This window comes from Ruegeria sp. BI7 (assembly GCF_056537925.1).
Genome location: NZ_JBQFSK010000002.1, coordinates 57,672 through 115,342, shown reverse-complemented (window position 1 = coordinate 115,342; position 57,671 = coordinate 57,672). Strand labels below are relative to the sequence as shown.

Below are 57,671 nucleotides of genomic sequence, written 5' to 3'. Positions count from 1 at the left end.
GGAGTGTTCCAGATTCCAATTGCCACTGAGTTTGCTTGGCTACGCACCGATTTCTCGCTGGCCATCGCGATCCAGAACCTGGCCTGGGGGATTGGACAGCCGATCTTTGCCGCAATGGCTGAAAAGATTGGCGACCGGAAAGCCATCATTCTTGGCGCGTTGACCTATGCGGCTGGTATGGTTCTGTCGGCTTGGTCTGTAACGCCGTTTGGTCATCAAATGTATGCGTGGCTGGTTGGATTTGGCATCGCGGGCACGGGTTTCGGTGTCGTACTGGCGGTGGTCGGGCGTGCGTCGTCCGACAAGAACCGCTCGATGTCTTTGGCCATTGTCACGGCGGCGGGCAGTTTCGGACAGGTGATTGGCGCACCGACGGCAGAATGGTTGCTCAGCTTCCTGCCCTGGCAACAGGTGTTTCTTGTCTTTGCAGCTGCGATTCTAGCCCTTGTGCTGACGCTGCCTTTCATGCGCGCACCACAACCGGTCAGTAAGGCCGAACTGGAAGAGAGCATGAGCCAGATTCTGAGCCGTGCGTTCCGCGACCCCTCTTATGCGATGATTTTTCTGGGTTTCTTCAGCTGCGGCTATCAACTGGCGTTCATCACCGCCCATTTCCCAGCCTTCGTGACCGAGATGTGCGGTCCGATCCAACCCGGTGGCGTGCTGCATTCGCTGGGCATCACCACCACCTCGGCCCTGGGGGCTGTGGCAATCTCGCTGGTGGGGCTGGCGAATATTGGTGGCACCTTACTGGCCGGTTGGGCCGGTAATCACTTCCCCAAGAAATACCTTCTGGCGTCGATCTATACCGCCCGCACATTGGCGGCTGCGGTCTTTATCCTCATGCCGATTACACCAATGTCGGTCATCGTATTTTCGATTGTCATGGGCTCGCTCTGGCTGGCGACTGTGCCTCTGACCTCGGGTCTTGTCGCGCATCTGTACGGGCTGCGCTATATGGGTACCCTGTACGGTTTCATCTTCCTCAGCCACCAGATTGGCGGTTTCCTGGGCGTCTGGCTGGGCGGGCGCATGTATGATGTCTATGGCGATTACACGATGGTCTGGTGGATTGGCGTAGCCGTTGGCGCCTTCAGCGCTATAGTTCACCTGCCCATTCGAGAAAACCGCAGCGGAACGGCGGTTCCGGCCTGATCTACTTGGCCTCGTCCGGGGTCAACAGACCTTCGGCCACCAACCTTTCCGCCCAGCCCTGAGGGCCAGTGAAGTGATGCGTCTGCCAGCCCCGCGCGCGTGCCGTTTCGATGTTGTCGATCCGGTCATCGGCAAACAGCAAACTGCTGGGCGGTAGGCCACAATCATCTTCGACCATCTCATAAATCGGGGCGTGCGGCTTGACCGCTTTCATCCGGCCCGAGACATATTGCCGGTCAAATTCGTTCAGGAACGGATAAATCGTGGTGGCATAGTCGAAATTCTGCACCCCAAAATTAGTGAGCGCAAAAACTGGAACGCCCTTGGCCCGTAAAGCTCGTTGCAGGCGAACGGAATGCGGGATTTCCGGCGTGGCCAATTCGATCCACTTGTCATGCCACAAGCGGATTTCGTCGCGCCATTCGGGGTATTTCTCAGCCCAATCATAGATCGTATCGGTAAAATGGTGGCCCTGATCAACCAGATCGTTCATCCCGTGCAGATCAACCTCGGCAAACATGGCGCGGCGGCGGTCTTCTCCGATGGCCTTGTCATAGTAACGCTCTGGCTGCCATTCGATCAGAACATTTCCAATGTCGAAAATTACGGCTTCAATCGGCATATTACGCCCCTGTCAAATCAATCTCTGCTTGCGCCCGACTGAACCAATCCCGGGCAGGACTTTCAAGTCGGAACCGCAGCGCGCAGCGCTGCCCGGCCCAACGGGGGAAGGCGCATCATCGATGCGTCGCCAACGGGCGGGAGAGTTACCGGCGTCGCGCTGCGCGCAGTTCACGTTCCAACGCATCCAGAAACCGCGATCGGTCCGCCTTGCCAAAAGGTTTGCCTCCCCCACCAGCCCCCAGCGGATTGGCTGCCCGCAGGTCGGCCATCAGATCGCGCATGGCTAGCTGCTGGCCGATATTGGCTGCCGTAAACGCTTCACCATTTGGGCGCAGCACGCGTGCCCCGGCTTCAACGCATTTGGCGGCCAGTGGGATATCCGAGGTCACCACCACATCCCCAGGGCCACAACGCTCGGCGATCCACTTGTCCGCCTCGTCCGCGCCTTCCGCAACGATGACGACCTGCACTAGGGAATTGGCCGATGGCCGCAACCCACCATTCGAGACCAACGCCATCGGCACCTTGTGGCGAGTCGCCACCCGCTCGGCCTCGGCCTTCACAGGACAGGCATCGCCATCGACATACAGGGTGGTCACGCCTTCTTGGCCTGTTTCTTGGCGGGTTCTGCGGGTTTTTTGCGCACCTTGAACTCTTCGGGGATCGGCATCCGGTTGAACGCGTCCAGACCGGCGATCTTGTAGGCTTCGGCCAAGGTCGGGTAGTTGAACGTGTTCTGCACGAAGTAGTCCACCGTGCCTTTCAGGTTCAGCACCGCCTGCGCGATGTGGATCAGTTCAGTCGCCCCTTCGCCCACGATCTGCACGCCCAGCACCCGGCGGGTTTTCAGCGAGAACAGCATTTTCAGCATGCCATGCTCCAACCCCATGATATGCCCGCGTGAGGTTTCGCGGAACCGCGCCACACCAACCTCATATGGGATGCCGCGTTCCTCCAATTCTTCCTCGGACATACCGCAGGTTGAAATCTCGGGCACCGAATAGATGCCATAGGGATACCAAGGGCTTTCTGGCAGGGTGGGGGTGTCCAACGCATGACAGGCCGCCACACGGCCCTGTTGCAACGAGGTTGAGGCCAACGACGGGTGCCCGATCACATCGCCGGTGGCATAGATATGCGGCACAGTGGTCTGATAGGTTTTGCGGTCCACCTTGATGCGGTTGCGATGGTCCGTCTCCAAACCAACTGAGTTCAAATTCAGCGCCGAGGTCGCACCCATGCGCCCGGCCGCAAACAGCAGCATTTCAGCACGGACATGGCGGCCATTATCCAGTGTGACTTCGACATGATCTCCTGTGTCCTCGATCTTTTCCACGGCAGAGCCCAGCCGCAGATCGACGCCGTTTTCGCGAATTTGATGGGTGAAATCGTGGATCAACCGCTTGTCGATGAAATCAAGGAAGGTTTCGCGCGGCTCGATCAGAGTCACGCGCACATCCAGTGCCGAGAACATCGTGGCATATTCAACGCCGATTACCCCCGCGCCGATCACGACAAGCGAGCGCGGAATCTCAGCCATTTCCAGAAAGTCATCGCCGTCGACCACGGTTTTGCCGTTAAAGGGCACGTAATCCGGGCGGTAGGTTTTGGTCCCTGTAGCGATCAGGAACTTGGCTGCAGTCAGGCGCGTGGTTTCACCGGCATCGGTGGCGACCTCTATCTCATGCGGGCCGACGAACCTGGCCAGACCGTTCAGGGTTTCCACGTGGTTGCGGTTGAACTGATGTTCCAGCACGTCAACCTCGTGATCCAGCGTCATGTGCAGACGCGCCTTGAGGTCTTCGGCGCGGATTTGATCCTTGACCCGGTAAGACCGGCCATAAAAACTGCGCTCGCGCCAGCCGGACAGGTTTAGCACCGTTTCGCGCAAGGTTTTCGAGGGGATTGTGCCGGTATGAACCGACACGCCGCCAAATCGGTCTTTGCGGTCAATCACCAGCACACGACGTTTCAGTTTGCCCGCCTGGATTGCCGCGGAACGCCCTGATGGCCCTGACCCGATGATGATCAGGTCATAGTCAAATTTGCTCATCCGTCAGTCCCCGTACAGCGCTTCGGCGTGGAAGGTGATGTGGTCTTCCATGAAGGTCGATACAAAGAAATACGAGTGATCATAGCCCGGCTGTAAACGATAGGTTGCCTGCTGGCGTCGTTCCGCGATGGCTGTCGCCAGCGCCTCGGGGCGTAGAAGGTCGATGAACTGATCACTGGCGCCTGTGTCGATCAGGATTGGACCGTCAAAGCCAACCTCTTTCATCATCAGCGAGGCATCGTGCTTGGCCCAGGCAGCTTCGTCATTACCCAGGTAGGCGCTCAGCTGTTTGCGCCCCCAATCTGCACCGGTCGGGTTCGAAATCGGCGCGAAGGCCGAAACCGACCGAAACCGACCTGGCAAGTTCATCGCCAGGGTCAGCGCCCCGTGGCCACCCATTGAATGACCAGTGATCGCTTGACGATCCATGTCGATGGCGAAGTTTTCTGCCAGCAGGTTCGGCAGTTCCTCGGCCACGTAGTTCCACATGTTAAAATGCGGTGCCCATGGGGTTTGTGTTGCATTCAGATAGAATCCAGCGCCCTGGCCCAGATCATAGTCATCGTGATCGGCCACGCCTTCACCCCGCGGAGAGGTGTCGGGGAACACGACGGCAATGCCTTGTTCGGCTGCCCAGGCCTGCGCACCGGCCTTGGTCATGGCGTTTTCGTGTGTGCAGGTCAGGCCAGACAAATACCACAGGACGGGAACCGGGCCGTCCTTCGCCTCGGCAGGTAGAAACAGACCAAAGGTCATGTCGCATTGGCAGGCTGACGACGCATGGCGGTAGACGCCCTGCACGCCACCGAAACAGGCGTTTTCCGAAAGGGTTTCCATCTGGCAGAGTCCTTAAATTTAGATCGCGTTATGGCTAACGATCCAAGGACGCCGCGTAAAGGCCGCACGACTTCGGCGCGCATTTTTTTGAATGCTTTGGCTCAGAGCGTCCCAACCCAGGCGATGACCACCGGCACGGTCAGGATACTGACCGCAGTCGACAGCAGGATCGCTGCCGAGGCCCGGTGCGGGGCCACACGGTAGTGGGCCGCCAGCATGTAAACATTTCCGGCCACCGGCAGCGCCGCTGCCGCAATTGCGACCGTGGCGGAAAAGGCATCGACTGGCATCAACCACAGCAGCACCACGGCCACACAAGCCGGGTGAATGACCAACTTGCAAAAACTCAGCCATGCCGCAACCTGAATGCGTTCGGCGGACTTGGACGCCAAAGAGGCCCCAATTGCAAACAAAGCCCCCGGTGTGGCCGCCCCGCCCAGAATGGTCAGAAAATCATTGAGTGCCGCCGGAACCGGCATTTGCAAAGCCGACCACAGAAGCCCTGCGGAAATCGAAACGATCATTGGGTTCTTCAACAATCCCAACCCAATCAGGCGCAACGTTGCCGGGGTCAGCCGCCCGTCGCGCCCCGCGTTGATCAAAATCACGATCAAGGACGAAAACACCACGAGATCAACGGTCAGAACCAGCATGACCGGCCCAATGGCGGCCTCGGACAACAACAGCGCCAGCATCGGTAGTCCCAGAAAGCCGACATTTCCGATGGCGGCACATTGGGCCTCGACCGCCGCGGTAGGAATATCAAGCCTGCGAACCCAGGCCACTCCAGTTGCCAGACCATACACGGCGAGAGTTCCCAGCAGATAGCCCGCCATCAGCCGACCATTGAAAATGTCGGCAAAGGGCAGGGTGGCGGCAAAGCGAAACAGCATCGCCGAAAGTGCGAAATAGAACACGAACTTTGTCAGATAGGCTGTCGCGTCTTCGGTGAAAAAGCGGCTGCGCCCGGCCCAGTATCCCAGGCCGATGATTGCAAAAAACGGAAGCGTGCGCAGAAATATTTCGACCATGCCCAAAGTGTTAGCATCGTTTGACCGCGCAGCAAGCCTTGAACGACAACGACCGGAAGCCGCGGGTTTGCGGGGCAAAACATTCAGAATTCACATTTCGTTACGCAACGGGACAACGCGAATCGTTGTATCTGTACTGATCGGTTTATAGTTTGAGGGGAACACTAACCCTAGGAGAGCTCATGACTCAGACAGCCGCCATCCTTCGCACGGGCCGCAAATTCGATCAGGTTTTGCGCGGAGCCCGAGAAGTTTTCATGGCGGATGGGTTCGAAGGTGCCAGCGTCGATGACATCGCGCGGGCGGCAGGCGTGTCCAAGGCGACGCTCTACAGCTACTTCCCCGACAAGCGTCTGCTGTTCATGGAAGTCGCCCAGACCGAATGCAAGCGTATGGCTGAAAGAGTCATTTCGATGATCGACGACTCCAAACCTGCGCGCGAAGTGTTGACGATCACGGCGACGCAGCTAACCGCATTTCTAGTGTCCGATTTCGCGCAGCAGGTATTTCGTATCTGCGTGGCCGAGCGGGATCGGTTTCCTGAATTGGGCCAAGCGTTTTACGAGTCCGGACCTCAGAATGGCCAGCGTCATATGGTCGAATATTTGGAAAAGGCCGTTCAAAAAGGCGAATTGGTAATCGAAGATGTTCAGATTGCAGCCGAACAGTTTTCAGAACTGTGCAAGGTTCGCTTCTGGACCAAAGCCGCGTTGGGCATCCAGACCAATTTCAAACAATCCGAGATTGATGAGATCGCGTTGCACGCAGTGGACATGTTCATGGCGCGTTACGGCGTCTGACACTTAAGCACGCATTGATACTGGTTGGATCGGGACAACGATCTCAGAAATGCCTGCGCCCAAATCGCGGGCGCAGGCAGCCGTAATCACTCGATAAAGGTCTTGGCCAACCGATCGCTGATGGGTTGCGACAGATAGCTTATGACGGCGCGTTCGCCGGTATTGACGAACAAATCTGCGGGCATGCCGGGCACCAGTTCCAATGCGGCCACGTCTAGCGGTTGTTCGGCATTCAGCTTTACCCGCGCCTTGTAATAGGCTTCGCCGGTGCGTTCGTCCTCAAGCGCATCGGCTGAGATGTCGAAGATATGCCCCACAGCTTCGGGCACGTCCGCTTGCGCAAAGGCCGACAGGCGGATGCGCGTGGATTGACCGATCCGCAGCTTGTCAATGTCGCCGGTCTTGACCCGTGCCTCGACGATCAGGGCCTGATCGGCTGGGACGATATCCATGATCGGCGCACCCGGGCGGATCACCCCGCCATTGGTTGACACTTCCAAATTCACAACGCGTCCGCTGGTCGGGGCCAGAACCTGTGTTCGCTTCAGGCGTGCCAGCGTGCCCGCGAATTGAGGTCGAACCAGATCAAGCTGGGCCTCAACAACAGCCAACTCTCCGGCGAGGACCTCATCGCGTAGTTTTTGCTGGCTGAGCAGGGACAGCTCCAACTCTTGCACCTGATCTTCGGCCTGGGCGATCTGGGTGCGCAATGATGCGTCAACGCCAGCCAGCCGTTCCAACTCGATCTGCCGTGCGCTGACCCGCGTGACGGCGACCAGACCCTTATTCAACAGCGTCTCTAAGTTGGACAACTCAACCCGCGTGATCTTGATCTGGTTCCGGGTCGCGCGGCGCTGTTCATCCAGACCCGTGACCTGGTTGCGTAGGCCCGCGATACGTTGCGCGTTGATCTGCGCTTCGGTCCAGCGGGCACGGGCTTCGGCGTCAAATAGTTGTTTCTGGGTCAGGTAAGGCGACACCCAATGCAGGCGGTCCATTCCTTCGCGGAATCCCGCCAGGGCGGTGGTTTCTTCAAATTGGCTCTGCCCGCTCATTTGCGCCAGCAGGCGCGCGCGGCGAACCGACAGCTCACCCAACTGGCTACCCTGAACGCTAAGATCCACGTTAATCTCGGTGCTGTCGAGCTGAACCAGAGGCTGCCCTGCCTGCACAAATTGGCCGTCCGTGACTAGGATCGACTGAATTATGCCGCCGTCCAGATGTTCGACCGTTTTGCGTTGGCCCTCTACCACAAAGGATGCGGGTGCAACCACGGCACCATCGAGTTTCGAGGCAAAGGCCCAATAGGCGCTACCACCGACGAATACCGCCAGGGTGAACAGGCCGAACAGGACATAGCGGGCGATGCCAGGGGAACTGTCCGAAATCTCTTTCAGCTGTGCCTCGTGAAATCCCACGGCAGTGCGAGGGGCTGAGTATTTGACCAGGTCAGTCATTGGGCCGCTCCTGTGATCTGAGTTTCATCCACCCGACTGGGTGCCGGTTGTGTTGGTTTGTCCAGAACGTTGCGGCGATTGACTTTCAGAACGTCCTGCTTGTCGCCGAACTGGGTTTGATTGCCATTGCGCAACACCATCACCTTGTTCGCCGCCTGCAGCGTGGCTGGGCGATGCGTCATGACAATGGCAATCCCGCCGCGTTCCTGCACGGCCAGCAAAGCAACGCGCAGGGCCTGTTCGCCCTCGGCGTCCAGATCCGAGTTGGGTTCATCCAAAACCAGAACAAACGGATCACCGTATAGCGCGCGGGCCAGAGCCAGCCTCTGACGCTGACCGCCGGACAGGAAAAAACCGCGGCCAAGCCTGGTTTCGTACCCGTCGGGCAAACCGCTGACCAGTTCGTGAACACCTGCTTCGCGCGCTGCACGCAGGACCTCGGCATCGTCGATCGCGGTGGAGAACCGGGCAATGTTTTCGCGGATTGTGCCATCGAACAGCTCGACATCTTGTGGCAGGTATCCGATCTGTTTGCCCAAGTCTTCGGGATTCCATTTAGACATCGGACTGCCGTCCAGCAAAACCTCTCCCCGTTGCGGATGCCAGATACCTGCAAGCATCTTGCCCAACGTGGTCTTGCCCGATCCGCTCTGGCCAATCACTGCCATAACGTCCCCGGCCGTGAGGCTGAAATCAATCGCCCGGATGGTGGCATTGATCGCAAGCGGAGGGCCTGCCTGAGCGATGCGGACGTCCATCGATTTGAACGCACGCGGCAAGTTCAGGTTTGGAGGCGCCTCGGCAAAATCTTCGGTCAATTGTTTGATTTTGCTATAGGACCCGCGTGCAGCCAGAAAAGTGCGCCATTGGCCGATCAACTGATCAATCGGAGCAAGCGCGCGGGCCAGAACAATCGTGGCGGCAATCATGACGCCTGCGGTGGACTCGCCGATCACGGCCAGGGCCGCACCCATCCCCAAAACCGCTGATTGCAGGCCCATACGTATTGTCTTGGACAATACGGAAAAGCTGGCCACCCGATCAGCGGCGCGGGTTTTGTGTTGATGCGCGTCAGTTTGCAGCGCGGTCCAGCGGCGTACCAGATCGGATTTCATACCCAGCGCATGGACCAGTTCGGCATTCCTGTCGCTGATCTTGAACAGCGCATCCGACCGCCCTCGTGTCTGCGCGGCCTGCTGCATCGGGCCTCGGGATCGGGCGTTGTTGATCAGCGCCATCAATGTCAAGGTCAGCGCTCCGGCCAGACCCAACAGACCCAGAAACGGGTGCAGCACATAAAGAACCATCAGATAGATGGGTATCCACGGAGCATCGAAAAAGGCGGTCAGGGTGGTGCCGGAAATGAATTCGCGGAACCCGTTCACATCCTCGACCAGGTTTTCGCCTGCCTCAGCTTCTCCTTGGACCCGGCGGCGCATGGCGGCCCTTAGGACTGGCGCGCCGACGCTGAGTTCGAACCGGGCGGCCAGGCGGCCCAGAATGCGCATCCGCATCAGGTCGAGGCACGCAATGACGATGAATACCCCCGCCAGCAGCACGGACAAGGCGATCAATGTGTCTATGTTCTGGCTGGTCAGAACCCGGTCATAGACCTGCAGCATGTATAGCGGCCCGGCCAGCATCAAGAGGTTCAGGAACAGGCTGAAGATCGCAACCGCAACAAAGCCTTTGCGCAGCGATCCCCAGGCGGTTTTGACGGGATTGGAATTCTGGAACATCGGATAGCCCTTTCCGGTTTGGCAAGCGGGGCGGCCACAAGACCGCCCCGTTGTGGATCGCTTAGGCGACGAAGTCGTCTTCGGTTAGGTCTGCGCTGATGATCCCAGCCAGACGGACCGAGCCTTCGTTGCCAAAGGTGATCAGGGTGTCATTGCCATCCTGCGCGACATTCACCGCGCCGCCGAAATCGGGTCCGAGGTCGCCGAACTGCAGCTGATCGCGACCGATCTCAAAGTCCTGGATCACGTCATTGCCGAAGTCTTCACCGAACGAGAACGTGTCTCGTCCCAGCCCGCCGATGAGAATGTCATCACCGCCTTCGCCCGAGATCAGGTCTCCGCCCGCGCCGCCATTCAGCACGTTGGACAGATCGCTGCCGACGATCACGTCGCCATCATCGGACCCGATGACGTTTTCAATGGACTGCAGCACGTCGGTCTCGAACTGGTTTTCGACAACGTCCTGACCGATGACACCGGTGCCCCCGGTCGCATTCACATCCAGCGTTGCACCTGCGTCGACCAGAGTGTCCTGCACCACCGGGCCGTTCACGCCCGCCGGAGCATTGTGCAGATGGATCGCCGAAACAGTGCCGGGGATTGGGGTGCCCAGCTCTGCTTCGCTGATGCCAACAACGCTCAGCTCGCTGGAATAGGTGACCTCACCAGTGTACAGGTTCTGCGTGATGACAACGGTGGCCTCACCGGTCGCTTCGCTGTTTGACAGCGGCCCTGGCTCTTGCGCCGCGTCCAAACCGCCACTCAGGCTAACGGTGCGGATACCGTTTTCGGTCACGTCGCTGTCGACCGATAGCTGCCCGCGGATTTCACCCGCCGGGAACTGGTTGGTGTGGATGTTGTAGTAGAGGTTGCCTTGAACCGCCTGCTCAACAAAACCGGCACCATCGGCAATGTTGGACCCGAACTGATCCGGTGCCGCGATAACCGCATCGGTGACCGAGATGTTGAACCCGGTATCGCGGGTGGCGGTGCCATTGCCGTTGGCGTCCAGACGAACCTCGACCGCGACGTCCAGATCCGAGAAGTCGGCCGTGTCGATGCCGTCTCCACCGTCGATGAAGTCATTGCCCAGACCACCGGTCAGAACATTGTCGGCATCGCCGGCAATCAGAACGTCATCACCTGCGCCACCGTCGATGTCACCATTGGTAGTGCCCAGATCGACAAAGATATCGTCGCCATCGCTCAGCAGAACGTCACCGTTGATCACGCCTTCGTCGTCGTTAACGATGGTGACGGTGCCTGCGTCCGAGGCGTCGATTGCGTTGACCGTGCCGCGGATTTCGCCCTCGTTCAGGACGGCACCAACAAGGTTCAGACCGCCATCAACGCGCAAGCCCGCCGCAGCGTCCGAGTCCTCGGATCCCGCGATCAGACCTTCGTTGACGACAACTCCGGCAAAGGACGCGTCATCCTGGCTGGTGAACAGGCGCAAGCCATCGCCCACCTGGTTGCCCTCTGCGGCGTCTCCACGGCCTTGCAGCGTGCCTTCGTTGACGACAGCGGCCGAGACCACATCCCCAGACACATCGCCGGTTTGCAACGAGACGGCTGAGCCGTTATTGCCTTCGCCTGCGTCAACCAGACCTGTGTTGGTAAAGGTATAGTTGTCGGCGGTACCATCGGCATAAACCGTACCGTTGCGCTGGTTGCCGGTGCCCAGAATGTCACCTTCGTTGATGACCTCGAGCCCTTCTCCGTCAATATTCAGCGCGCGGCTGTCCGAGGTGACAGTACCCCGGTTGACGAAGGACCCGCCCGAATGATCGCCTGTGCCAAAGTAGACACCGTTCTGACCACCCGCAAAGACGCCGGTTTCCTCGTTGACCAGTTGGCCTTGGAAATTGACGTTGTTCACAGCGCGGAACGCGCCGACAGTGCCATTTGCACCTTCGGACGAGACCGAACCTGTGTTGGTGATCGTTCCGGTGAACAGAGCAGGGCCAAAGCCGCCGCCTTCCAGCCGGGCGCCTTCCAGCCGGATGCCATCTCCGGCGGTGCCCAGACCAGCGCCTGCATTGCCGCGACCGGCGACGGAGCCTGCGTTGGTCACTTCGACCTCACCATTGCCTTCGGCAGACAGGGAAAGTGAAACGCCAGCGCCTTGTTTGCCTTCGCCTGCATCGATTGAGCCGGTTGCCAGGTTGTTGATCGAGAAATCAGACGCGGTGTCGTCGGCGTAGATCGTGCCGTTGCGCTGATCGCCAGATCCCAGAATGTCACCGCCATTGACCAGATCAACGCCGGAGCCGTCGATATTAACCGCGCGGCTGCCTGATTGGATGGTGCCAAAGTTCAGCACATCCAGATCATGTTCGCCTTCACCGATATAGAGACCGTTGCGAGGCCCTTCGATCACACCGGTCGAGGTGTTCAGAATCTCACCTTCGGCATTTGCGCCATTGGCAATGCGAATACCGGCGGCGGTGCCCTGATTGCTTTCGGTCGAAATCAGACCGCTATTGATGATCTCGGTTTCAAGAATGGCACCTTCGGCACCATCATCGATGCGGATGCCGTCTCCGGCCAGACCTGTATTTGCCGCCGCCTGACCGCGGCCTTGAATGGTCGCGCCAAAGCCGTTGAACACGTCGGTTTCCACGCGGTCTCCGAGTTCATCACCGACTTGCAGCGAAATACCGGCGCCCTGATTGCCGTCACCGGCATCAATCGTGGCGCCTGAGAAGTTCGAGATCGAAACATCCTCGGCGGTGCTGTTGGTATAGATCGTGCCGTTGCGCTGATCGCCGGTGCCGATGATGTCGCCAAAGTTGCGCACATCAATGCCCTGACCCTGAATATCAACCGCACGACTGTCCGAACTGATCACGCCGCCGCGGAAATTATCCAGGCTGCCAGAGCTGTCAGGCCCGGAAAACTGCACCCCGTTAAATTCCCCGGCTATCTCTCCGAAGTTTCGGATTGCGGCGCTGCCGGCCACCTGAACGCCGGTGGCCAGAACTTCGGGACCGTTATTTGCTTCGATCCGGCCCGAGGCAAAGTTGAAGATGTCGACATCTTCACCCTGCGCCTGCACAGCGGCCACGGCGTTGTTGGTGACTATCTCACCAAAGTTCAGCAGGCGCGAGAAATCATTGGTCAGCACAAAGGCCGGAGTGTCATCGACAACCGTGCTTTGGAAAAAGTTGTTCAAAAGGGTTTGGCCATCGCGGCTGGTCTCTTGCGCCAATGTGGACGTGGTTAAAAGACGTGCGCGTAAGCTTTCCATAAGTTGGGACAGCATGGGGGACTCCATCATGGGTTTGCGTAATGCGGTCCGCCCGCTGGTCTGGGCATTCCACGTAGCAAAGGGGTAGTCACCACCACGGCGCAGCAAAAATTCATCCTTCGAATTGGCGGTATAACCAATGCAAATAGTCACGGGTGGCGTGATATCTGGCCACCGTGCCTCGTTTCTTTTCAATTAGTTACGTGGCATGTCTCCGCAGTGCCCTTCTATTCAATGGCGCGGATTGACGGTTTTGTCAGTGATTGTGATGCCGATTTCCTGCAGCGGCGCGCCGGTTGGCGTATGTAAAGGGCATCCCCAGAGGGATCGGGAAACGGATCACGAGCCCAAAACCATGAACTTCAGAGACTTGGAATATGTGCTTGCCATTGCCAGACACGGCCAGTTCAGTCAGGCGGCTGTGGCCTGCAATGTCTCGCAGCCCGCTTTGTCTAATCAGGTAAAGAAGCTGGAACAGGAATTGGGAACGGATCTGTTCCTGCGCCTGAATAGCGAAGTGCGCCCCACTGCTTGTGGCAATCGCGTGATCGCCATTGCCGAGCGCATCCTGAAAGACGCCCAGAACATCCGCGATACCGCGACTCAGTTTCGCAACCCCGAGGCAGTGCCTTTCAATATCGGTATGACTCCAACGCTGGCCCCCTATCTGACGCAGTATTTTTCCGAGCTGTTCAGCGCGCTTTTTCCCAACATGCGTGTCACCATGGTCGAAGATTTGCCACAGAACATGTTGCAAATGGTTGAAGATCACACGCTAGACGTCGCCCTGGTGGCAAAGGTCAACAACAGCGAAGCGCTGGATTTCACCTCAATCTGGTCTGAACCCCTGTTTCTGGCCGTACGCGAGGGCCACCCGCTGTGCATGTTGCCATCCATCGCGCCAGAAGATGTGCCGGTGCATGACTTTATCCGGCTTCCCCATAGTTTTGGTTATGAACTGGAAAACCGGTTGCCTGAATCAGACCCCTCGAACCGGGCCAGCAAGCGGTTTGATCTAAGTGCGCTTCGGTTCGAGACGATCTGCCGCCATATCTGCCACTCGGATGATTGCACCATCGTCTCGGCATTGGCGGCGGAGCAGTTCAAACGGGACAAGTGGCCTTTGTGCTTTGTCCCGTTCGAAGGCCCCGGCAATCTGCGAAACCTGGGCGCTGCAACGCGTCCGGGCTGTCCCCGCCGACCGCTATTGGACCGTATCGGTGACTATATCAATGAACGGCCACCTGTCGGGGTTACGCCCACTTTTTCACACTGATCGGCAACTGATCTCTTGTATCTTGACCTGCGATGGCGGCCGGCACGCTGTCACATAGCAAGACATGGGCCGTTAGGTCATGGTGATTATCCTCTTGCCCGAACGACCTAAAAGGCAGAACGTGTGGGGGTATCCGCCTTGTTAACGGGTTGCTCAAATTAGCGTGTGCAAGTCAGTTGACAATGGATTTTGTATTTTGGATACATTGGGCGGAGATATCGCGATGACACGAGTCGTCTAGGAATGCTCTGACCACAAAGAGCAACGCGAATGTCTGAAAAAATTCATTTCTGGGAGACCCACATGAAACTGAAATTGATGGCCGCAACTGCTGCGATCGCCTTGTCGGCTGCCGCGGCACAGGCAAACACTCTGGTGTATTGCTCTGAAGGATCGCCCGAAGGGTTCGATCCGGCCCTGTTCACCGCCGGGACGACTTTTGATGCGTCTTCGCACCCGGTCTACAACCGCCTGCTGGAATTCGAAACCGGAACGACCAACGTCATTCCCGGTCTGGCCGAAAGCGTCGAAGCCAGCGATGACGGTCTGGAGTACACGTTTAAGCTGCGTCAGGGCGTCAAGTTCCATTCCAACGACGAATTCACCCCGACCCGTGACTTTAACGCCGATGACGTGATCTTCTCGTTCATGCGTCAGAAGGACGAAGGTCACCCGTTTAATCAGGTGTCCGGCGGCACTTGGGAATACTTCCAGGGTATGGGCATGCCAGATCTGGTCGAGTCCATCGAAAAGGTCGATGACTATACGGTCAAATTCACTCTGACCAAGCCTGAGGCGCCGTTTGTGGCCAACATGGCGATGGATTTCGCCTCGATTCTGTCGGCCGAATATGCCGATGCGATGATGGCAGCAGGAACACCTGAAAAGCTGAACACTGCGCCCATCGGCACTGGTCCGTTCTCGTTCGTGGCCTATCAGAAAGACGCCGTGATCCGCTATGCGCAGAATGCGGACTACTGGAAAGACCCGGCGGACGTGGAAAACCTGATCTTTGCGATCACTCCAGACGCTTCGGTTCGGTACCAAAAGCTGAAGGCTGGCGAATGCCACATCATGCCGTATCCGAACCCGGCTGACATTCAGGCGATGAAGGATGACGGCGACATCAACATGATGGAGCAGGAAGGCCTAAACGTCGGTTATCTGGCCTACAACACCACTATGGAGCCGTTCGACAATCCGAACGTCCGCAAGGCGTTGAACATGGCGATCGACAAAAACGCCATCATCGATGTGGTGTTCCAGGGCTCAGGCCAGGTGGCCAAGAACCCGATCCCGCCAACCATGTGGGGCTATAACGACGCCATCACCGACGATGCCTATGACCCCGAAGCGGCCAAGGCGATGCTGGAAGCCGAAGGTGTTTCCGATCTGTCGATGAAGATCTGGGCGATGCCGGTACAGCGTCCGTACAACCCGAACGCACGCCGCATGGCGGAGTTGATCCAGGCGGATTTTGCTAAGGTCGGTGTGGATGTTGAGATCGTGTCCTATGAATGGGGCGAGTATCTGTCGCGCTCGAAAGAACTGAACCGCGATGGCGCTGTTCTGCTGGGCTGGACCGGTGACAACGGCGATCCAGACAACTTCCTGGCCGTGCTTCTGGGCTGTGACGGTCGCGAAGCATCGAACCGTGCACAATGGTGCCACGAACCGTTCGAAGATCTGATCCTGAAAGCCAAGCAAACCACCGATCAGGCTGAACGCACCAAGCTGTATGAGGATGCTCAGGTCGTCTTCAAAGAGCAGGCGCCATGGGCCACCATCGCACACTCGGTCGTTTACATGCCGATGAGCAATAAGGTGCAGGGCTACAAGGTGCACCCGCTGGGTGGCCACATCTTCTATGGCGTGAGCGTCGAATAAATCACCACTCACTGACCGGAGCCGCCCAAATTGGCGGCTCCGGTTTTCTATTTCTGGAGGTCGGCGCGAATGCCGGATTTGTCCGAGTACCGTCAACTGGCAAAGGACATGTCAGTAGACGCCGTGGCGCTGGTGCCTGGCCCGAATTTCACCCGCGCATTGGGAAAACCCTTCATGAGCCACGAACGGCCTTTCGTGGTTGTGATCCCAGCCGAAGGTGCCCCGGCCGCGATTGTACCAAATCTTGAGCTGGGGTCATGGGCGCTGGTCGGGTTTGACGGCGCTGTCTTCGACTGGCGCGATCAGACAGGCTATGACGAAGCCTTTGCCGCGCTGGCTGCGCATATGCCCCTGTCGTCACTGGCGGTGGAAGGGCAGGTGATGCGGGTTTTCGTATCCAAGGCACTAACCCGCGCGATGCCCAACTTGCGCATTGTGGATGGCGAGCGTGAAATTTCCGGCTTGCGCATCATCAAGACCGATGAAGACATCGCAGCGCTGCAGGCGGCAATTGATATCTCGGAACGGGCGTTGCAGCGGGTCATCGAAGATGTGCGTGTCGGCCAGACCGAGGTTCAGATCGAACAGGCCCTGATCCAGGCGTTGTTTGCAGAAGGTGCTGCCTCGCTGGCTTTTGCGCCGATTGTGGCCGCGGGCGATAACTCGGCGCAGCCGCATGGTAAGGCGCGAGCAGATTACAGGATCAAACCTGGCGATGCGCTGCTGTTTGATTTCGGTGCCCGCAAACACGGCTTTGCCGCCGATATTACCCGGACCTTTTTCGTCAAAGAGGTCTCGGACGAGGGCAGGGCGGTTTACGATACAGTCCTGCGCGCCAATCTCGCCGGTTTCGAGGCCTGCCGCCCCGGCGTGACCGCGCACGAAATCGACGATGCGGTGATTAGTGTGCTTGAGGCCTCGCCTTATGCCGACCGCATCCGCACCAAGACCGGACATGGTCTGGGCCGGGACGTGCACGAGGCGCCGTATATCATGCGCGGGAATGACCAGAAAATCTTGCCCGGAATGGTTTGGACCAACGAACCGGGCCTTTATGATCTGGACAATTTCGGCGTTCGCATAGAAGATGACGTGCTTGTTACACGGGATGGCTGCCGGTCGCTGACCCGCTTTCCCAAAGATCTCACAATCATAGGTCGCTGATGTTTGGCTACTTACTCACACGCCTTGGCATGTTCGTTCCGACATTTCTGGGCGTGACGCTGATTTCCTTCATGTTCATCCGGGTTCTGCCCGGTGATCCCATCATCGTCATGGCTGGCGAACGCGGCATGACCGAGGAACGCTATCAGGAGATGGTCGAGAAGCTAGGCTTCGACAAACCGGTCCTGCAACAATACTGGGATTACCTTGTCGGCGTCCTGCATGGCGATCTGGGCGAGAGCTTTGTCACCAAAAAGCCGGTCTGGGATGAGTTCTTCGCCTTGTTCCCTGCCACGCTGGAGCTGTCGCTTTGTGCAATGATCTTTGCGGTGGCACTGGGATTGCCTGCCGGCGTGATCGCGGCGGTGAACAGGGGCAAGTTCTTCGATCGGGCGCTGATGTCGTCAGCCCTGGTCGGGTATTCGATGCCGATCTTCTGGTGGGCGCTGCTGCTGATCATCGTGTTCTCGGGCAATCTGGGTTGGACGCCAGTCTCGGGTCGGATCGACCTGCTGTATTATTTCCCCAGTGTCACCGGTTTCATGCTGATCGACAGTCTGTTGTCAGGCCAGGCGGGGGCGTTTGGTTCGGCCGTACGGCACCTGATCCTGCCGACGATCGTACTGGGCACCATCCCGCTGGCGGTCATTGCACGTCAGACACGCTCGGCCATGCTTGAGGTTCTGGGCGAGGATTACATCCGCACTGCCCGCGCCAAGGGTCTGGCGCCGACACGGATCAACGGGCTGCATGCGCTGCGCAATGCGTTGATCCCCGTGATTACTGTGATCGGCCTATCGGTCGGTACCTTGCTTGCCGGGGCGATCCTGACCGAGACAATCTTTAGCTGGCCGGGTATCGGCAAGTGGATGGTCGACAGTATTTTCCGCCGTGACTATCCGGTGGTGCAGGGTGGCCTGTTGATGATCGCGGTGATCGTCATGCTGGTGAACCTGCTGGTCGATGTCCTCTACGGCATCATCAACCCCAAAATCCGGAGGCGGTGATGGCTGAACTATCCGCAACCCCACCCAAAACCGAAGACCGCCCCAGCGCATTGCGCGAGTTCTGGTATTACTTCAGCGAAAACCGCGGTGCGGTCATGGGGCTTTGGGTTTTTGCCGCGTTTGTCTTGTGTGCCGCCTTCGCTCCGCTGCTGGCTCCTTACGATCCGACGGAACAGTTCCGCAATCACATCCTGCAGCCCCCGGCGTGGCAAGAGGGTGGCAGCTGGGCCTTTCCGCTGGGCACTGACCCACTGGGCCGGGATATGCTGTCGCGTCTGATCATGGGATCCCGCTATTCCTTCTTTGTCGGTATCGTTGTGGTCTGTGTGGCTGTGACCGGGGGTGTGATCATCGGGCTACTGTCCGGCTTTGCACCCAAATGGGTTGATACGATGATCATGCGGGTGATGGATATCATTCTGTCCTTCCCGTCGCTACTGCTGGCATTGGTTCTGGTCGCCATACTCGGGCCCTCGCTGACCAACGCCATGATCGCCATCGCCATCGTTTTTCAGCCGCACTACGTGCGTCTGACCCGTGCCTCGGTCTTGTCTGAACGTCAGAAGGATTATGTCACCTCGGCCCGCGTGGCCGGTGCCAGCAAAGCGCGGCTAATGTTTAAGACCGTGCTGCCCAATTGCCTAGCCCCGATCATCGTGCAGGCGGCGCTGTCCTTCTCGACCGCCATTCTGGACGCCGCAGCCCTTGGCTTCCTGGGCATGGGCGCGCAGCCGCCCACGCCAGAATGGGGCACCATGCTGGCCGAAGCGCGAGAGTTCATTCTTCGTGCATGGTGGGTTGTGACATTCCCCGGCCTGGCCATCCTGGTCACCGTGCTGGCCATCAACCTGATGGGCGACGGTCTGCGCGACGCGCTGGACCCGAAACTAAAGCGGAGCTGACGACATGAGCCTGTTGGACATCCGAAACCTCACCGTCGAATTCGCCACCGCTTCGGGGAAATTCCGCGCCGTGGATGGCGTCGATCTGTCCGTCGACAAGGGTGAGCTTATGGCCATCGTCGGCGAAAGCGGCTCGGGTAAATCCGTGTCGATGCTGGCGTTGATGGGCCTGCTGCCATGGACGGCTACGATCACTGCCGATCAACTGAGTTTTGAAGGCATCGACCTCACCAAAATTTCGGCTCGTGACCGCCGTAAGATCATCGGCAAAGACATCGCCATGATCTTTCAAGAGCCGATGTCGTCTCTGAACCCCTGTTTCACAGTTGGCTTCCAGATCAAGGAAGCCTTGCGGATTCACCTCGGCCTGAATCGCAGGGATCGCCACCAGCGGGCCATCGAGCTGTTTGATCAGGTCGGTATCCCGGCCCCCGAAAGCCGCCTGAACACTTTTCCGCACCAGATGTCGGGCGGGATGAACCAGCGCGTCATGATTGCCATGGCCATTGCCTGCAATCCCAAGCTGCTGATCGCAGATGAGCCGACAACAGCGCTGGACGTGACCATTCAGGCGCAAATTTTGGACCTGCTGGTTCGGCTGCGGGACGAACAAGGGATGGGGCTGGTACTGATCACGCACGATATGGGTGTGGTCGCTGAAACCGCTGAACGGGTTCAGGTACAATATGCCGGTCAAAAGGTTGAGGAACAGCCGGTCAAAGACCTGTTCCGCACCCCGCGCCACCCCTACACGGCTGCCTTGCTGAGCGCGTTGCCAGAACGGGCGACCTCGAAACTGTTGCCGACTATTCCTGGTGTCGTGCCCGGTCAGTTCGACCGGCCCAAAGGCTGCCTGTTCAGCCCCAGATGCCAATATGCGGACGACCTCTGCCGATCTCTGCCGCCAACCCCGCACAGCGCGGATTTCGGCAAGGCCCGTTGCCACTATGTTGAAAAGATAACCGCCGGAGAACTGGCATGACCGCCCCCATCGTTCAGGCCAGCGCATTGGCCAGATTCTATTCTGTCAAAGGCGGATTGCTGTCGAAACCGGCAACGGTCAAGGCGCTGTCAGGTGTGGATTTTGATCTGCAACCCGGCAAAACACTGGCGATTGTAGGAGAATCCGGCTGCGGAAAATCCACGCTGGCGCGCGTGGTAACGATGATCGAAGAACCGACCTCGGGCAGCCTGACCATTGATGGGGTCGACATTACCCCGTCGAAATGGGCGCAAATGCGCGAGACGGTGCAGATCGTGTTTCAAGACCCCTATGGTTCGCTCAATCCGCGTCAGCGGATCGGGCAGATCTTGCAGGAACCGCTGATCATCAACCGCCCCGACATGTCCGCCGCCGACCGCGAGGCCCGGGCGCGTGAGATGATTGACCTTGTCGGCCTGCGCCCCGAGCACTACGACCGCTATCCGCACATGTTCTCAGGCGGTCAGCGCCAGCGCATCGCCATTGCCCGCGCGCTGATGCTGAACCCCAAAGTACTTGTGTTGGACGAACCGGTCTCGGCGCTGGACGTGTCGATCCAATCGCAGATTCTGAACCTGCTGGTCGAGTTGCAGGAGCGTTTGAACCTTGCCTATTTGTTCATCTCGCACGACCTGTCGGTGGTAAAGCATTTCGCAGATGATGTGATCGTCATGTATTTGGGCCGCGCGGTTGAAAAAGCCCCGAAAGAGCTGCTGTTCGCCGCGCCTCGACATCCCTATTCCAAGGCACTGCTGTCAACTACCCCCCGCGCTGACCCTGAGGCCCGGAAAGAGCGGATCAAGCTGGAAGGTGAATTGCCGTCCCCGATGAATATTCCCAAGGGCTGTGCCTTTGCGCAGCGGTGCTGGCTGGCCACCGAAGAATGCCGCGCCGCGCCGCCCGAGCTGAGCGGAGACAGGCATCAGGTCGCTTGCCTGCACCCGTTGGACTAAACCCGCTTATTCGGTTTTACGCGTCGCCGTTATCATGGCTAGCAATTGTTCCTTGGTGCGCTGGATATGCCGGGTCAGCAGGTCACAGGCATCATCGACCCGACCCGCACGGGCCAGCGACAATAGCTCGCGGTGGTCTTTCTTGGCGGGTTCGCGTTGCTCCATGACACTTAGATGCATGCGAACATAGCGGTCGGACTGCACGTTTACCCGCTGAAGGATTTCGTTGCTCAGCCCGCGACCGGCAGCGGCGTAAAGCGCCATGTGATATTCATTGTTCAAGCTGCCCCAGCGGCCCACATCATATGCATCATAGGACTTTTCCATCGCATCCAGAATCCGATCGCATTCGTTGAAATCGGCGGCAGTCATCTGCTGAATGGCGCGTTTGAAAAGATCCACCTCAAGCAAGACCCGCAGGTCGAAAATCTCTCCGATTTCGGACAGGGAATGCGATGTGACCGCAGCACCTCGGTTGTTGGTTAGCTGCACGAGGCCCTCGGCATCCAGCCGTTTCAGCGCCTCGCGGATCGGCATGCGCGAGACGTCGTAATCCTCAGCCAGTGCCTCTTGACGAATGGTTTCACCTTCGGCGATTTCACCGCTCAGAATCCGCTCGCGCAGATCGTTGGTGATGACGTCGGGCAGGCTTTGTCGGGGGATCGCACGCGTTCTGGGCATTCACTTCGTCTCGGGTACTGGAAACTTGTATCCAAAATACAAAATGCCTGAACAATTTCCAAGCCCTTTGCATTAAGGATAACAATTAGGTGTCGCACGGATTCTGACGGACCATGAGCAGGGATTTCTCTGGTACGAAAATGGCGTTCTGACGGTACGAGACGAATTACAGGATAATTGACGTTTTTATCTATGAAACAAAAGAGGCGCTTAAGAAAAATGGACGGGATCATGAATACATCCGACATTCGCAACGAAGGCATGCGCATCGGGGGGCAGATCGTTTTTACCGAGGCTACGGTTCCCGTTCACTACCCTTATACCAACGAGGTTATTGGCACGGTGCCAGCAGGCACCGCCGAACACGCACGCAAGGCTTTTGAGGTCGCTGCAAGTTATACCCCCAAGCTTACCCGGTACGAACGCAGCCAGATTCTGCAGCGCGCAGGTGAATTAATCGGTGAAAAACGCGACGATCTGGCGAAGTGGCTGACGCTGGAACTTGGCATCTGCCACCAGCATGCGAATTACGAAACCAAGCGGGCGCAGGATGTATTTCAGTTCGCCGCAGCCGAAGCGCTGAAGGATGATGGTGAGGTGTTCTCGTGCGATCTGACCCATAATGGCAAGCAGCGGAAGATTTTCACCAAACGCGAACCGGTTAAAGCCATCAGCGCGATCACGCCCTTCAACCATCCCCTGAACATGGTCAGCCACAAGGTTGCCCCGTCGATTGCCACCAACAATTGCATGGTCTGCAAACCGACCGAATTGACCCCGCTGACAGCGCTGACACTGGCTGACATCCTGTACGAGGCAGGATTACCGCCCGAGATGTTCCAGGTGGTCACTGGCTGGCCACAGGACATTGGTGATGAGATGGTCACCAATGAAAACACCGACATCATCACCTTCACGGGTGGGGAGCCGGTGGGCAAAATGATTGCTGAAAAAGCGGGGTTTAAACGTCAGGCGCTAGAGTTGGGCGGCAACGATCCCCTGATCGTCTTGAACGATCTGAGCGAGGCCGATCTGGACCGGGCCGCAGCCATCGCCGTGGCCGGGGCCACTGGCAATTCCGGGCAGCGTTGCACGGCGATAAAACGTATTCTCGTACAGGACAGCGTGGCGGATAGATTTGTGCCGTTGGTTCTGGAAAAGGCCAAGGCCATTCGCTTTGGCGATCCGCAGGATCCTGAAACGCAACTGGGCTGCGTGATCCATTCCGAGGCTGCGGAACTGTGCGAAAAACGTGTTTACATGGCTGAAGGCGAGGGCGCGGTGATTCTCTACCACCCCGGTCGTCAGGGCGCGCTTTTGCCGCCGATTGTCGTCGACAAGGTTCCCCACACCAGCGAGCTGGTGATGGAGGAAACCTTCGGTCCCATCATACCCATCGTCCGCGTGCCGGATGATGACGCCAAGGTCATGGAAATCTCAAACGGAACTGCGTTTGGCCTGTCCTCGGGCGTCTGCACCAACGATCTGAACCGCGCGATTGCCTATATCAATGGTCTGAATGTCGGAACCTGCAATATCTGGGAACAGCCCGGGTACCGGATCGAAATGTCGCCTTTTGGGGGCATCAAGAACAGCGGCAACGGGGTCAAAGAAGGGGTCATCGAGGCGATGAAATTCTTCACCAACGTCAAGACCTACTCCTTGCCCTGGCCAGAGTAAGGGTGTTCAGCCCTGCACCACGTCCTGTCGTTGTACGCCCAGCCCTTGGACGCCCAGTTCCATCTTGTCACCGGGTTTCAGATAGATCTGAGGGGTCCGTCCCATACCCACACCCGGTGGTGTTCCGGTTGAAATCACATCCCCCGGCTGCAGTGACATGAACTGCGACAGGTGCGAAATGACTGTGGCCACACTGAAATGCATCGTATTGGTCGAACCATCCTGATAGCGATGCCCGTTCACCTCAAGATACATCTGCAGATTCTGTGGATCGGCGATCTCGTCCCGGGTGACCAGCCAGGGTCCGATCGGGCCGAACGTGTCGGCCGATTTACCTTTGACCCACTGGCCCGAGCGGTGGAGTTGAAAATCCCGTTCGGACAAATCGTTGATCACACAATATCCGGCTACGTGGTCAAGCGCCTCGGCCTCGGAAATATATTTGGTGTGCTTGCCGATGACGACGCCCAGTTCAACCTCCCAATCGGTCTTGACCGAACCGCGCGGGATTTCGACAGTGTCATTCGGACCTACGATGGCAGAGGTCGCCTTGAAGAAAACCACCGGCTCGTCGGGCAGGTCCAGACCGCTTTCGGCTGCGTGATCGGCATAGTTCAGGCCGATGCAGGCGAATTTACCAACATTCCCGACACACGCCCCAATCCGCGGATCACCGTCGACGACAGGCAATGTTCCAAGGTCGAGCCCACGCAGCCGCGCCATGCTTTCATCGCCAAGCATCGTGCCAGTTACATCGTCAACAATCCCCGACAGATCGCGGATTTTACCGGCCTCATCCAGAATACCGGGCTTTTCCGCGCCAACCGGCCCATAGCGTAACAGCTTCATATCCTGTTCCCTTTCAACTCAGTTGGTCCAGCCGCCGACGACGGCAATAGGCTGTTCGATGTGACCAAATCACCGCCGCCTTGGGCGTGCAATAGACAAACCGGAGCGGTGCATACTTCAGGGTCGTGCGACCAAGGGCATGTTGATCTTCGGCACGTCGGGGTCTGATCTTCGCAACCATAGGTATATAATCGCCGGGCCGCTGTTTTCTCATTTCGTATTTGCTGCCTATGTATGTTAGGCTCTGGGGTGTATATTTTCTGATATTAGTTAAAGGTAGTTGGTCCATTGTCAGACAAGTCCGACAGCGTATTCAAACTGCGCCCACTTGAAAAAGCAGATCTGGAGGTAATCACACCCTGGTTTCAGGATATCGAGGACCTCGGCCGATTTGATCGTACATCGCGGGTTCCGTTCAACCTTGCGCAAACCGAAGACGTCTGGCGCGATGCATTTAGCGCGTCAGGCGGCAGCGGAAAGTGCTGGTTCGTTGTCGCCTCCAATAGCGGACAAGTGGTGGGGATTGTTGGGCTCGAGGCGATTTCCCCGGTAAACCGGGACGCGGTCATCGCCATGTTTGTCGAAAAATCGGTTCGGCGTTTGGGCCTTGCCATCAGAGCGACGGCACTGGTGGCGGATTTTGCATTCCGTCAACTGGGTTTGAACAGGCTGACCTCATATTACAGGCAGGATAATCATATCAGCCGCGACCTTGTGGAAAGACTGGGATGTCAGGTCGAAGGTACCATGCGGCAAGCCTGGTATGCAGACGGAACGTTTCATGACATGATTGTTGTTGGACTTCTCCGTCAGGATTGGATGAATACTCGTCCGACCCTGGCAAAAAGCATTAGCTCAGAAACAGTTGTGACTTTCGGAGAGAACGGGTGCCCAAGCTGGTCTTGGCCACCACAGGTTGATAAGTGTGACTAACGGGGTGTGCAATTGCTCTGCAAGCGCAGAGGCACATTTTGCTATAAGGTGACCATAGGGTTCGAACGCAGCCCCTAATACGAGTTATGAATGTGAACACCAAGAGTCCAAACTCTTCCATAACGCAGAAGCTGGGTGCAGTCTTGTTTGCCGATGTCGTCGGGTATTCCCGCCTGATGAGTGAGAACGAGCTGGACACCTATAACGCATTGAAATCGTTGATTTCTCATCTTGAAGAGACCTGTGCCCGTTTTCAGGGCCGGGTGGTCGAGGTGCGCGGCGATGGTATTCTGGCTTTGTTCGAAACTGCCACCAGTGCCGTGGAGTTCGGCGTCGAACTGCACCGCATTGCCAGCCAGCACAATCAGGATCGCGCCGAAAATCAACGAATCAACTTTCGCGCGGGCGTCCATCTGGGCGAAATCCTGATCGACGATCGCGGCATTCATGGCGACAATGTGAATATCGCGGCGCGTCTTCAGGAAATTGCTGAACCAGAAAGGGTTTACGTCAGTTCCGCCGTTTATGATCAGGTCTGTAACCGGCTGCGCTATGGCTATGAATTTCTCGGTCCTCAGCACCTGAAGAACATCCTTGCGCCTGTCTCGACCTATTGTGTCCGCAGCGAAGTCGCTGGCGCCACAATGGCCGGAACGATGCGACCGGATATGCCCGGGAATATTCTGGAACGTCCCGATACGCCCTCGGTGGCGGTTCTGCCCTTCAGCAGCAATGGCGGTGACGAATCCGACAGCTGGATTGCGGAAGGGTTGACCGACGACATCATCATGAACCTGTCCAAGTTTCGCAATCTGTTCGTAATCGCGCGGAACTCGTCCTTTTTCTTCAAGACACAGGGGATGCCACCGAAAGAGGCCGCGCAAAAGCTCAACGTGCGGTATATCGCGCGGGGCAGCGTGCGTCGCTCGGCCAGCCGCATTCGGATCACGGCGGAACTGATCGATGCCTCAACCGAACGCACCATCTGGGGTGAGCGGTTTGATCGTAATATCGACGATATTTTCGACATTCTGGATGAGGTGACCGAGTGCATCGTGGCCGCAACCGCGGTGATGATCGAGTCGCATGAAAAGCAGCGGATGATTCAGTCGGTCCCATCCGACCTCGAGGCTTATGGCTCTGTTTTGCAGGGCCAGTATCACATCTTCAAATACACCAGGAATGACAACCGGAAGGCGCAAAACTTCTATCAGAACGCGCTGGATCGGGATGGGGGCTATGCGCGCGCCGCTGCCGCGTTGTCGCGGACGTTGAACATCGACTGGCGCTATTCCTGGTCCGAAGATCCTTCGCAAGCACTGGATCAGGCGCTGACTTTCGCACAGCGGGCGATTGAACTGGATCCCACGGACGCGCGCGGTTTTGGTGAATTGGGGTATGTCCACCTATACCGCAAGGAACACGACGCAGCGCTGCAATCTTATCAGCGCGCGTTGGCACTGAACCCAAACGACGCAGATATGCATTCCGATTTTGCTGATGCGCTGGCGCATTCGGGGGACAACCAAACGGCGATTACCCATCTTCAGCAGGCGATGCGCTTGAACCCATACTTCCCGGATCAATATCTGTGGCATCTGGGGGGCGCGTATTACAACCTGCGCCAGTATGAAGATGTCATCGACGTCGTCAACAAGATGAACAACCCGACCGAGGGTCAACGGATGCTGGCGGCAAGCTATGCCCAGCTTGGCCAATTCGATATGGCCCGCCAGATCGCGGATAAACATCGCGCAGCACATCCAAATTTTTCATTGGCGCGTTGGGGAACCGTTCAACCGGACAAGCTGGAAGAAGACACCCAGCATTTTGTTGAAGGTCTGAAAAAAGCCGGGTTCTGACCGGCCATGAAAAAGGGCGCGTTCATTGCGCGCCCTTGTTTACTGGCTTGAGGTTCGGGTTCAATCGCCACCGCGCGCTTTTGCACCGCTGACTTTTGCTCCGCTAACCTTGGCACCGCTAACCTTTGCACCCGAGACTTTCGCCCCGCTAACCTTGGCACCGGAAACCTTCGCCCCGCTGATCGCCGGGCTGTCGAAGCCGAAATAGATATCCAGCAGAACCTGTTCGAACTGACCCGTCATCACGTCCATGCGCATGGTCTGATCGGCTTTGTCGTAATTCCAGACCTTAATGTCATTTGCGATTTGAAAATCTGCGGCGGCAACGCCGCCGACGGATGGTTCAGTGGGTGCTCGGGAAGCAAGATTTCCTGGCAGGTTGTTCGCACCATTCACCGGCGTGCCGTCTCCGTGGACAAGAAAAATCACGGGCTCAGGAAGGTCATAGTAGGTTCCCTCGTAAGCGAAACCGTAAATTTTTGCGAACTGGGCTTTATCGTTGCCCACATCAGCGAACTGTGCACCCAAATGTTTGTTATTGCCCTTACCTGTCTTGGTTTTGGGTTCGTAATCTAAATCTTCAAGGACTCTTCCAAATATCAGCACTTCAGAAAAACTCAATAAAGTCTCCGGCATGAAACTATCTCCCAATTTCGGGATATATGGTGTCACAGACCACATCTCCCCCTCTACACGGTCCGTAAAAGTCTGAACCGAAAATGCTTCCAAAAATCATCCCATGATTGCATGCCATAAATCCTTGTAAAAATAAAGGGTTTTAGGCGCTAATCCGGCACCTGCGTGCGCACGGAATGCGAATGGCTGTCTTCTTCCGGGTCTGGTAGGTGGGGGCCGGCCGTTGTCAATCCTATGTCACGCATGCGGAAATTGCCTTCGATGATACGGCGGAAGGCGCCACCGGTAATCTCTTGGTCGACAGCCAGCAGAGCCTTTTCCACTCCAAAATAGCTCAGCATATCTGCGTCCAGCCGCTCCCACGCGTCGGCAAGGTAGGTGCCCAGATAGTCGCGCGCCTCAAGCAAAGCGATGCGGAACCCTTCGGGGTTTTCGGCATATCGCTTGTCAAAAATACCCTGCATCACTTGGCTGTATTCGGGCGTGCCTTCCAGTTGGTCCGACAGGTTTTCCTCTTCGGCTGAGATCAGGCCGTGTACCAGCAACCTCTCGTGATAGATATCGACAAAGACATCAAACATCGCGCCGGTCAGGGGTTCCGACAGGGCATGCTCGCTGGACCAACCGGCAGCGAATTCCGACAAAGAGCGGTCATTGGCGGCGATCCGGATTTGTGCGTTGTCCGACAGTTCTGCAAATCGGCTGAGACGGTTGAAGGTATAAAGATTACCCCGGGTGTTTTCGAGTAACGTGTCCACCACCGACCCGAAATGCAGTGACGCCAACAAGGCCACCAGATCGGCGGCAGATTCATGAAACCCGTAATACTCGCCCGAAGCATCTCCATCCGACGGCATCCCGATCACGCTATAGATAATGGCATGGCCGATTTCATGCGCGACCACGTCGAAATTCAGGCTGTAGGGACGGTATTCATCTCCGTGTTCATGGGTGCCGCCAGTTTCCAGAAAACCCCAACCGATATGCGCATTGTCGAGGCTGGGCAGAAGTGACAGTTCCAGACGGTCGAAGTCGCGGGCAAAGTGCCATGGGATCGGACGGTCGAAATACCCCTGCCAAACATCCATGGTGAAATGGGCCGAACCATAAAGATGCGCTGCTTCGAAGGAGGGGTCGGTAGGATCGATATGGATGAAATTTCCGAATTCATCCGGCATGGCGGGCGGTTGGATATAGCCATCCCAAGGGGGCAGGTACATGCCGGGCCCGTTCGGCCCCGGTACAATTGCCCCATAAGGCGTGGTTTTGCCCACCGGGTGCACCGTGTACATGCGCGGCCCAGACGGTCCCGGGCCAACACTACCCTGAGGGGCAGAGATTTCGACCAGCTCCAGCGGGGCGTCAGGCTCAAGAAAGGGCGACTGTGGGTACAGCAGGAATCGGGTGCCGGGTTCTTCGTCTTCGATCTGTTCGGGGTAGTTCACAAAAATGCCCTCCCGTGTTGTGCCCGGTAAATTCCGGTGACCTGCTATTCGGCGGCTCCGGTGTCGGCACTTTTATGGCAGTATAAAAACTCGGCTTCTATCAGGTCATAAAACGCGTCGCGCCCGGCCAGACCAAGCGCCACTGCGTAGGAGTCAAGATCATCAGGCACCTCTTGGTCAAGACGAGATTCAAAATACCACATCAGCAACCGCAAACGATCCACTCCGGATGAGCCCGCCGGAATGGCGTTCTGTCCCTTGCTGGCGGCCCGATCCCGCAACTGGGTGTATTGACCCGTGCGACGCAATTCTGACAGCAGTTGTGTGTCCAAATAGCTCGCGCGGGATGCAACGGCGGCGTCGATCCGCGCAGCGTCTGCCAGCATAGCCTCATAGCTTTCGGGGTTCAGATCGTTCGCCTCAATCCACGCCATCAGGTCAGACCGCCGTGACAAGCCTGTTGCCGCCCTATGATCGTCCATCTTCCGGACCAGATCAGCGCGTGCAGGGGTACGATCCAGTCTAGAGGCATCTTCGCGCGACAGCAGCGCCAACGCGGCGCGATCTTTCAATTGCGCGTATAAGTCAGGGTTCAGACGTATTTCGTCGACAATGGCGCGATCAGCTTTCGGCTCACCGCCATCCACCCTTGCGCATAAGGCTTTCCACATCAGGGTTGGTTCGGTACGCGTCACCTCGGTCGCGGGCAAAGGTGTACCATTCAAGTGGTCCGACATGCGAGTCAGCATGGCGCATGCGTCAACCGCCTTGGCGTCGACCCGACCCGTCGGCAGCCAATCCGCGAAACTGTCCACTCCTGGCAAGTCCTGCACGGCAGAGATAATATCCGCCCAAATTCGCTGGCGATAGTGCATGACCTTGGCGAGATGTAGCATCTCAGACGCCGTGTCAGTAGGCAGGACACCCGCAGCCTGCGCTTGCTCGACAGTTGCGCGGATCGACACCATCGGCTCGCTGAGAGGTTGGAACCCCAGCTCGGCCGGGCTGTGTAGCACGGCAACCTCATCGTCATCCTGCAGGACATCGGTGTAATAGTCCTGAAAGATCTGACCAACCCCGATCATTCCGAAATCAGCCAGCTCGGCCGCGCGCAACGCGCCCATGCTGGCGCTGCCAAAGACCGGAATACCCTGTTCGATCGCCCATAGGATTTCCTTGTGCCATACCGATGGAACTCCTTCGAAAAATCCGTCTATGATCCCAATTGCGGTCGGTTTTTCGCGCGCGACGCGATAGACGTCGCCTTGTCGAACGGGTGGCAGAATGGTCGCATCCAGATGTTCGGCCACTGCGTCAGTCGTCAGGGTAGGTCCCACAAAAACAACTGCCGTCATGCCAAATCATCCACTATGCGCTGTGCCCGCGGGCCGGGCACGTAATCTGGATCGTCATGCGGAGCTTCCAGCCCGGGGATCACAGCCCGGATCACAGCGATATCAATTTCAGGCCGCGACAGATCGACCGTCACCACCTGTGAAATGCCCACGGCGGCAAGCCGTTGCAGCAGCAATTCCAGGTCTTCGTCAAAGGACCCGGTCACATGAGACGGACAATCGTTAAATCTTTGATCCGCTGCGGCACTATCAATTAGGTCACGCACATAGCGCCCCCGATCCATCTTGGCCTGATCGGTGAATTCCTCTGGATCCAGATCATCCCGCGCGCCAGAGATATAGGTAAGTCGCGTCTGTGCCGCCTCGGTCAGGGCCCGCAGCAAGGCGATCGCACGGTCTGGGTGGCAACCATCACCAATACCGATATGGCCGGGCTGTCCGCCGCCTTCGCAAATCACACAGCGGAAACTGGCGATACCTATATCTGAAGTCGTGTTCCACAACCCGATCTCAAGCCCGGCGGTGGCAATCATTTCGATGGCCTGACGACAGCGCGGGTCATCCACAGTGTTTGGATCAAGGCGGGGGGCGCTCGCACGGTGATGCCACAATGTTGTGGCGTCCCGTTCGATCAACTCGCAGATGGCGTGACAGCTGGCCTCGGTCACGTTGTTTCCCGACGCCAGACCGTTGGTCGTGCGAGGAAAGGCAGCCTGACCGCCAACCGGCGCGGTGGTATAGTCGGTATCGACCATCTCAAGCGGAACCCAGCACGCGTGACCTGTACCCAGATCCTGGCCTAAAACCCACAACATGTTGGCCTGCGGATCGAAATGCCCGCCGGTCACACGCGGTAGCTTGGTCACCTCAACCACAGTCGCATCTTGGGCCAGTTCGGCATATCTGGCCAGACGCTGCGGCAATTGCACCCGTTCGGCATGCCAGGACTCAATCGCTTCCATCACGCCCGAAGCTTGAGCCGCGCTCAGCGACAATCCTTTGCCCAATGACACCGCAACCGACCTGGAATTTGGTCGGGCAACCATCACCGTGGGCAATCCGATCCGGTCCAGGCCGGTCAGATTTGCAATCCGGGTGATGCCCATGGCCTTTAGATGAGGATTAACAATTTGCAGAGTGTGTTCAGGATCGCGCAGACGATGCGTGTCCAGCACATATTGCTTCTGCGATCCATCGGGCATGTTGAGAGCCTTATTTGAAAATTTCGCTCAACGTAAAATAATTGCGCCGGGCCAGTCCGTTACGGGGCAGGATGATAGATCATACCCTATCGGTCAACCGTTGCGGCCTTTGGACCTTTCGGGAGCTGCCGCGTAATTTTGTCAGGCCGTGTGTCCAGTATGTCGTACCGCTGGAGATTAAAGGGCGTCGTTGAGTTTCGCCCCCAGACGCGCCTGAATTTGCTGGCTGAACCCCTGCGTGATGCGATCGGCGATCATTGCGATGATGGCCATGCCGATACCGGCTGTCATGCCGACGCCGAAATCACCGTCTCCAAGACCGATATAAATCTGCTGGCCCAGATCGTCAGTGCCCACCAGGGCGGTAATCACCAACATTGAAATCCCGAACATGATTGTCTGGTTTAGGCCCAGCATGATTGAGGGCACCGCAAGTGGCAATTTCACCTGCCACAGCAACTGACGAGGCGTCGTGCCGATGGCTGTTGCCGCCTCGATCACGTCATGCGGCAGGTTGCGTAGCCCATGTTCGGTGTATCGGATCGCCGGAACAATCGCATAGACGATAATGGCCAGAAGAGCCGTGAATTCACCAATCTTGAACACCATCACAAAGGGGATGAGGATTACGAATAGCGGCATGGTCTGCAACGTGTCGATAACGGGCCTTACTATACGGGACACAGTGTCATTCTCGGACGCCCAGATGCCGATGGCGCTGCCGAACAGAAATGACAGCAGAACGCCTACGCCGCAGAGGTACAAAGAAATGACTGACGGTTCCCAAATTCCGGTCAGAAGCAAAAAAGCGACCCCGGCCAGCGCCCAGAGTGCAAGGCTCTTTCCTCCGGCCTGCCAGGCCAGGGCCAGGATCACGGCGCAAAGCGCAATCCAGGCCAGCCCGGTCAGGCCGGAATACAGAACCAGCCCGAACAGGATCACCCAAAGAGCTTGCAACTGCTTGCCTTTGAACGCGAAATACCCAGCTATTGCCGCGACGATCAGTGCATACCCCGTGGTCACGGCGGGTGTCATGGCAAAACCCCAGGTAAACGGGCTGACGGCCTGAGACAGCCCGATCTTGATTGGCAGCATCAGGTAGAACAGCGCGACACGTTTGATTGCTTCAAGCGTGGTGCGGAATTCGACAAAGATCCACTCAAGCCCCGCGTTCATAGCCGGGGCGGGGTTCAGCACCCACGCTTCGGGCCAGTCTTTGAGGGGTGGGAAAACCATAGCCAGCAGCCAAGCAACGCCAAACAGCGCAGCGCAGATGATCCAGCCTTTGGCCCCGCGTTTAGCTGAACTGGATTGCACCGCGAACCCCCAGGTGATCCGATCCAGCACCATGGCCATCAACGCGATCACGATCCCTGCCAAAAGGCTTTCACCGAACTGCGCTTTGCGCATGGTCGATAGCACCTCCCAGCCGATATCGTTGGTGCCGCCGATGATCGATGCAATGATCACCATGGACAATGATGCCATCGTCGTTTGGTTCACCCCTAGCAGGACTTGCCGTTGCGCCGTTGGAACTCGCACGCGCCAGAATAGCTGGGATGGGGTGGCACCGCTCATCAGGCCGGACTCGATCACTTCGTCCGGAACACCGCGCAGGCCAACGATGGTATTGCGCACCATTGGAGGAAAGGCGAACAGGATGGAAGCGACCAAACCGACCGTAGTGCCAAATCCGAACAACAGCAGGATCGGCAGCAGATAGGCAAAGGCCGGAACAGTTTGCATCAGATCCAGGACTGGCATGATGATCCGATAGGCTCTGTCAGACAGAAACCCCCAGGTTCCCAGCGCAAAGCCCAGTGCCACCGCCATCGGAATCGAAACAACCACAAGCGCGAAAGAGTTCATGGACTGTGTCCAGAACCCAAACGTGACCATGTATAAAAGGCTGACGGCGGTAAAGATCGCAAGCCCCCGACCCCCTGCACGAAGGGCCAGATAGACCCACAGCATAAACCACGCCACCCATGGCACCGCATGCAGAACCGTCTTGGCCAAAAGGATGGGCCAATCCAACAGCCAAGAAATGGCTTTAAAAAACCAGCCGAAGGTCACCACAAACCACCGCATCGCGATATTCATCGGGTCGGTTACCGGGAGCACCAGTGCATCAGGATAGGTGACCAGTGGCCCAAGGCTTTTGGCAAAGACGACGCAAATGGCCACAAGCACTGTGACCGCAAGCCAGACCACCATCGATCTGTTCGAAACTGCATCCATTAGGTCAGTCCTTGACCGCTGAGGCGTCTGATACACCGCTGGCCAAAGCGGCAATCACGTTCTGACTGGTCATGTGTACCAGCGCATTGTCGTCCTTGCGCACGGCCACCCCGTTGTCGTGAGAGGCCAGATAGGGCAGCAGATCGGCCACATTGGTTGAGGCCGGAACCTCTTTGATCCCGCTCGGCGGGACGTTGTCCGAAGCCACATCGCCAGCCGTCAGGATCAGTTCCCACGGGACGTCATTGGTGAATTCACGCACATAATCATCGACGGGGTTCAGGATCAGATCGACTGGACGCCCGATCTGAACCACTGCGCCATCCTTCATGATTGCCATTCGATCGGCAATGCGCAGTGCTTCAAGAAAATCATGGGTTATGAAGACGATAGATTTGTGCAGCTCTTGTTGTAGCCGCAGAAACTCGTCCTGCATCTGGCGTCGGATCAATGGGTCCAGCGCGCTGAAGGGTTCGTCCAGAAACCAGACCTCTGGTTCTACAGCCAGCGACCGTGCAATGCCGACACGCTGTTGCTGCCCGCCCGACAATTGGCTGGGAAAGCTGCTTTCGCGCCCTTCTAGGCCGACCAATGAGATCACGCGCTCGGCGCGCTCCAGACGCTGTTTGTCGTCCAACCCTTGCAACTTCAGGGGAAAGGCCACGTTTTCCAGAACGTTCAGGTGCGGCATCAGGCCAAAGCTTTGGAACACCATCCCCATCTTGTGACGGCGAATGTCTATCAGTTCCTTCGCCGAGACTTTCAGCAGATCCTCACCATCCAGCAATATTTCCCCGGCGGTGGGTTCGACCAGACGGGACAGGCAGCGCACGATGGTGGACTTACCCGAACCTGAAAGCCCCATGATCACAAAAATCTCGCCCGGCATGACATCAAAGCTGACATCGGTCGAGGCGACAATGCCGCCATCATCGCGAATGTGTTTAGCCAGGGCCTTGGCCTCGCTTGGGTCCTGACCTGTCACATCGATGTTGCGCAGATGTTGATCCGCCCCTTTACCGTAAAGTTTCCAAACATGTTTGCAGGACAGTTTCGGGGTGCTGGTTGGGGAAGATGCAGTCATTTTAGCAGCCTTACAAAGGGTGGAGCGCATATGTCGCGCTCCACCATGGTCAGAGACGGGTTACTGTTTCGCCGCTGCAACCCAGGGCTGCCACACGTCTTCGTTCGCGCCCATCCACTCGGCCACGACTTCTTTGACTTCGCGCCCGTTCTGATCCACTTCCAGGATCAGTACGTTCTGTACGTCGTTGGTCAGGTTCATCTGCTTAACCATCTTCATCGCATCCGGATAGGTCGACGCGAAATCTTTCGAGACGATCTTGTCGACAGTCGCTTGTTGGAAACCGCACGCCTCGCCGCGTTTCTGGCTGGCCTCGTCGCAGGTGCCATGCGGCGTGTCCCATTCGACCCAGTTCACATCGGTCTCGGCAAAGACCCAGTGCGGCTGCCACATCATCATCAGGATAGGCTGCTCGGCGGCCACGGCGCTTTTCAGTTCGGCCAGCATCGCTCCTTCGGAACCGCCCGGAACCGGCTTGAACGGCAGATCGATCAGCTCAACCAGATCGGCTGACCGGGTTCCCCAGTCTGCCGGGTAGGTGATCAGACGACCATCCGGGAAGGTATCCGCGGCGGCAAAAGCCTGCGCGCAGTCATACAGCGCCTCATAGGCCGGTAGGCCAGGGCATTTTTCGGCCATATACGGCGGATAAATCCAGCCTTCCTGCGGCTCAAGCCCCAGGCCACCAACAACAATGATATCCCCGGCCTCAACGGCCTTGGGGTAGATGTCGCCGACATTGTTGGTCCAAAGCTCAGGCTGATAATGCAGGCTGCCCTCGGCAATGGCGGCCAGCTGCGGCACGGCACCGGCGGTCACGTACTCGACCTCGTGGCCCAGCTGTTCGAACAGCGCCCCTGCAAAATGGGCCGAGATATGCTGACCGGTCCATTCGTTGACAGCAATCTTGATAGGATCGGCCAGGGCAGCGCCCTGGCTTAACAGTAATGCGGCTGAAGCCAGCAAAGCAGGCTTCAGAGAGTTTGAAATAGTCATTGTGTGACCTCCGTTGGTGGACTGGCCATTTTGGCCTTTTTTGTTTGATGTATCGAAAAACAGTACAGTTGCAGGTATTTGGCCCAACAGACTGCTTTCTATCAACAGTGTTTTTATTAGCTCTTTCGAATGCGATCTTCACTTGCACCAAGTTGAGCATGAACGCGATCCTAACATGAGAAAACAGACCATCAAGGATTTGCACCGTAAGTAATTGATGCACCACACGGGTTCGGTTCTTTTGCGCATCACTACACGATAAAGATCTGTACTCTGCTGATGATTGACCAGCCCGACCCAGATACCAATAAGACACGTTTCGGTATTTGTTTTGACCACCAAACCCGATCCACAAATAAAAATTCTTGAATTGTTAAGAAGTCGAAGGTTATTTGACTGCTGTACGTTCGTTTTTTGTTTTTTACGAGTTTTCCATGCCGACAACATTTACCGTCTTTTCCCTTGGCAACCAACAAATCTGGGACACGGCTGAAGGCAACCAAACCCTTTCAACCGGCGCAGTGAATTCGTCCCTTGGCACCTATGGGTCTGCGGGAAATCCTCTGTTTGACAGTAGACAGACTTTCGCCGAGGCAGGGTCTGGTTTCAGCGGCGGGGATTCTACGGCCTATGATCTGGACAACAACGTCTCGAACGATCAGTTCAGCATCGACGGTGGGACGCCGCAGTCGTTTGATGCAGCAATGCAATTCGATGCTGTCATTACATATACCGATGGCTCGACCGTAAGTATTACAGCTGTTGTTTTTCAAGATACCAACGGCAACACCTATTGGGCACCGGAATTTCAGGATAACGCGGATCAGGACGCCATCGACGCAAGCGCGATCGAGTCGATTCAATTGGTCTCGCCGATCTATGCGAACGGCTTCAATACCGGATACTCGCTGTTCGGGGAAAGGGCCGATTCCGATCCGTTGTGTTTTGTGCGGGGGGCGTTGATTGCCTGCCCGGACGGGCCCAGGCGCATCGAGTCCCTGAAAGCGGGAGATCAGGTGCTGACCATGGATAGCGGCGCACAGCCAATTCGTTGGATCGGTCGACGCACGATGGCGGCTATTGGAAAATTCGCACCCATCCGAATCCGCGCGGGTGTTTTGGGCGCCGAGGACACATTCGAGGTCAGCCCGCAACATCGCCTTCTGTTACAAGGCGCCGATATCGAGTTGCAGTTTGCCAGCCCAGAGGTTTTGGCAGCAGCAAAGTATCTGGTTGACGGTGACGGAATATCTGTGCGCATCGGTGGCGAAGTCGAATATTTCCATCTGCTTTTTGATGATCACCAGATTGTCTGGGCCAATGGCGTCGCGTCAGAAAGCCTTCTTCTTGGCAAAGCGGGGACAGCCGCGCTGGATGAAGAGGATGTTTCGGAAATCCAGACGTTGTTTCCAGAACTTGATTTGCCATCAGGGCGGGGTCTTGAGGCTGCGCGCCCGGTTTTGAGATCTTATGAGGCGTCGTTGATGGCCGCGGGGCGTTCAACGGAAAATCCAGGTGCCCTTAGAAAGATTGCTTGAGGCGGCGGAATAATTTCCTGTTTTAGAATGGCACGGATCGGGGAATTTAAGCCTCTGCGTCTTGCGGATCAGGATTAAAACCCCCGAAATATCTTTCAATTTCAGGCGTGTAGAGAAGTAGAAGCGCGAACGTGCGATATCTCGCAAATGCCTGGCTATGCGCACAAGGTAATTCATCGCCTTTTTGGAAGTCGCGGTTTTGGTCGAGTGACCATTATTAGAGAGCTTTCCGCAAGAAACGGGTCGCGGTGTTGGGGGCGCGCGGATTAGTTTTTTGGGAGAAGCGTTAACGAGGAACCAGCAACAAATGACTCTGCAGCCCATGCCATCGATGGATTTGAAGGCCACTGCCATGCTGCTGTTGCTTGCGGCCGTTTGGGGCGGTTCGTTTTTCTTCGGCGAGGTTGCCCTGACCGAAGTGCCGCCACTGACAATTACGCTGCACAGGGTGATCTGGGCGGTTCCTATTCTTGCCCTGATCGTCATAATCAAAGGATTGAGCGTGCCACGCACCCCTCGGATATGGGGCGCTTATCTTGTTATGGGCGCGCTCAACAATGCCATCCCATTCTCGCTGATCTTCTGGGGGCAAACGCAGATCGACAGTGGACTTGCGTCAATTCTAAACGCAACGACGGCAATGTTCGCAGCAGTTGTGGCTGGTTTGCTTCTCAAGGATGAGCCGTTGACGCCAAAGAAGATAGCAGGTGCTGCGCTAGGTATATTGGGTGTGGCCTTTATCATGGGGCCAAGTGCGTTGACTGAGCTCAATCCCAGCAACCTGGCACAGTTGGCTATCCTTGGGGCCACACTTTCCTATGCTTTTGCCGGCGTCTGGGGCAGAACTGCCCTTTCAGGTCAACCGCCGCTTGTGAATGCGCTCGGTATGCTGATTGGCAGCACCGTGCTTATGATCCCAATTGTTCTTGTGATGGATGGTGCCCCCAATTTTGCTTTGTCTTTAGGCGTTTGGTCTGCGCTTCTTGGGATGGCCGCGTTGTCAACGGCATTGGCCTATGTTCTTTACTTTGCAATTCTCGCGCGTGCGGGTGCGGCCAATCTTCTTTTGGTGACGCTGCTGATCCCACCGTTTGCTATCGGTCTTGGCGTGACATTCCTTGGTGAGAGGATGGAGCCGAGCGCGTGGATTGGGTTCGCCATCATTGCGTTGGGCTTTGCCGTGACCGACGGTCGACTTTTTTCACGCATCGCTAAAGGCAAGCCCAGACAAGCGGAATGAGACGCATCTTTGAATTTCACCGCATAATGGCAGGCGCGAGAAACACGATGTTCGAATATGGATAAATTCTACATGGAATGAGGGAAGTTTCAGTGCAACAGGACACTAAGCAACATGGAAACCGCCCAGTGGCGCTTAGCTGGAATAGGCGTGAGCCTGGTTTGCCTGCATTACTAAAAACACCGCTCCGACAAACCACAGCGGTATAAAACTTACCCCTGCCCAAAACTTCGCAAACCATTTCAAAATAACTCAATGGGTAGAGTTTTGCATTGGCGACCTCACCCACAAATTCCTCATCGTATTTATTGACATATTCCCAGATCACGTTGCCATTGCCATCTATTTCCAGCACCCGCCCCGCGTCGAATGCGGTGATCAGAACCCCGTCGTCGTCCAAATGCTCGTGTTGTCCCCGGATGACCGACAGTATCTCTTGACCGGGCTTGCTGCCAAAAACGATCTCGGTCTCACGGGTTACCGAGTCAATGACCATGATGTTCGTATCCCGGGGCACATCCAGTCGTGTTTTGCCATGCCATGTATACGCTGACACATAGGTATTGTTGTTGAAAATCGAGATTTTACCATCCGGGCGAAACTCTGGGTCATGCTGCCGAATCCGGGGGCCGGTCTGGTGCCACTTCACTGTTCACGTGGTGGGGTCCACCACCATAACAAGGTTTTGTCCTGCATCGAAAGGCGTGAAAAATGTACCCGGCTGTGAATCCACCTGGCATATCTCTATTTCGTGTAACAACAATCATGTTAAAATTTTCTCATCTGGGGTCGCTGAAAAAAGGCTGGAAAGCGATAAGCAACCTCGGCAGCGGGCCACTCGTTACGGCCAAGTGTCAGATACCCGCCCTGTTCGGACGCCACCATTGAATGGTGCGACGTCTCATCAAGCGCCCAGAGTACATTGGAACACGGATCCAGCTTGACCGTTCCACAATATTCATAGCTGAACACCAGTTCGCCCTTCGGGGTCCGGCACGCGCCGTGTGCATCTGCTGCTAATGTGTCCTCCAGATTTGCGCAGGGGCGTGTTTGCGCATCTGGGTAATGTTCAAAATAGTCCAGCGACCATTTGCGAATGACACTGCCGTCGCGAGCCACAAGCCGGGCCTGGTTCTCTTTGTCGAAAAAACCCATCAACAAGATGGCGTCCTGACGATCCGGCTGTTCATTTATCATGACACCATCGCCTTGACCGCGTGAGGGCTGAAGGTGTTCGCGATAAACCGCTCTGGTCAGAGACCGCTCAATAAACAATACCTCGTATGCGAGCCGAAGCTGAGGAGCCGGACGCCATTTTTTTATTTGCGCAAAAATCCCATACAGTACGGGCTATCCCGTCTGGGGATGGGTCATGGACCGGTATGATGCAAGTCAGGTACCCGAAGTGATGGAGGCGACAAGATACCCAATAACTGCCGAGGAAGTCGCTGCTTGGAATTGCCCTTAACCTCCGAGGGTGTTTCAAACATTCTGTTGCAAGTGTTGATCGTCATGCTTGGAAATTTAACGAGTTGATATCCGCGAACATGTGACTATTCGGTGGTTAAAGACCGCGTCTGCTGCACACTCGAAGGGACGGTAACTTCTGACGTAGGTGAGCGATAGCACTGGTGGACCAGGAGCTAGGAATTGCCAGTAGGTTTCAAACCATTCCCCTCACCTTCCGCCTTTTTCGTGACACCGGCATACTCACCGGCACCAACTAGGGTGGCCATGGCTGGACGAAATTCGGTGGCTTTCTCCTGTGTTCCCAGGCGACACGCTCCGCCCTCGTATTACGGTCGAGGTGCATACGCCGTCTCGTTCCAAGCCCGACCGGGGAACGGTACGGTTTCGCTATCGGACATTTAATCAGGATGATGTCGAAGTGCTGAACTTGGTCATGCATCACGTGATGGCGCGGCAGGAATAAATCGGTTCATCTACGTATTGCGAGAGTTAGGTTCTGAGCCTTTAGCAAATCGCGAAACGCACATTCCGGTTGGCGGATCAAGCGAGCAGAGGAGGAAAAACAATATCGGTCCCGACAATAGCGACAGGAGTGCGCGCCAACGGGAACGGACTGATTGGACCTGAAGCTCCTGCATTAAACCAACCCTCGGCGTAACAATCCCGACGATATTTCAGCGCAGCACTCATGGCCGCGCCTTGTGTCAGACTAGGGCAAACATCTGGCTTATGTCATCTACAGGTCTCTAGTTCGGGTGTTGCGGGCGATCCACCAAACGATTTAAGCAACTTAGATTTCCGCGTTTTCCAGACCGGTTATGCTGGCCTCAAGCAATGTCTTCAGCTTTGAGCGCCATATTTCAGTCAGGGCGTCTTCGCGTGTCACCAGTGAGATGTTGCGAAACAACGGTTGCGGCTTACACGGCAGGACAAGAACCTGTTCAGCGCCATACCGCAATACGTCTGTTTTTGGTAATAGCGCGTATCCGATGCCGTTTTTAACGCAGTTTACGATGGCTTCGATACTATCAAGGATAATCACTTCCTTCGACTTCAATTGCATCTGATCACGGTATTGGGCGATCAGCTTGCCAATGCCCGACGACGGAATGAAATGCAAAAAAGGGTGTGATCCGGAAAGTCCGCTTAGTCCTTTTACCTTGCTGTCCAGCGGTGCCGCGATCACCATTTCCTCACGGATCACGGTTTCGCAGCAAAGATCAAATGTCGCATCTGCGATTTCAGTTACGATTGCGGCATCCAGTTGACCGTTCCGGACCTGTTCGCACAAAGTCTCTGACAATCCGGTACTGGTTCTCAACATTGCTTTTGGAGCCAGCTGTTCTGCCGTTCCAAGAAACAGGGGCAGAATGCGAGCAGCAGCAGAAGGGACAAACCCGACCCGGTACGTTCCGGTCAGTTGATCGGCAGGCACACATCTTGATTTCAGAACTGAGTAGGCATCAACTATTGTCTTGGCGTCCTGAGCAACCCTCACTCCGAGTGGCGTCAGTTTGGGCGGCCGATACCGGCGGTCGAACAACGCTGTGCCAAGCTCTTCTTCCAGCGATTTCATCTGCATGCTGACAGCAGACAGTGTCATGTTGCGCACTTCTGCGGTTCGAGAAAATGAGCTGTGCTGCGCAATCGCAACCAGTGTTTCAAAAGCTGAAATCTGCATAAATTCAGTAAAACTTAATTTAAAGGCAAAGTAAATTCGATTGAAAACAACATGCGAGCTCTCACATAATTGTGAATAGAGAGGATGACCCAATGCTTGACCAGGGAACAAAGACGTATCAGGAAATCGCCCGCGAACTTGCTCCAGGATTTGCGGACCGGGCCGGTCACTGGGACGAAACTCGCACCTATTGTTGGGAAAATGTACGTGAACTGACTGACGCAGGGCTTATGGGCATGACAATCCCGCCCAGGTTCGGAGGGCTCGGCGCCTCATACCTTGACGTGGTTTTGGCCGTCGAAGAAATCGCCAAAGCCTGCGCGTTGAGTGCCAGGATTGTCGTCGAGGCCAATATGGGCGGCATCAGCGCGATCATGACCTATGGCACAGATGAGCAACGGGATTTTGTGGCCCCGCTTGTCCTGTCGGGGGACAAGCCCGCGATCTGTATAACTGAACCCAACGCCGGCAGCGCGGCGACCGAGATGCAGACAACGGCCCGGCGTGTTGGCGGGAAATATCTGATCAACGGCAGCAAACACTGGATCACGGGCGGCGGCGTTTCGAAGCTTTACCTAATTTTTGCGCGTGTTCTGGATGAGGACGGAACCGATCTCGGGATCACCGGTTTTCTGGTTCACTACGATCCTGAAAACGGTATCGCCCCCAAAGGGTTCGATGTGGTCGGTCGCGAACGGACCATGGGGCTGTGCGGCATGCCCGAAACTGAGCTTCGTTTTACCGATCTGGAAGTTGATGAGCGTTTCGCGCTGGTCACCCCATCGGGAATAAAACGTGGCTTTGCCGATCTGATGACCGCTTATAACAGCCAGCGTGTCGGGGCGGGAACGGTAGCCATGGGAATTGCAGCCGGTGCGCTGGAGCACTCAAAAAGATATCTGCGTGAGCGTAATCAATTCGGCCGCCCGTTGCAGGAGTTTCAGGGTCTTCAATGGATGTTTGCAGACATGGACACGGCGGTCCATGCGTCCCGTCTGATGTTGCATGAAGCCGCTGGATCCCTTGGTTCGACTGGGTTTCCCGACATGGCAATGGCAGCCAGGGCAAAAGCCTTTGCGTCTGAACAGGCGATCAAAGTCGTCAACGACTCCTTGCAGATATTTGGTGCGCGCGGATACGGCGCGCAGGAGCCAATCGAGCGCATGTATCGCGACGTGCGCATGTTTACCATCGGTGGTGGAACTGCGCAGATTCTGAAAACACAGCTCGCAGGTAGTTTGTTGGGCATTAAAACGCCACAGACCAGAGACGGGTACGCGAAGCTGGCTAGGGGTTGATAGCCTCAAGCCGCTGCGATTGCGCGTATTGATCTGTTCTTTCTTGGATTGTTTTTTAGGTCTAAGAGCAAGTCTTCCAACTCTGGCTGTTTGAGTGCTTTCGCAGTTCCTTTCGGTGAAAGCCAGTGCCTTTTTCTTTCGTGCTTTTCCTTCCACCGGCGCTTCACCTTATAGATGTAGAGCGGGTAGAAGGTGGCTTTCACTTGGACACTGGTACCATCGTTAAAAGTCTTAGCGTACTCAAACTCACCGATCGGCTTGCGAGAAAATGTATCTTCCACACCAGCCTCCGCCAGCGCTTCAATTTCTACCGTGCGCCAGTCTTGCTCACCGTCCATCGGCCAGCCCTTGGGCATGATCCAGCGTCCTGTGTCACGCGACATGATTAGGAGTACTTTGGGGCGACCGCCGAACAATTGCAGAGGCAATGCTGCAACTTGTTTACTACGCTGAGCCGTTATGCTTCTCGCCCTACACAGGAGGTTGAAGTGAAGATGTGACCAACCCTTTCCGATTGCGACTGGAAGAAACATAAAAAAGTCACGAATTAGCAATGCAGAATTCACTGGTTGTCGATATGCCAACCCATGCCTAAATCCGACAGATGCCTTTGAACCCGCCCAGGATAATCAGATACGATTGCATCCACGCGCAGGTCGATCATCCTGTCTATTTCTTCGTGCTCATTGACCGTCCAAACGGCAACACATAGGCCAAGTTCTTTTGCGCGCGCCACATTTTCAGCTGTTACATCCGCGTAGTACGGGCACCAAAGCGAACCGCCAGCTTGCTTGACCAAATTGGGAATTTCATCACAACGACCACGAAAGTCAGGGCAAACCGCTTTCGAGGAATCCTCCCCAACATCATCCGCGTTATCTGGAAGCTGTGTAAGGTAAGAAGACGGCATATCAGGAGCTTTTCGCTGACATTCCTCCAGAAGGTTCCAGTCAAAACTGTGCAGTACCGCGCGCGACGAAAGACCTTTGCCGCGAACTTCCTGTAGAACTCGCCCGACAAAGTTCTCCCTATGAAGCGGATCATCGGCCACGTCAGGATCCGACTTCAGTTCGAGCATCAGATAGGCATCGCCGTATTTTGGTTCACTTACCAAATCTAGCAAGTCCATCAGCCTTGGGACTCGAACGCCTTCCAATTGGGCCTGGTCTGGAAAGCGTTGGCCATAGGCAGAATGCCCGTCTAACCGTCCAATATCGAATTGCTGAATCTTTTCGAAAGTCAGTGACGAAACCTTCGGTTCCTCCCCGGTCAGAAACAGGCCATCTGCGCCGCGAAAGCTCGGGGCGTGCAGACGATGATTATGGGTTATGACCGGCACGTCATCCGCCGTCAGGACAACATCAAACTCAAGAAGCGGGACACCGATAGACAGCGAGAAATCAAAACCAATCATGCTGTTTTCGGGCAAAACGCCTCTTGCCCCTCGATGGCCCACGATCCGGATCAGGTTTTCGCCACCACGGAAGGCTTCGACTTGAGGAAACGTCATTAGCCGCCCAGCCTTTCACCAGTTGATTGGTCAAACAGATGCATGTGCTCTGGGGCGACCGAGAACCGCATGTTCGGATGCCGGCCCTCGATCGGATGGACTCCCGGAAGGCTTATCGTGATCGCTCCGCCGACTCTCGCTAGTTGACCGTGCAACAAAGTATTGGCCCCCAACGGTTCTGCCATCTGAATCGCCGATTCCAGCGGACCATTATCATCCAACAGCAGATGCTCTGGGCGTATCCCCAGCTTCAACGCGGTATCAGGACCTGCAGATCGGCCGACCGCAATTTCACCGATCTTGATCGTCCCGTTTTCACGCTGGGCGTCAAACACATTCATCGCAGGGCTGCCAATGAACTGTGCCGCGAACAGAGTTCTCGGTGTTTCGTAGACCTCTAACGGCGTTCCAATCTGCTCGGCGATGCCACCATTCATCACGATCATCCTGTCGGCCATCGTCATGGCCTCGACCTGATCGTGGGTCACATAGAGCGCCGTGATCCCCAGCTTTTCCTGGAGTTCGCGAATTTCCAGACGCATCTGAACCCGCAGCTTGGCATCTAGGTTCGAAAGCGGCTCATCAAACAGGAAAACTGCTGGCTCGCGGACAATGGCCCGACCCATCGCCACCCTTTGACGCTGACCGCCTGATAGTTGTCTGGGTTTGCGATCCAGCAAGGGTTCCAGCTGCAATAGTCTGGCGGCCTCGGTCACTTTCTGGTCAATCTGGGCCTTCGGCAACCCGGCGATTTTCAGGCCATATCCCATGTTCTGGCGCACAGACATATGTGGGTAGAGCGCATAGTTCTGGAACACCATAGCGATATCGCGATCCATCGGCTCTTTGTCGTTGGCCCGTTCCTCTCCAATCCGGATTTCGCCGGATGTCACGGTTTCCAGGCCCGCAACCATCCGCAACAGCGTGGACTTCCCGCAGCCCGAGGGGCCAACGATTACGATGAACTCACCATCCGCAATGTCGATATCGATGCCATGGATGACGTCCGTCGGGCCAAAGCTCTTTTTGACGTTCTCAAGGGTTACTGTTGCCATTTCTTACTTCTCGCTATCGACAAGGCCGCGGACAAAGAGCTTTTGCATCGACACCACCACGATGACTGGCGGGATCATCGCCAGAATGGATGTGGCCATGATGACTGGCCATTCGGCCACATCATCGCCAGAAGGGAACATCTGTTTGATACCCATCACAATGGTGTTCATTTCAGGGTCGGTGGTTATCAAAAGCGGCCAGAGATATTGGTTCCACCCATAGATGAACAGGATCACGAACAACGCCGCGATATTGGTCCGGCTCATCGGCACCACGATATCGATGAAGAACCGCATCGGCCGGGCCCCGTCCACGCGGGCAGCTTCGGCCAGTTCATCCGGGATCGTCAGAAAGAACTGCCGGAAAAGAAATGTTGCCGTGGCCGAAGCGATAAGAGGGAAGATCAATCCGTAATAGCTGTTGAGCATACCGAACCCGGCAACAACTTCGAACGTTGGAACGATACGCACCTCGACCGGTAGCATAAGCGTCAGGAAGATCAGCCAAAAGAATGTTGTCCGCCCGGGAAAACGGAAATAGACAATCGCAAAGGCTGACAACAGCGAGATGACTATTTTGCCAACGGCAATCCCGATGGCCATCACCAAACTGTTGAACAGCATCGTTGCAACCGGGACATTCACGCCGGAAAACAGCGCGGCCTTGTAGTTTTCCCAGAACTGATCACCCGGCACCAACGGCATGGGCGGTGTCACGATTTCCGGTTGGGTTACGGTCGACGCGACAAAGGCCAGCCAGATCGGGAAAAAGATGATCAACACCCCGAGGATCATCATGGCATGGGTCAGCCAGATGCCCATCCCGCGTTTTTCGACCATTCCGTGTTGTTGGGCTGCCATCAGTAGTGCACCCTTTTTTCCACGTATTTGAATTGGATGACCGTCAGCAGGCCGACGACGATCAGCAGGATGACCGATTGCGCCGAAGAAGAACCCAAATCCTGTCCCACGAACCCATCCGAGAAGACCTTGTAGACCAGAATGGTTGTTGCCTGTTGTGGTCCACCACCGGTAATCGTGTGGATCACGCCGAAGGTTTCAAAGAAGGCGTAGACAACATTAACCACCAGCAGGAAGAACGCGGTGGGTGACAAGAGCGGCAGCACTATGGTGAAGAACCGGCGCCAGAAACGCGCGCCGTCGATCGCAGCGGCCTCAATCACGGACCTTGGAACTGACTGCAATGCCGCGAAGAAAAACAGGAAGTTATAGCTGATGCGCCCCCAGGCCGAGGCGACAACAACCAGCCCCATGGCCTCGGTTCCGTTCAGGACATGGTTCCAGTCATAGCCGAGTTGGCCGAGGTACCACGAGACAACGCCGACGCGTGTGTTGAACATGAATAGCCACAGCACGCCTGCAACAGCGGGGGCAACTGCGTAGGGCCAGATCAGTAGCGTCCGGTAAAAGCCCGATCCTTTGATCAGGCGGTCCGCGATGACCGCCAGAAACAACGCCGGGATCATCGAGCAGAGAGTGACAAGCGTTGAAAACACCGCTGTCGTCACGAAAGAGGCTCGGTAGAATTTATCGCTCAGCAGGAATTCAAAGTTACCGAGACCCACGAACTGGGACGACAGCCCAAACGGGTCAGGTATGAATAGAGATTGCCAAACAGCCTGCCCCGCCGGATAGAAAAAAAATACAGCGGAAATGATGACCTGCGGGGCGATTAGCGCCAATGGCAAAAGCCAGCCGCGAAAGGTGACGCGTTTTTCCATCCCGATAAACCACCGAATATAGAAAATGCGGGCCCGAAACAGGCCCGCATCGAGTTACGACTTATTGATTGGCGGATTCGAACCGGCGCAGCAGAGCGTCACCTCGCTCTTTCGCGCTGTCCATCGCTTCCTGAGCGGTTTTCTCGCCGGACCAGACGGCCTCGAGCTCTTCGTCGATGATGCCGCGAATTTGGTCGAACGACCCCAGACGCAGACCTTTCGAATTCGCGGTCGGCTCTTTCGCGGTCATCTGGATGACGGCGATGTCAGTGCCAGGGTTCTGTTCGTAGAATCCAGCGGCGCGAGTAGCGTCGCCTGCTGCGCCAGTGATCGGAAGATACCCGGTATTCTGGTGCCAATCAGCCTGAATATCAGAAGAGGACAAGTAGTTCAGGAACTCGCCAACGCCCTTGTATTCTTCGGCGTCGTGACCTTCCATCACCCACAGCGAAGCACCGCCGATAATGGTATTCTGGGGCTCACTGATAACAGCCTCCCAATAGGGCAGCGGTCGTACATCGAATTCGAACTCGGCCTCGGAACTGATACCTGCATACCCAGCCGAGCTTTCGGTGAACAGCGCGCATTCCCCTGCCCGGAAGTTCGCTCCGCCTTCGTTTCTGCGGCCCGTGTAGATGAACTTACCGTCCTTTGCCCAGTCACCCATGGCGGTCAAATGCGCCACCTGAGTCGGCCCGTTCACCATCAGCTCGGTATCCAAACCGGCAAACCCGTTGTCCTTGGAGGCAAACGGCACGTCATGATAGGCCGACAGGTTTTCCAGATGAATCCAGCTTTGCCATGCAGTAACCAGTGGGCAATCCTCGCCACCGGCTTTCAGTTGATCAAGGACCTCGCCGACTTTTTCCCAAGTGGACAGGTCGGTGTCTGGGTCGACACCTGCCGCCTCGAACGCGTCGCGGTTGACCCACAATACCGGCGTTGAGGAGTTGAACGGAAGCGACAGCATGTCTCCGTTAACGTCCGTATAATAACCTTTCACAGCACCGATATACGCGTTCTGGTCAAATGACCCACCAGCGCTTTCCATAACTTCGTGCACCGGTTTGACCGCGCCCTTGGCTGCCATCATGGTCGCAGTGCCGACCTCGAACACCTGCAAGATATGTGGGGGATCACCCGCGCGGAAGGCCGCAATACCGGCGTTCAGAACTTCGGAATAGTTCCCCTTATGCTGGCCAACGACGACGTATTCATCCTGACTGGCGTTAAAGCCTTCGATCTGTGCATCTACAAGCTCACCCAGGCGTCCGGTGAACTGATGCCAGAACTGAATTTCAGTTTGCGCCATTGCCGCCACTGGGGACAAGGCAGTTGTGACGGCGAGAGCGCCGAGAAAATTCTTTTTCATGATTCCTCCCATGCATCAGGTTCGATGCTTCGTTGAATACCGACCGCAACGCGTAATCAGCACACATGACGATTTCACGACGTTAACGTTACAAATTTATAATTCAAGCATTTAATTTTTGAGAAAAACATAACATTACATTATATAACAACTAAGCGAACAACGAACCAGGATCAAAGTATGAGTCAAACTTTGAGGATCCGCCAATTGGAAGCGCTCATGGCAGTTTCCACAAACGGATCGGTCACTGCCGCAGCTACGGATCTTGGGATAAGCCAACCTGCGGTCAGCCGACTGCTTTCCGATCTGGAAAAATCGCTTGGCTTTCAACTTTTTGATCGCCGTGAAGGTCGCTTAGTGCCTTCGCAGGAGGTGCGTTATCTGCAACCCAGCGTAGAGCGCGTTTTGGAATTGATGAAGCAGATCTCGGACGTTAGTCAAGACATCACCCAACGCAAAGCGGGACACATCCGCATCGCATGTTTGCCCGGGTTCGCCACCAGTCACCTTCCCAACGTCATCGCCACGTTTTTACAAGATCGGCCAGGTGTAACCATGACGATCGAACCTGACAGACCGGAACGCATTCTCGAGTGGATGATCGGTGAGCAATATGATTTCGGAATCACAGATAACTTTAACGGGCATCCGGCGGTCGAAAGCAGAGACATCGATGTCCGAACAGTTTGCGTGTTTCCTACCGGACATGAATTGGAGCACCTCTCCGAGGTGACACCTACGGATCTTGCAACCGCCAAGATTATTCACACACGGCGCGACAGCAATTTTTTTGGACAGCTTTCAAAAGCGTTTCAAAGCGCCAATGTCAAACTGAATTCCCACATAGAAGTCAGGCAGTTCACGGCGGCTTGTGAATTGGCTGTAAAAGGTGTTGGGATTTCCGTGGTCAGCGAATTGGACGCCGTCCAATATGCAGACAAGGGATTGAGCTACCGACCGTTCAAACCGCTCTTGTCACATACGCTTTCCCTTGTGCGTCCGATTTTGAAGCAACCGTCACTGGTGACGCTAGAGTTCATCGAGCAGTTCCAAGAGAGCCTAGCCCCGTTCAAGGCAGGTAAAATCCATCACTGATTGTAGGGCGGTAAACGCCAACGTTCGCTGCCTGCAGGCCGAACATTTTTTATCTTCATAGCTTGAAACCAATTCTTGAGCATTTGGAATAGCCCCCAAGATCGACCTCGCCTTATCAGTCAAAGTGGCGAAAGACCGAGTAGTTTTGCAGTTGAGCTTGGAAAATTTAGCTCCTAATCCTGGGACACTCTAGCGCCCGCTTCGTCCCGCATTTGGTGAGTTCATAACACTCTGTATATTGCCCGTGCAGCGAACGGCAGCAATGTGGGCTGCAAACGCAGCATTCGAACATAGCGCTCAAGGTCGGCAATGGGCCGACTATACCCGTCCGCTCATAGGCGGTTGCGGAAGACACAGCAATGAAGCGGATATCAGATCGATCCCCCCAAAGAAGAGGTCGGATAGCAAGATGCTAACCCAATTGAGGCGTGTTCTTTCTAGGCGCGCGAGAGAGCTTTAACCCTAGCAGTGCAATCAAGACGTATGGCCAGATGAAGAGAGCGATCTGTCCAATTGTGGAAGCTGATCGCTCTTTCTCCTTCTCAATTTCGTCGGTAATTTCTCCGCTTTTGGACCGAACATCGTCGATTTTTTGATTGAGGACGGTTTGTGCCTCTTCAAGGGCAGTGATGTGCTCTGCCATAGAAAATTCGCCGCTAAAGACCGCAGACGCTGTTCCTATCGTCACGCTGTACCCGCCGAGCCGTACCAAACGTTGAGATATTCCACTCTCTTTCAGCACGGTTTGCTCGATATCGCCGAACCTTGTCGCTAGCGGATAGTTTTCGACAAAAATAGCCCGCTCTTGTTCGATTCTCGTTCTGGCTGCGGAGCACATTTGTTGAGCAAATACGCGCTCCATTTCTTTTTGATGGTCATCAATGATTGCATCAACACCAGATGGCTCATCTAGGCCGAAGTCGGTAGCCCCAAAGTCAAAGCCGCTTCCAATTAAGCATGCGTCCAGTTCTGCTGCGTTCATCTTGATTTGAAGCGAACGAAACTCGGCAATTTCACGACTAATCTCGCGAACTGATTGCTCTTCGTTCTCTCGGATGAATCGGGCCGCGCCCGTTCCATTTTCGACATCGATTTCAAGCCGATCCACGGTCGACTGAGAGTCCTCTAGCTGAGATCTTAGTTCGGCCAAGTCTCGATACCCGAGAAACTCTGTGCGCTCCACTGACTGCGCGTAGAAATAGAGACAAGCTCCCAACATAGCCGATGTGTAGTAAGTTCGGTCGACGGCTTCTCCGTTCAGAGGGTTGGTTTTCGAGATCGCGAGAGAAGCCACAAAAACTGAAACGGCGACAATCACTAACGCAGTTGGGCTTCCTCCAAATAACGCGGTAAGTAGCGCGCCCATACCAAGAATTACTGCGACAAAAGCAATGCAATTTCGATAGTGAATCATGAAATTTCCTTGCTTAAAGCTCTTTTTCAAAACGAATTCGTGTGGTCTTTACTTGCGTGGTATTCGCGATGTTATTTTGACGGGAATGTGCGACTGTGTCATCATCTGAAACTGGCGATAGCCTCGCGAAATCGACTGCAAAGTCCGCTGTGAACCCGCAGTCTAGAGTTTCGCCATCACCAATTTTGAACAAATAGAGCGAAGGTCGGCAATGTGGGTTGCTGGCGCAGCATTGAGCAACACCACTAAACGGAAGCTAAGGACCACCCTTGTTGGTGCGGATGGTTTTCCACGAGTCAGATAGTGCGGTGAATCCGAGGTCTTGACTCTCCCCGTTTCAGCAGTTTGTTCAACTGGTAGGATAAACAACCCGCCTGCGTTGCCTTCTCGTCCTTCAAAGGAATTTGCGACAGAACCGTTTCGGGGAATGGGGGTTTGTGTTGGCCTCACCCGCGCCACTGTCGGGGAGAGATTTGGATGTGCCGGATGGGCTGAGTTATCTGACACCTGATGTCTGGCAGGCCGTACAGGTGTTTGGTGTCGATATGGACCGCGTTGCGGCCAAGCCCAACACGCTGCAGACCCATGTGCTGGCGGGGTATTACCTAGACGGGTGGGATTATTGGTTCCGCTGAATTGCGGCCCATACCGGACTTTGTGATCGCATTTTTCAGATGGTCACTTGAAGTCTACGGGAAATTAGTATACCGCCGCATACAATTCGATACCGGCAGTGGCCAGACCGCTGGAAACCCGGTAGGCACCCACACGAAACGCAAACAGCCGGAACAGCCATGAGCCTTTATACAGATTACCTCAGCGAGATCGAAACCCGCAAAGGACAAGGACTGCACCCCAAGCCCATCGACGACGGTGCATTGTTGAAAGAGATCGTCGCCCATATCAAGGATGCGGCAAGCGAACATCGGGACGGGGCGCTGAACTTTTTCATCTATAACACGCTGCCTGGCACAACCAGCGCCGCCGGTGAAAAGGCCAAATTCCTGAAAGAGATCATTCTGGGCGACGCGGTGGTCGAAGAGATCTCGGTTCCTTTCGCGTTTGAGCTGCTGTCGCACATGAAAGGCGGTCCTTCGGTTGAGGTTCTGCTGGATCTGGCGCTGGGTGAAGATGCCTCGATTGCGGATCAGGCCGCTGAGGTGCTGAAATCGCAGGTCTTCTTGTATGACGCGGATACCGACCGTCTGAATGCGGCCTATGAAACTGGAAATACAATCGCAAAAGACGTCCTGGAGAGCTATGCCAAAGCAGAGTTCTTTACCAAGCTGCCCGAGATCGACGAAGAAATCGAAGTTGTAACCTATGTCGCGGCCGAAGGTGACATCTCGACCGACTTGCTGTCGCCAGGCAATCAGGCGCACTCGCGGGCTGACCGGGAACTGCACGGCAAGTGCTTTATCTCGGATAAGGCGCAGCAGGAAGTCGAAGCGCTGAAGCTGCAGCACCCCGGCAAACGTGTCATGCTCATTGCGGAAAAAGGCACAATGGGTGTGGGCTCATCGCGTATGTCCGGCGTGAACAACGTGGCGCTGTGGACCGGTAAGCAGGCCAGCCCCTACGTGCCATTCGTCAATTTCGCGCCGATCGTTGCGGGCACCAACGGCATCTCACCGATCTTTCTGACCACCGTGGGCGTGACCGGCGGCATCGGTCTGGACCTGAAAAACTGGGTCAAGAAGGTAGATGAAGATGGCAACGCGATCCTGAACAATGACGGCAACCCGATCCTTGAAGAGAAGTACTCGGTCGCAACTGGCACGGTTCTGAAGATCAACACCAAAACGCAAAAGCTTCTGAGTGAAGATGGTGAAGAACTGGTTGACGTGCGTTCGTCCTTCACACCGCAGAAAGTAGAGTTCATGAAGGCCGGCGGATCCTACGCCATCGTCTTCGGCAAGAAACTGCAGGCACTTGCGGCCGAGACGCTGGGTGTTGAGGCACCGCTGGTGTTTGCCCCGTCGAAAGAAGTCAGCCACGAGGGTCAGGGTCTGACCGCGGTTGAGAAGATCTTTAACAAGAATGCCGTGGGCACAACGCCGGGCAAGACTCTGCACGCCGGTTCAGACGTGCGTGTGAAGGTCAACATCGTCGGTTCGCAGGACACCACCGGCCTGATGACCATGCAAGAGCTTGAGGCGATGGCCGCCACCGTCGTGGCACCCAGCGTTGATGGTGCCTATCAGTCGGGTTGTCATACCGCGTCGGTCTGGGATGCCAAAGCGCAGGCAAACACGCCTCGTCTGATGAAGTTCATGAACGACTTCGGCCTTGTCACTGGTCGTGACCCGAAAGGGGTCTATCACTCTATGACGGACGTAATCCACAAGGTGCTGAACGATATCACCGTGGATGACTGGTCGGTGATCATTGGCGGCGACAGCCATACCCGGATGTCCAAAGGCGTGGCCTTTGGGGCCGACTCGGGCACCGTGGCGCTGGCGCTGGCCACCGGTGAAGCCTCGATGCCGGTTCCGGAATCGGTCAAGGTAACCTTCAAGGGCAAGATGGCCGAGCATATGGATTTCCGCGACGTGGTGCACGCCACCCAGGCGCAGATGCTGGAGCAGCATGGCGACAACGTGTTCCAGGGCCGTGTGATCGAAGTACACATTGGCACGCTGTTGGCGGATCAGGCCTTTACCTTCACCGACTGGACGGCCGAGATGAAGGCCAAGGCGTCTGTCTGTATCTCGAATGACGAGACCCTGATCGGATCGCTGGAGCTGGCCAAGTCGCGCATCCAGATCATGATCGATAAGGGCATGGAGCATGAAAATGGGATGCTGCAGAAGTTGATCGACATCGCTGATGCACGCATCGCCGAGATCAAGTCCGGTGAAAAACCTGCTCTGACTCCTGATAACAACGCGGAATACTTCGCCGAGGTTGTCGTCGACCTGGATCAGATCGTCGAGCCGATGATCGCCGACCCGGATGTCAACAATGCTGACGTGTCAAAGCGCTATACACACGATACGATCCGTCCGATTTCGTACTACAATGCCGAAAAACATGTAGATTTGGGCTTTGTCGGGTCGTGCATGGTGCATAAGGGTGACATCAAGATCGTCGCCCAGATGTTGAAAAATCTTGAAAAGGAAACCGGTAAGGTCGAATTCAAAGCTCCGCTTGTGGTTGCAGCTCCGACCTACAACATCATTGACGAGCTGAAGGAAGAAGGCGACTGGGAAGTGCTCGAGAAATACTCGGGCTTCGAATTCGACGACCTGTTCCCGAAACAGAAGGCGCGCACCGAGTACGAAAATATTCTCTATCTTGAGCGCCCCGGCTGTAACCTGTGCATGGGCAACCAAGAAAAAGCCGCTAAGGGTGATACGGTTCTTGCCACGTCGACCCGCCTGTTCCAGGGCCGCGTCGTGGCAGATGCACCGGACAAAAAAGGCGAAAGCTTGCTGGCATCGACCCCGGTTGTTGTCCTCTCAGCGATTTTGGGCCGGACGCCGAAGATCGAAGAGTACAAATCCGCCGTGGAAGGCATCGACCTGACCAAGTTCGCACCGCCGGTCGCGCCGGAAGGGACCAAGTCGGCCCATTTCTAAGATCTGCAGGGTCGGTTCACCTGTCGCAGGTTGGGCCGGCCCGCTTCTCTACCAGATATGACGTCCGGGATGCTCGGCTAGCTCAGTGCAGCCGTGCGCTCAGGAACAATGTCGTGCAATCCGGGCCAAGCAATAGAAGTGTTGCACAGAATCAGGAAGCGCCTGACCAGTCCGCCCCGCAAGCGCCGGTTAAGAACCCATCGCTTAGGCGCAGGGCAGGGTCCTCCGTCGTGATCGCTTTTGCAACACCGCCTTGGGGCAAGGTCTGTCCCAGACGCTGACGGTACAGTTTACAAAGTTTCGCAAACCCCTTGGATTGTGGCGACAGACGCAAGGCTGACACTCCGACCCAGCGCAATTGGTCAATTTGATGGTCGGTGCAGGCATAGCTGTCGGATAAGGTCTGTACCCCGTTCATTGCCATGAAGGGCCTGCCGTCTCCGGTCAGAACCTCGAGCCCGTCGGGGTCGTCTTCGCAAGCGAATTGGCAGTTGTCCTTGGTGCGCCCATGTAGGCGTGCGTGATAGCAGCGGCCAGAGATGGCAAGCGGTAACCGGCCGTGACCCCAGACCTCGATCGCGATATCCAGGTCATTGGCAACCCGCGTCAATGCCTCAACTGATGCCAGGGGCAATTCCGGCGGCAGACAGACTCGATTTGCGCCGCGGGCTGCCAGCCAGTTCAGCGTGCCTTCATTGTAGACATTAACCAGCGGTCCTACCGTGAACGCGCAGCCCTTGGGCAGATGGGCCAGGGCGGTCAAATCATTGACCTCGACCGTCACACCCATTTCGGCCAGTTCGGCGGTCAGTTTGCGTTCGCGTTTCAGCGTGATCAGCGCAAGACTGGTGAGGGAAACCTGTTTCCCGGCCTCGATCAACGCGGCAATCGCATCGGGGATGCGGTCCTGGTAGAAGGGCAGGCGTTTGGAACAGACCAACTCGCCGATCACCACACGATCGACCGGAGACTGGGTCAGGTCCTGATAAAACCCGGTCCAGAAATCGGCGGGCCAGAAGAACTGGCTGGGCCCGACTGTCAGTTCCATCGCGTTATCTCCATGTTTTCTTGTAGGCGCCGGTTGTCATGGCCTGCCCCTCGGACAGGCGGGCCAGCATGCCCTCGGGCATCGGGCGCCCGGCCTCAAGCGCATCCACCGCCGCGCGGAAATTGCGCACCACTTGCGCGACATAGGATTTCGACCGTTGCCGCCCTTCGATCTTCAGCGCCGTAACGCCCGCTTTTTGCAATTGCGGGATCAACTGCTCGGCGTTCAGGCTGACAGGATCTTCGAACAGATGTCCGGTTTGGGATCCTGCGGTGAAACATCCCTTGCACAGGGTGGGGTAGGGGGCCGGTTCCCCCTTATCGACCCGGTGGATTAGATAACCGCCCAGACGCGCATCCAGAACGCCCTGATCTTCTGAGTAATCCACATGGCTGGCGGGTGAGCAGACCCCGTTCATGTTTGGTGACAACCCGGTGGCATAGGAAGAGAGCGAACAGCGCCCTTCGGCCATCACGCACAGGCCGCCGAAGACGAACACCTCAGTCTCAACCTCGGTTTCGGCATTGATGGCGGCAATCTCGGGCACGGACAGAACGCGTGGCAGGACCACACGTTTGACGCCAAACGTGTCTGCATAGAAATTGATTACATCGGCATTGGCAGCGGCGGCCTGCACAGACAGGTGCCGTCGCAATCCAGGGTGGGTGCGGGCGGTGTGGTCCAGCAGTCCTAGATCGGCCAGGATCACCGCGTCTGCTCCGCAGGTTTCGGCATCTGCTACGGCGCTGTGCCAGATCGCCTCATCCCCTGCGCGCGGGAAAGTATTGATGGCAACCAGCACTTTTGAGCCGTGTTGATGGGCGAAACTTACAGCATCGCGCATTTCGCTGCGATTGAAATTGAGGCCCGGAAAGTTTCGGGCGTTGGTTTCATCGTTGAAACCGCAATAGACCGTATGTGCCCCCGCCTTAACGGCGGCCCGCAAGGCGGCAGGCGTTCCTGCCGGGCAGACGATTTCCATCACCATATTACTGCGTCCTCGGGTCGGGTCAGGCAGAGGCCGGTTTGACGCTCGGCCAGGGCAATCAATTGCTGTATCGGACGCGCGAATGGCCCGGAAAGTCTGGCCGCTTCCTGCGCCAGGTCCAGTTCGGCATCGTCCACGGCATTGCGCAGGGCGAGGGCGGCGCCGGTATCGCCTTCAACCACCAGATCGCGCGAGAAAAACAGCGCATCGCCATCAAAGGCCCCGTGTACCAGACCAAGCAAAGCGGCAAGCGGACCCGAGATCCGGGCCACTCCTTTCCCCCGACCGCGAGTCAGGGTCACCTTTGGTCGACCATCGTTGGGATTGAGACACAGAACAATCGGGAGGTCGACCGGGTCGAGTACAAAATCGGTCTGCCTGTATTCGCCCAGGCGCTGAAACAGGCCGGGTGAGGTGTGGGCGATCTTGCGGGCAAAAACCGTCAGCGACAGGGACAGGGGTGCAAGCGGTACCAGCCGCAGCGCCGCCGCCAGAGGGGCGGGGCAGTGCGGTATTGTTATGTGAGGATCGGACAAACTGACCTCCGGCGGTTTAGCA

49 protein-coding genes (1 of these 49 only partly in view) are annotated in these 57,671 nt (G+C 56.3%); 19 read left to right on the top strand and 30 right to left on the bottom strand.

The genetic code is table 11. The features are described from left to right. Positions 1-1,155 carry the 3' portion of an MFS transporter gene (locus ACR0JB_RS08175; RefSeq protein WP_170506051.1) on the top strand. Its footprint begins 87 nt before the window's first position, so 1,155 of the gene's 1,242 nt are visible here — the last part of the coding sequence; its start codon lies off the left edge, out of view; its stop codon occupies positions 1,153-1,155. Position 1,156: 1 nt separating this feature from the next. On the opposite strand, the gene ACR0JB_RS08170 is transcribed toward ACR0JB_RS08175, so the two are convergent. The 5 genes from ACR0JB_RS08170 to ACR0JB_RS08150 all read right to left on the bottom strand — a co-directional run bounded on the left by ACR0JB_RS08170 (position 1,157) and on the right by ACR0JB_RS08150 (position 5,700). Beyond that, a complete protein-coding gene (locus ACR0JB_RS08170) occupies positions 1,157-1,777 on the bottom strand; it encodes an HAD family hydrolase (RefSeq protein ID WP_170350048.1) in 621 nt (206 codons plus the stop codon). Positions 1,778-1,922: 145 nt separating this feature from the next. After that, positions 1,923-2,378: a YaiI/YqxD family protein gene (locus ACR0JB_RS08165; protein WP_170506053.1), complete on the bottom strand. Its 456-nt coding sequence runs from the start codon at positions 2,376-2,378 to the stop codon at positions 1,923-1,925. Beyond that, the gene (sthA, locus tag ACR0JB_RS08160; protein ID WP_170350050.1) at positions 2,375-3,832 is read right to left on the bottom strand and encodes a Si-specific NAD(P)(+) transhydrogenase; all 1,458 of its coding nucleotides are present in this window, start codon (positions 3,830-3,832) and stop codon (positions 2,375-2,377) included. The genes ACR0JB_RS08165 and sthA overlap by 4 nt, the downstream gene beginning before the upstream one ends. A gap of 3 nt (positions 3,833-3,835) precedes the next feature. Next, complete coding sequence (gene fghA, locus ACR0JB_RS08155) at positions 3,836-4,669, bottom strand: S-formylglutathione hydrolase (RefSeq protein WP_170394639.1); 834 nt, start codon at positions 4,667-4,669, stop codon at positions 3,836-3,838. Between the two features lie 101 nt (positions 4,670-4,770). After that, positions 4,771-5,700, bottom strand: a complete 930-nt coding sequence (locus ACR0JB_RS08150; RefSeq protein WP_170394637.1) for an AEC family transporter — start codon at positions 5,698-5,700, stop codon at positions 4,771-4,773. 182 nt (positions 5,701-5,882) lie between these two features. On the opposite strand from ACR0JB_RS08150, the gene ACR0JB_RS08145 reads away from it, so the two are divergent. Beyond that, entirely contained in the window at positions 5,883-6,500 is a 618-nt protein-coding gene (locus tag ACR0JB_RS08145) for a TetR/AcrR family transcriptional regulator (protein ID WP_170350053.1), read from the top strand. Between the two features lie 86 nt (positions 6,501-6,586). Here ACR0JB_RS08145 and ACR0JB_RS08140 read toward each other — a convergent pair whose 3' ends face one another. The 3 genes from ACR0JB_RS08140 to ACR0JB_RS08130 all read right to left on the bottom strand — a co-directional run bounded on the left by ACR0JB_RS08140 (position 6,587) and on the right by ACR0JB_RS08130 (position 12,961). Further along, the gene (locus tag ACR0JB_RS08140) at positions 6,587-7,957 is read right to left on the bottom strand and encodes an HlyD family type I secretion periplasmic adaptor subunit (protein WP_170394633.1); all 1,371 of its coding nucleotides are present in this window, start codon (positions 7,955-7,957) and stop codon (positions 6,587-6,589) included. After that, entirely contained in the window at positions 7,954-9,696 is a 1,743-nt protein-coding gene (locus tag ACR0JB_RS08135; protein WP_170394630.1) for a type I secretion system permease/ATPase, read from the bottom strand. The genes ACR0JB_RS08140 and ACR0JB_RS08135 overlap by 4 nt, the downstream gene beginning before the upstream one ends. Positions 9,697-9,757: 61 nt before the next feature. Continuing rightward, the gene (locus tag ACR0JB_RS08130) at positions 9,758-12,961 is read right to left on the bottom strand and encodes a beta strand repeat-containing protein (protein ID WP_480789816.1); all 3,204 of its coding nucleotides are present in this window, start codon (positions 12,959-12,961) and stop codon (positions 9,758-9,760) included. Positions 12,962-13,301: 340 nt separating this feature from the next. On the opposite strand from ACR0JB_RS08130, the gene ACR0JB_RS08125 reads away from it, so the two are divergent. From ACR0JB_RS08125 to ACR0JB_RS08095, 7 genes are all read left to right on the top strand, one after another. Then, positions 13,302-14,222: a LysR family transcriptional regulator gene (locus ACR0JB_RS08125; RefSeq protein ID WP_170506064.1), complete on the top strand. Its 921-nt coding sequence runs from the start codon at positions 13,302-13,304 to the stop codon at positions 14,220-14,222. Between the two features lie 303 nt (positions 14,223-14,525). Continuing rightward, complete coding sequence (locus ACR0JB_RS08120) at positions 14,526-16,109, top strand: ABC transporter substrate-binding protein (protein WP_170506067.1); 1,584 nt, start codon at positions 14,526-14,528, stop codon at positions 16,107-16,109. Between the two features lie 69 nt (positions 16,110-16,178). Then, positions 16,179-17,273 (top strand): M24 family metallopeptidase, encoded by a 1,095-nt coding sequence (locus ACR0JB_RS08115; protein WP_170394622.1) that lies wholly within the window; start codon positions 16,179-16,181, stop codon positions 17,271-17,273. Next, positions 17,273-18,280, top strand: a complete 1,008-nt coding sequence (locus ACR0JB_RS08110) for an ABC transporter permease subunit (protein WP_170376837.1) — start codon at positions 17,273-17,275, stop codon at positions 18,278-18,280. Before ACR0JB_RS08115 ends, ACR0JB_RS08110 begins: the two co-directional genes overlap by 1 nt. After that, the gene (locus tag ACR0JB_RS08105) at positions 18,280-19,182 is read left to right on the top strand and encodes an ABC transporter permease subunit (protein ID WP_170350061.1); all 903 of its coding nucleotides are present in this window, start codon (positions 18,280-18,282) and stop codon (positions 19,180-19,182) included. Before ACR0JB_RS08110 ends, ACR0JB_RS08105 begins: the two co-directional genes overlap by 1 nt. A gap of 4 nt (positions 19,183-19,186) precedes the next feature. Continuing rightward, complete coding sequence (locus ACR0JB_RS08100) at positions 19,187-20,164, top strand: ABC transporter ATP-binding protein (protein WP_170350062.1); 978 nt, start codon at positions 19,187-19,189, stop codon at positions 20,162-20,164. Continuing rightward, on the top strand, positions 20,161-21,117 hold the full coding sequence (locus tag ACR0JB_RS08095) for an ABC transporter ATP-binding protein (protein ID WP_170376836.1): 957 nt from the start codon (positions 20,161-20,163) through the stop codon (positions 21,115-21,117). The genes ACR0JB_RS08100 and ACR0JB_RS08095 overlap by 4 nt, the downstream gene beginning before the upstream one ends. A gap of 6 nt (positions 21,118-21,123) precedes the next feature. On the opposite strand, the gene ACR0JB_RS08090 is transcribed toward ACR0JB_RS08095, so the two are convergent. Beyond that, positions 21,124-21,798, bottom strand: a complete 675-nt coding sequence (locus ACR0JB_RS08090; protein ID WP_170350064.1) for a GntR family transcriptional regulator — start codon at positions 21,796-21,798, stop codon at positions 21,124-21,126. Positions 21,799-22,029: 231 nt separating this feature from the next. Between ACR0JB_RS08090 and phnY the strand changes: the two genes are divergently transcribed. Then, the gene (gene phnY, locus ACR0JB_RS08085; RefSeq protein WP_170506070.1) at positions 22,030-23,478 is read left to right on the top strand and encodes a phosphonoacetaldehyde dehydrogenase; all 1,449 of its coding nucleotides are present in this window, start codon (positions 22,030-22,032) and stop codon (positions 23,476-23,478) included. Positions 23,479-23,484: 6 nt separating this feature from the next. Here the strand turns inward: phnY and ACR0JB_RS08080 are convergent, their stop codons facing one another. Beyond that, positions 23,485-24,327, bottom strand: coding sequence for a fumarylacetoacetate hydrolase family protein (locus ACR0JB_RS08080; RefSeq protein ID WP_480789815.1), 843 nt, complete (start codon positions 24,325-24,327; stop codon positions 23,485-23,487). Between the two features lie 288 nt (positions 24,328-24,615). On the opposite strand from ACR0JB_RS08080, the gene ACR0JB_RS08075 reads away from it, so the two are divergent. Both ACR0JB_RS08075 and ACR0JB_RS08070 read left to right on the top strand, forming a co-directional pair. Then, the gene (locus ACR0JB_RS08075; RefSeq protein WP_480789814.1) at positions 24,616-25,260 is read left to right on the top strand and encodes a GNAT family N-acetyltransferase; all 645 of its coding nucleotides are present in this window, start codon (positions 24,616-24,618) and stop codon (positions 25,258-25,260) included. Between the two features lie 143 nt (positions 25,261-25,403). Continuing rightward, positions 25,404-27,122, top strand: coding sequence for an adenylate/guanylate cyclase domain-containing protein (locus ACR0JB_RS08070; protein WP_254440507.1), 1,719 nt, complete (start codon positions 25,404-25,406; stop codon positions 27,120-27,122). A gap of 60 nt (positions 27,123-27,182) precedes the next feature. Here ACR0JB_RS08070 and ACR0JB_RS08065 read toward each other — a convergent pair whose 3' ends face one another. The 7 genes from ACR0JB_RS08065 to ACR0JB_RS08035 all read right to left on the bottom strand — a co-directional run bounded on the left by ACR0JB_RS08065 (position 27,183) and on the right by ACR0JB_RS08035 (position 36,081). After that, positions 27,183-27,794 carry a hypothetical protein gene (locus ACR0JB_RS08065; RefSeq protein WP_367648164.1) on the bottom strand — a complete coding sequence of 204 codons (612 nt, stop codon included), beginning with the start codon at positions 27,792-27,794 and terminating at the stop codon, positions 27,183-27,185. Positions 27,795-27,907: 113 nt separating this feature from the next. After that, positions 27,908-29,203, bottom strand: a complete 1,296-nt coding sequence (locus ACR0JB_RS08060; RefSeq protein WP_480789813.1) for a gluzincin family metallopeptidase — start codon at positions 29,201-29,203, stop codon at positions 27,908-27,910. 44 nt (positions 29,204-29,247) lie between these two features. Next, the gene (locus ACR0JB_RS08055; protein ID WP_170506075.1) at positions 29,248-30,558 is read right to left on the bottom strand and encodes a TfuA-like protein; all 1,311 of its coding nucleotides are present in this window, start codon (positions 30,556-30,558) and stop codon (positions 29,248-29,250) included. Then, complete coding sequence (locus ACR0JB_RS08050; protein WP_170506078.1) at positions 30,555-31,760, bottom strand: YcaO-like family protein; 1,206 nt, start codon at positions 31,758-31,760, stop codon at positions 30,555-30,557. Before ACR0JB_RS08050 ends, ACR0JB_RS08055 begins: the two co-directional genes overlap by 4 nt. Positions 31,761-31,937: 177 nt before the next feature. Then, complete coding sequence (locus ACR0JB_RS08045) at positions 31,938-34,001, bottom strand: ABC transporter permease (protein ID WP_170394600.1); 2,064 nt, start codon at positions 33,999-34,001, stop codon at positions 31,938-31,940. A gap of 4 nt (positions 34,002-34,005) precedes the next feature. Next, positions 34,006-35,085 (bottom strand): quaternary amine ABC transporter ATP-binding protein, encoded by a 1,080-nt coding sequence (locus ACR0JB_RS08040; protein ID WP_170394597.1) that lies wholly within the window; start codon positions 35,083-35,085, stop codon positions 34,006-34,008. Positions 35,086-35,145: 60 nt separating this feature from the next. Further along, positions 35,146-36,081, bottom strand: coding sequence for an ABC transporter substrate-binding protein (locus tag ACR0JB_RS08035; RefSeq protein WP_170394594.1), 936 nt, complete (start codon positions 36,079-36,081; stop codon positions 35,146-35,148). A gap of 434 nt (positions 36,082-36,515) precedes the next feature. Between ACR0JB_RS08035 and ACR0JB_RS08030 the strand changes: the two genes are divergently transcribed. Together ACR0JB_RS08030 and ACR0JB_RS08025 are read left to right on the top strand one after the other, a co-directional pair. Continuing rightward, positions 36,516-37,619: a Hint domain-containing protein gene (locus tag ACR0JB_RS08030; protein ID WP_480789812.1), complete on the top strand. Its 1,104-nt coding sequence runs from the start codon at positions 36,516-36,518 to the stop codon at positions 37,617-37,619. Positions 37,620-37,926: 307 nt separating this feature from the next. Beyond that, positions 37,927-38,859, top strand: coding sequence for a DMT family transporter (locus ACR0JB_RS08025; protein ID WP_254440508.1), 933 nt, complete (start codon positions 37,927-37,929; stop codon positions 38,857-38,859). 16 nt (positions 38,860-38,875) lie between these two features. Here the strand turns inward: ACR0JB_RS08025 and ACR0JB_RS08020 are convergent, their stop codons facing one another. Together ACR0JB_RS08020 and ACR0JB_RS08015 are read right to left on the bottom strand one after the other, a co-directional pair. After that, positions 38,876-39,508: an arylsulfotransferase family protein gene (locus tag ACR0JB_RS08020; protein ID WP_170394588.1), complete on the bottom strand. Its 633-nt coding sequence runs from the start codon at positions 39,506-39,508 to the stop codon at positions 38,876-38,878. A gap of 119 nt (positions 39,509-39,627) precedes the next feature. Continuing rightward, positions 39,628-40,056, bottom strand: coding sequence for a hypothetical protein (locus tag ACR0JB_RS08015; RefSeq protein ID WP_170506080.1), 429 nt, complete (start codon positions 40,054-40,056; stop codon positions 39,628-39,630). Between the two features lie 568 nt (positions 40,057-40,624). Here ACR0JB_RS08015 and ACR0JB_RS08010 point away from each other — a divergent pair. Beyond that, entirely contained in the window at positions 40,625-40,792 is a 168-nt protein-coding gene (locus ACR0JB_RS08010) for a hotdog family protein (protein ID WP_170424761.1), read from the top strand. Positions 40,793-41,119: 327 nt separating this feature from the next. On the opposite strand, the gene ACR0JB_RS08005 is transcribed toward ACR0JB_RS08010, so the two are convergent. Then, positions 41,120-42,103 carry a LysR family transcriptional regulator gene (locus tag ACR0JB_RS08005; protein WP_170394583.1) on the bottom strand — a complete coding sequence of 328 codons (984 nt, stop codon included), beginning with the start codon at positions 42,101-42,103 and terminating at the stop codon, positions 41,120-41,122. Here ACR0JB_RS08005 and acdA point away from each other — a divergent pair. Beyond that, on the top strand, positions 42,103-43,308 hold the full coding sequence (gene acdA / locus ACR0JB_RS08000; RefSeq protein ID WP_170394580.1) for a 3-sulfinopropanoyl-CoA desulfinase: 1,206 nt from the start codon (positions 42,103-42,105) through the stop codon (positions 43,306-43,308). The two genes, ACR0JB_RS08005 and acdA, sit on opposite strands and share 1 nt — an antisense overlap. Positions 43,309-43,313: 5 nt before the next feature. On the opposite strand, the gene ACR0JB_RS07995 is transcribed toward acdA, so the two are convergent. The 6 genes from ACR0JB_RS07995 to ugpB form a co-directional block, all read right to left on the bottom strand. After that, complete coding sequence (locus ACR0JB_RS07995; RefSeq protein ID WP_480789811.1) at positions 43,314-43,664, bottom strand: NUDIX hydrolase; 351 nt, start codon at positions 43,662-43,664, stop codon at positions 43,314-43,316. A 206-nt stretch (positions 43,665-43,870) separates the two neighbouring features. Continuing rightward, positions 43,871-44,818, bottom strand: a complete 948-nt coding sequence (locus tag ACR0JB_RS07990; RefSeq protein ID WP_170394574.1) for a glycerophosphodiester phosphodiesterase family protein — start codon at positions 44,816-44,818, stop codon at positions 43,871-43,873. After that, complete coding sequence (ugpC, locus tag ACR0JB_RS07985) at positions 44,818-45,873, bottom strand: sn-glycerol-3-phosphate ABC transporter ATP-binding protein UgpC (RefSeq protein WP_170362664.1); 1,056 nt, start codon at positions 45,871-45,873, stop codon at positions 44,818-44,820. The genes ACR0JB_RS07990 and ugpC overlap by 1 nt, the downstream gene beginning before the upstream one ends. 3 nt (positions 45,874-45,876) lie before the next feature. Continuing rightward, positions 45,877-46,713 carry a sn-glycerol-3-phosphate ABC transporter permease UgpE gene (ugpE, locus tag ACR0JB_RS07980; RefSeq protein ID WP_170395270.1) on the bottom strand — a complete coding sequence of 279 codons (837 nt, stop codon included), beginning with the start codon at positions 46,711-46,713 and terminating at the stop codon, positions 45,877-45,879. A 20-nt stretch (positions 46,714-46,733) separates the two neighbouring features. Continuing rightward, entirely contained in the window at positions 46,734-47,615 is an 882-nt protein-coding gene (gene ugpA, locus ACR0JB_RS07975) for a sn-glycerol-3-phosphate ABC transporter permease UgpA (RefSeq protein ID WP_170394571.1), read from the bottom strand. Between the two features lie 61 nt (positions 47,616-47,676). Beyond that, complete coding sequence (gene ugpB, locus ACR0JB_RS07970) at positions 47,677-48,987, bottom strand: sn-glycerol-3-phosphate ABC transporter substrate-binding protein UgpB (protein ID WP_170394568.1); 1,311 nt, start codon at positions 48,985-48,987, stop codon at positions 47,677-47,679. Positions 48,988-49,167: 180 nt separating this feature from the next. On the opposite strand from ugpB, the gene ACR0JB_RS07965 reads away from it, so the two are divergent. Continuing rightward, complete coding sequence (locus ACR0JB_RS07965; protein WP_170394565.1) at positions 49,168-50,082, top strand: LysR substrate-binding domain-containing protein; 915 nt, start codon at positions 49,168-49,170, stop codon at positions 50,080-50,082. A 412-nt stretch (positions 50,083-50,494) separates the two neighbouring features. Here ACR0JB_RS07965 and ACR0JB_RS07960 read toward each other — a convergent pair whose 3' ends face one another. Next, a complete protein-coding gene (locus tag ACR0JB_RS07960) occupies positions 50,495-51,496 on the bottom strand; it encodes a hypothetical protein (protein WP_170506087.1) in 1,002 nt (333 codons plus the stop codon). Positions 51,497-51,900: 404 nt separating this feature from the next. Here ACR0JB_RS07960 and ACR0JB_RS07955 point away from each other — a divergent pair, with 404 nt between their 5' ends. Beyond that, complete coding sequence (locus tag ACR0JB_RS07955) at positions 51,901-52,131, top strand: hypothetical protein (RefSeq protein WP_480789810.1); 231 nt, start codon at positions 51,901-51,903, stop codon at positions 52,129-52,131. A 159-nt stretch (positions 52,132-52,290) separates the two neighbouring features. Beyond that, positions 52,291-55,077 (top strand): bifunctional aconitate hydratase 2/2-methylisocitrate dehydratase, encoded by a 2,787-nt coding sequence (locus ACR0JB_RS07950; protein ID WP_170394558.1) that lies wholly within the window; start codon positions 52,291-52,293, stop codon positions 55,075-55,077. Between the two features lie 151 nt (positions 55,078-55,228). Here the strand turns inward: ACR0JB_RS07950 and ubiV are convergent, their stop codons facing one another. From ubiV to ubiT, 3 genes are read right to left on the bottom strand one after another with little or no spacing between them, the layout of a single operon-like run. Further along, positions 55,229-56,125, bottom strand: coding sequence for a ubiquinone anaerobic biosynthesis protein UbiV (gene ubiV, locus ACR0JB_RS07945; RefSeq protein ID WP_170506095.1), 897 nt, complete (start codon positions 56,123-56,125; stop codon positions 55,229-55,231). A 4-nt stretch (positions 56,126-56,129) separates the two neighbouring features. Next, on the bottom strand, positions 56,130-57,107 hold the full coding sequence (gene ubiU / locus ACR0JB_RS07940; protein WP_170379732.1) for a ubiquinone anaerobic biosynthesis protein UbiU: 978 nt from the start codon (positions 57,105-57,107) through the stop codon (positions 56,130-56,132). Then, the gene (ubiT, locus tag ACR0JB_RS07935) at positions 57,107-57,649 is read right to left on the bottom strand and encodes a ubiquinone anaerobic biosynthesis accessory factor UbiT (protein ID WP_170506098.1); all 543 of its coding nucleotides are present in this window, start codon (positions 57,647-57,649) and stop codon (positions 57,107-57,109) included. The genes ubiU and ubiT overlap by 1 nt, the downstream gene beginning before the upstream one ends. Positions 57,650-57,671 lie beyond the last annotated feature (22 nt).

Coding starts and splice junctions, on each gene's coding strand:
- ACR0JB_RS07995 (WP_480789811.1), bottom strand. CDS start 43,664: ATGCCCAAGGGCTGGCCGATGGACGGTGAGCAAGACTGGCGCACGGTA.
- ACR0JB_RS08050 (WP_170506078.1), bottom strand. CDS start 31,760: ATGCCCGATGGATCGCAGAAGCAATATGTGCTGGACACGCATCGTCTG.
- ACR0JB_RS08140 (WP_170394633.1), bottom strand. CDS start 7,957: ATGACTGACCTGGTCAAATACTCAGCCCCTCGCACTGCCGTGGGATTT.
- ACR0JB_RS08125 (WP_170506064.1), top strand. CDS start 13,302: ATGAACTTCAGAGACTTGGAATATGTGCTTGCCATTGCCAGACACGGC.
- ACR0JB_RS08105 (WP_170350061.1), top strand. CDS start 18,280: ATGGCTGAACTATCCGCAACCCCACCCAAAACCGAAGACCGCCCCAGC.
- ACR0JB_RS08055 (WP_170506075.1), bottom strand. CDS start 30,558: ATGACGGCAGTTGTTTTTGTGGGACCTACCCTGACGACTGACGCAGTG.
- ACR0JB_RS08110 (WP_170376837.1), top strand. CDS start 17,273: ATGTTTGGCTACTTACTCACACGCCTTGGCATGTTCGTTCCGACATTT.
- ACR0JB_RS08045 (WP_170394600.1), bottom strand. CDS start 34,001: ATGGATGCAGTTTCGAACAGATCGATGGTGGTCTGGCTTGCGGTCACA.
- ACR0JB_RS08035 (WP_170394594.1), bottom strand. CDS start 36,081: ATGACTATTTCAAACTCTCTGAAGCCTGCTTTGCTGGCTTCAGCCGCA.
- ACR0JB_RS07965 (WP_170394565.1), top strand. CDS start 49,168: ATGAGTCAAACTTTGAGGATCCGCCAATTGGAAGCGCTCATGGCAGTT.
- ubiU (WP_170379732.1), bottom strand. CDS start 57,107: ATGGAAATCGTCTGCCCGGCAGGAACGCCTGCCGCCTTGCGGGCCGCC.
- ubiV (WP_170506095.1), bottom strand. CDS start 56,125: ATGGAACTGACAGTCGGGCCCAGCCAGTTCTTCTGGCCCGCCGATTTC.
- ugpA (WP_170394571.1), bottom strand. CDS start 47,615: ATGGAAAAACGCGTCACCTTTCGCGGCTGGCTTTTGCCATTGGCGCTA.
- ugpB (WP_170394568.1), bottom strand. CDS start 48,987: ATGAAAAAGAATTTTCTCGGCGCTCTCGCCGTCACAACTGCCTTGTCC.
- ACR0JB_RS07950 (WP_170394558.1), top strand. CDS start 52,291: ATGAGCCTTTATACAGATTACCTCAGCGAGATCGAAACCCGCAAAGGA.
- ACR0JB_RS07990 (WP_170394574.1), bottom strand. CDS start 44,818: ATGACGTTTCCTCAAGTCGAAGCCTTCCGTGGTGGCGAAAACCTGATC.
- ACR0JB_RS08145 (WP_170350053.1), top strand. CDS start 5,883: ATGACTCAGACAGCCGCCATCCTTCGCACGGGCCGCAAATTCGATCAG.
- ACR0JB_RS08095 (WP_170376836.1), top strand. CDS start 20,161: ATGACCGCCCCCATCGTTCAGGCCAGCGCATTGGCCAGATTCTATTCT.
- ugpE (WP_170395270.1), bottom strand. CDS start 46,713: ATGGTCGAAAAACGCGGGATGGGCATCTGGCTGACCCATGCCATGATG.
- ACR0JB_RS08040 (WP_170394597.1), bottom strand. CDS start 35,085: ATGACTGCATCTTCCCCAACCAGCACCCCGAAACTGTCCTGCAAACAT.
- ACR0JB_RS08025 (WP_254440508.1), top strand. CDS start 37,927: ATGACTCTGCAGCCCATGCCATCGATGGATTTGAAGGCCACTGCCATG.
- ACR0JB_RS08080 (WP_480789815.1), bottom strand. CDS start 24,327: ATGAAGCTGTTACGCTATGGGCCGGTTGGCGCGGAAAAGCCCGGTATT.
- ACR0JB_RS08130 (WP_480789816.1), bottom strand. CDS start 12,961: ATGCTGTCCCAACTTATGGAAAGCTTACGCGCACGTCTTTTAACCACG.
- ACR0JB_RS08170 (WP_170350048.1), bottom strand. CDS start 1,777: ATGCCGATTGAAGCCGTAATTTTCGACATTGGAAATGTTCTGATCGAA.
- ACR0JB_RS08090 (WP_170350064.1), bottom strand. CDS start 21,798: ATGCCCAGAACGCGTGCGATCCCCCGACAAAGCCTGCCCGACGTCATC.
- ACR0JB_RS08150 (WP_170394637.1), bottom strand. CDS start 5,700: ATGGTCGAAATATTTCTGCGCACGCTTCCGTTTTTTGCAATCATCGGC.
- phnY (WP_170506070.1), top strand. CDS start 22,030: ATGAATACATCCGACATTCGCAACGAAGGCATGCGCATCGGGGGGCAG.
- fghA (WP_170394639.1), bottom strand. CDS start 4,669: ATGGAAACCCTTTCGGAAAACGCCTGTTTCGGTGGCGTGCAGGGCGTC.
- ugpC (WP_170362664.1), bottom strand. CDS start 45,873: ATGGCAACAGTAACCCTTGAGAACGTCAAAAAGAGCTTTGGCCCGACG.
- ACR0JB_RS08120 (WP_170506067.1), top strand. CDS start 14,526: ATGAAACTGAAATTGATGGCCGCAACTGCTGCGATCGCCTTGTCGGCT.
- ACR0JB_RS08030 (WP_480789812.1), top strand. CDS start 36,516: ATGCCGACAACATTTACCGTCTTTTCCCTTGGCAACCAACAAATCTGG.
- ACR0JB_RS08135 (WP_170394630.1), bottom strand. CDS start 9,696: ATGTTCCAGAATTCCAATCCCGTCAAAACCGCCTGGGGATCGCTGCGC.
- sthA (WP_170350050.1), bottom strand. CDS start 3,832: ATGAGCAAATTTGACTATGACCTGATCATCATCGGGTCAGGGCCATCA.
- ACR0JB_RS08115 (WP_170394622.1), top strand. CDS start 16,179: ATGCCGGATTTGTCCGAGTACCGTCAACTGGCAAAGGACATGTCAGTA.
- ACR0JB_RS08015 (WP_170506080.1), bottom strand. CDS start 40,056: ATGATAAATGAACAGCCGGATCGTCAGGACGCCATCTTGTTGATGGGT.
- acdA (WP_170394580.1), top strand. CDS start 42,103: ATGCTTGACCAGGGAACAAAGACGTATCAGGAAATCGCCCGCGAACTT.
- ACR0JB_RS08100 (WP_170350062.1), top strand. CDS start 19,187: ATGAGCCTGTTGGACATCCGAAACCTCACCGTCGAATTCGCCACCGCT.
- ACR0JB_RS07960 (WP_170506087.1), bottom strand. CDS start 51,496: ATGATTCACTATCGAAATTGCATTGCTTTTGTCGCAGTAATTCTTGGT.